The organism is Verrucomicrobiia bacterium (assembly GCA_036405135.1).
Lineage (GTDB): Bacteria > Verrucomicrobiota > Verrucomicrobiia > Limisphaerales > JAEYXS01 > JAEYXS01.
Map to the genome: position 1 here is coordinate 1 of DASWYF010000034.1, position 56,669 is coordinate 56,669.

Genomic DNA, 56,669 nt, shown 5'->3' on the forward strand with positions numbered 1-56,669 from the left:
AACAAGCCTTGCGCAGTGCCGAAGCCAGAACTTGGGAGGCGCTCTTGGCGGCCATCGCCGCCGCCTTGGCCTCAGTCACCCCACAAGACGCCGCTTCCTGGTTCGCACATTGCGGCTACAACTTTATTTAAAACGCTCTAACCTTCCAGTTTTGAGGCACTGACGCGACCTCGTATTCATGCTTTGGCTGACCGAGGAACACTTCCGTCTGCTTTTCGCTCCAGCCGGGTGTGACGGCATTGAAATCTGCGTAGTTGTTGCTTACGAGATTTTGCGCGGGTTTCCAACGGGACAGGAGGCCGATGAGGCAAAGCACGGCCAACAAAGCGAGAATGGACAACAAGGCGTCACCGCGTTGACGATAGGCGGAGCGAATGGAGTGCGAGCTGTTCATCTGGGCTATAGAGTGGAGGTTAACACCATTTCCTCGAATTTGTTAAGTTTAAATACAGAGGGCAAACTTGCGAGTTGAGGCGGCTTGACGGCAACGGCTTCTGCCCGCACTTTCCTTGAACTTGGCTGACCGTGATGTGTTGTCCCGTGCGGTGGCCGATCCGATTGGCGCCGTTGCTGCAACTCCCGCCGCGCAGACCCTGCGTGAGCGTGTGGAGTCGGGCGGCGCATTGTCGCTTGCTGGCGTGGCGGAGGCCGCGATGCCGTTTGTGGCGGCGATGATTCATCGGCTGTTTCCCACGCGGACGATGGTGGTGGTGACGGAATCGCTGAAGGTGCAGGAGCAGTTTCAGCAGGATTATGAGACGTGGAGTAAGGGGCGAGACGGAGGAGGGGCGAAGGGCGATACGGCGGGTAGAACATTATTTTATCCGGCTTGGGAGATTTTGCCGAATGAGGAGAAACTTCCGCATGCGGATGTGATCAGTGATCGGCTCGAAACCCTAGTGGCGTTGCGGCGGCATCGGGCGGGTGCAGAAGCGCCGGTGGTGATGACGAATATTTCGGCATTGTTGCAGAAGACTTTGGCGGCGACGCAACTGGAGCAGTGCACGCGGGCGTTCAAGCGCGGGGATTCGATCGATCCGATGGATTTGATCGAGTGGCTGGAGGATCAGGGTTACGAGCCGGAGGCGCAGGTGACGCAGCGCGGGGAGATCGCCTTGCGCGGGGGCATCGTGGATGTGTATCCGCTCACGAGTCCGTGGCCGGTGCGGTTGGAATTCTTCGGCAATGACCTGGAGTCGTTGCGTTACTTTGATCCGACCACGCAGATCTCGCGCGAGGAGATTCCGGAGATCGTGCTGCCGCCGGGTGGTGAGCTGGGCATCATGAAGCGCTTGGTGCGGGATGGTGCGAGGCCATCCGAGTGCATTGCGACGTTCTTTGATCAGTTGCCAGCGGATACCATTGTGTTGCTGGCGAATCTGACGGAGTTGCAACAGCACGGTGAGAGTTATGTTAAGGAGTTGGGCGCGGATAATCCGTTCTTCCTGAACATGGCCGAGTGGGAAACTCGTTTGCAACGAGGGGCCAAGAGTGTGGTGTGTTTTGGTGAGGAACTGCCGTTGTCGTTTAGTGGGGAGGCGGCGCGCGTTACTTTGGAGTTGGAGAGCTTGGAGACGTATCGGTCGCTGGGTGATCGTCCGCCGGAGGCTCAGGTGGCGGAGGCGCAGCGGCGGGAGTTTTTCCAACAATTGCATCGCTGGCAGCGGCAGGATTACTCGATGCATGTGGTGTGCAATAACGACGGGGAGAGCCAGCGGTTTAAGGAGATTTGGGCGGAGTATGGGTTGGGTGAGTTGAAGGGCGTGACGATTGATCTCGGGGCGTTGTCGCGCGGATTCCTGAGTGATGAGGCGAAGCTGGCGGTGGTGACGGATGCGGAGATCTTCGGGCGCTACAAGGTGCAGCGGCCGCGTCGCATGAAGACGCAGCACGCGAAGGTGGCGCGCTCGGCGATGGAGATCAATTTCACGGAGCTGGAGTTTGGCGATTACGTGGTGCATCTGCAGCATGGCATCGGCAAGTATCTGGGGCTGCAAGTGCTGCCCATCAGTGGCGGGCGCAAGCGTCCGCGTGAGGAGCAGACGCCAGAGGTGATGCAGGAGTGCCTGGTGATCGAGTATGCCGCGAGCACGACGGATCAAGCACCGCCGAAGCTTTACGTACCGGTGACGGAGGCGCATCTGGTGGGCAAGTACGTGGGTGCGGGCAAGGCGCGTCCGCAACTTAACACGCTCGGAGGAAATCGTTGGGCGAAGGCGAAGGAGCAGGCGCAGCGGGCAGTGCGAGATCTGGCGGGTGAACTGCTCACCATTCAAGCAGCGCGGGCTTCGCAGCCGGGTTATGCCTTCGGGCCGGATACGCCGTGGCAACGGGAGTTCGAGGGCTCGTTCTTGTATGAAGAAACCATTGATCAGGTGAAGGCCATCGATGCGGCGAAGAAGGATATGGAGGTGGCGAAGCCGATGGACCGCTTGATCTGCGGTGACGTGGGTTTCGGCAAGACGGAGGTGGCGATCCGCGCGGCGTTCAAGGCGGTGATGGGTGGCAAGCAGGTGGCGATCATGGTGCCGACGACGGTGCTCGCGCAGCAGCATTATCGCACGTTCCGTGAGCGCATGGCGGATTATCCGGTGAAGGTGGAATTGCTCTCACGCTTCCGCACGAAGAAGGAGCAGGCGAAGGTGATTGAAGACCTGGCGACGGGCGCGGTGGATATCGTGGTGGGGACGCATCGGGTGGTGCAGAGCGATATCGTTTTCAAAGACCTTGGTCTGGTGGTGGTGGATGAGGAGCAACGTTTCGGCGTGATGCATAAGGAGAAGTTCAAGCTCATGCGCAAGCTGGTGGATGTGCTGACGCTGAGTGCGACACCGATTCCGCGCACGCTGCATCTCGCGCTTACGGGTGCGCGGGACATGAGCACCATCGAGACGCCGCCGCATGATCGTTTGCCGGTGGAGACGGTGGTAACGCAGTATGATGAGCGGATGATCCGTGATGCGATCTTGCGCGAGATGCAGCGGGATGGGCAGGTGTTCTTCCTGCATAATCGCGTGAGCACGATCGACATGATGGCGACGAAGCTCCGCACGCTGGTGCCGGATGCACGCATCGTGGTGGGGCATGGGCAGATGGATGCGGATGATCTGGAAGAGGTGATGACGGCGTTCGTGAATGGGGAGGCCGATGTGCTGCTCTCCACGACGATCATCGAGAGCGGCCTCGATATCCCGAATGCGAACACCATCATCATTGATCGCGCGGATCGGTTTGGGTTGAGCGAGCTGTATCAATTGCGGGGTCGCGTGGGGCGTTACAAGCATCAGGCGTATGCGTACCTGATGATCCCGCGGCATGCGTCGTTGCTGAGTGATGCGCGGAAACGGATGAGCGCGATCAAGCAGTATTCGAAGCTGGGCAGCGGATTTAAGATCGCGATGCGGGATTTGGAGATCCGTGGTGCGGGCAATCTCTTGGGTGCACAGCAGAGCGGGCATATCACGGCGGTGGGGTTTGAGCTTTATTGCCAGTTGCTGAAGCAAAGTGTTTCCGCGCTGAAGGGCGAGAAGGTGAAGCCGCGCGTGGAGGTGCCGGTGCGTTTGGATTTTCTGGATACGAATCCGAAGGCGGAGGCGGTGGTGAGCGGTGAGGATGATGAGGCGCTGGAGGAAGAAAGTGAGAAACTTCCGAAGGGGAGGGTGGTGGAGATTGTGCGACCGGGGTTGACGCAGGCGTGTATTCCGTTGAGTTACATCCCGGAATCGCAGCAGCGGGTGGATATGTATCGAAAGATCGCGCAGGTGACGGAGTATGCGGAGCTGGAGGCGGTGCGGAAGGAGTTGCGGGATCGCTTCGGGAAACTGCCGGAGGCGATGGATCTGTTGCTGCGCGTCTCCGAACTAAAGGTGATGGCGGTGGAGCGGAAGATATCATCCATCGAGGCGAAGGAAGGCAAGCTGATGATCACGCGGAACAATGATTTCATCATGCTAGGCGGGAAGTTTCCGAGGCTGACGAAGAAGGCGGCGCTGGCGAAGGTGAATGAGATTAAGAAGCTATTGCTGGCGATTTAGGGAATGACTAATGACGAAATCCGAATGACCTGGGAAGCAGGGCAGGGGGAGAGATGAGGGGTTGGAATCATGTAACGTGAGGGGAAAACCTCTTCCTGTCGGCAGCATTGGGTTTGATTTTGGCTGGCATGGGGTTTTCGAGGATGACGATAAGGACGAGAATGAGGGAAAATCGGTGGAATTGCGGCTTGAATGGGGCGGGATTTGGTTTTAGCTCAGTTCGTCCACATAATTTATCATGAAGAAGACTATTGTTTATCGCGGGACGGCTGGCGCGTTGCTGGGGTTAAGCCTGGTTTTGCTGGCGGGTTGTGGCGAGGCGGCTAAGAAGCCGGAGTCGGCCAACGGTGCGTCGAAGGCGGAGCCCAATCCCTCGGACATGTCGTGGACGAACGGGATGGTATGGATACCGGCGGGCACTTTTTCAATGGGTTCGGAGAATGGGCAATCTGATGAGAAGCCCGTACGCCAGATCACGGTTGACGGTTTTTGGATGGACAAGACTGAGGTCACGAACGAGGAATATGAAAAATTCGTGAAAGCGACGGGGTATGTGACGATTGCCGAGCGAAAACCTGATCCTAAAGACTTTCCCGGAGCCGATCCGGCGATGCTGGTAGCTGGTTCGATAGTGTTTCGTCCGCCAGAGGGGGATGTGCCGTTGGACAATTATTACGTCTGGTGGACCTATATTCCCGGAGCAAATTGGAAGCACCCAGAAGGACCCAGCTCAAATCTGCAAGGGCGTGAGAAGCACCCGGTGGTGCATGTGTGCTATGAAGATGCACTCGCTTATTGCAAGTGGGCGAGAAAACGTCTTCCGACGGAGGCAGAATGGGAGTATGCTGCCCGCGGTGGCTTGGATCAGAAAAAATATGCTTGGGGTGACGAGCAGACGCCGGCGGGCAAGTGGGTGGCGAATATCTGGCAGGGGAAGTTTCCCGCTGTGAACTCCATGGACGACGGATTCCGCACGACTTCACCTGTGGGCACGTTTCCGCCGAATGGCTATGGGCTCGTAGATATGGCGGGCAATGTGTGGGAGTGGTGCGCGGATTGGTATGGCGCAGACGCCTACGCCAAGATGCCGGAGAAGAACCCTCATGGTGTCAGCCAAGAACAAAGTTTTGACCAAAATGAACCGGGTGTGGCGAAACGGGTGCAACGCGGAGGTTCTTACCTTTGTGCGGACACTTATTGCACGGGCTATCGTCCTAGCGCACGTATGAAGAACACGCCGGATAGCGCGACGTCTCATTCGGGATTCAGGTGTGCGAGAACGAAGTAAGGTTACTAAATTGGAGGATTTGCAGCAGCCGACTGTTGCGGCACGCTCTCACCCATAGTCAGAGTTTGCGCGGGAGCATCTTGGCTGGTCACGGTTACGTTAACATGCGTGCCGCCGACTTTTTCCAAACGTGAAGCGATGGTCTTATGAGCGATTTCAGGGCGATTGCAATCGCGGCTGAGGTGGCCGAGGTAAAGTTGTTTCAGATCTGCGTGGACGATTTGTTCGAGAACATCCGCCGCGGCGTCATTGGAGAGATGGCCGTGGCGGCTGAGGATGCGCTGCTTCAGGCTCCATGGACGACGCGTGTCTTCCTGTAGCAGACGTAAATCATGGTTGGCTTCCAGCACGACGATGTTCGCGCGACGGATGCGTTCCACGACGAGCTTCGTCGCATGGCCGAGGTCAGTCAGGAAGCCGATGGAGCCGACAGCGGTGTTCAGCACAAAGCCGACCGGGTCCTGGGCATCGTGTGGGACGGAAAAAGTGTCGATGCCTACCTCACCAATCTCAAAGGAAGAGCCGGTGATGAACATGCGGCAATCGAATTTGGTTTCGAGCTGGCGCTCGATGGCTTCCCGGGTATCGCGATTGCAATAGATGGGGATGTTCAGTTTGGCGGCGATGGTGGTCAGGCCTTGGATGTGGTCGTGATGCTCGTGGGTGATGAGAATGCCCGTCAGACCTTCAGGAGCGCGACCAAGGGTGGCGAGGCGTTGGCGGATCTGACGTCCGCTGAAGCCGGCATCGATAAGCAGGCGCGTTTCACCCGCTTCCAAGTAAGCACAATTGCCACTGGAACCACTGCCTAAAATGGTGAACTGGACCGGCACAAGCGCAACGTATCAGTGAACACGCGGGGGACAATGGATTTTTAGGGGGTAAACCTGAGAAATTGGAGGCTAACACCTGATTGACAGGGGGATGAAAAGTTATTCACAGGTGGCACAGTTCTTGAAAAAGCACGGGGCGTGCCATTTCAGCCTTGAGGATTTGGATTTCGAGTTTAGAGTCTAGCCGATGTCGCAAGGGATGCATCTATCGCAGCGGATGGCACTGTCACAGGTGCTGGCACCGCAGTTGCAGCAATCGTTGGCGCTTTTGCAAGCGCCTACGCTGGAGTTGCGGGCTTTGGTCGAGCAAGAGCTTGAGCAAAACCCCATGCTGGAAGAAGTTGCGGAGATGGACACGGATGCGAAGGAAAGTCGACTGCGTGAAGAGGATGGAACAGTCGCCTCAGCCGATCCTTGCGAGCCTCCGGAGGATACAAAGGTCGATCCCACAAGGGAAGGGGATGGCCCTGATCCGGCAGATACTTTCCGGGAAGAGTTCGAGAAACTGGTGCAACAAGACCAGGAATGGCGCGATCATTATTCCCAGACAAACAGTCCCAATCGCCACTCGGCCGAGGATGAGGAGAAGCGTGAGTTTTTGCTAAACTCCATCGTGGCGAACACCTCGCTGCAGGAGCATTTGATGGATCAGCTCCGCATGTCGGAGTGCTCGAAAGATTTGCGGCCGATCGCTGAGTTGGTCATTGGTAACATCGATGACCGTGGTTATTTGCCGGAACGGAAGGATGATCCTCGACGCTTTGAGGACGGGCGGAAGTATGATGCGCTGGATGACTTGGCATTTTCTACGGGTATTCCGCGGGCAAAAATCGAGCAGGCGTTTAAGCTGATTCAATCTTTTGATCCCGCTGGTGTGGGTGCACGCGATTTGCGTGAGTGTCTGATGTTGCAACTGGAGCGGGATCACCGGCAGAACTCGGACGAATACGAGATCATCAAAGATTACATGGAAGCGCTGAGCAAACGGCGCATTCCGGAGATCGCCCGCGGGCTGGGCATCTCGAATGAAGAAGCGCAGGATGCGGTGAACAACATCGCCCTGCTGGAGCCGAATCCGGGCCGTTCCTTCCAGACAGACAATCATCAATACATCGTGCCTGAAGTGTTCGTGCAGGCGGTGGGGGATGAATACGTCGTCAGCACAAACAATGATCAAGTGCCGCACTTGCGCATCAGCAATGCGTATAAAGATTTGATGGCGCAACCGGAGAGCGGAGCGGAAGTGCGCGAATATATCCGCGAGAAGATCCGGGCGGGCAAATTCCTCATCAAGAGTTTGCATCAACGGCAGCAGACAATTCTGAACATCGCGAACGAGATCGTGAAACGGCAACGGGAGTTTTTAGACAAGGGTATCGCCTTCTTGAAACCGATGACGATGGTGCAGGTGGCGGAAGCCGTGGGTGTCCATGAAACGACGGTGAGCCGGGCGGTGTCTGGCAAATATATCGAGACGCCGCAAGGGGTGTTCGAGATGAAGTATTTCTTCACGTCCGGCATCATGACGGCCGATGGCGTGGGCATGTCGAACACGAGCGTGAAGGACATGATCGCGGATATGGTGAAGGATGAGCCGGGCAATGCGCCTTACTCGGACGACCAGATCGTGAAGATGTTGAAGGAAAAGAATGTGGTCATCGCCCGACGGACGGTGGCGAAGTATCGGGCGGAGCTGAATATTTTGCCGTCGAATCTGCGGCGGAAGTATTGAGGGGTGGTTTAGCCACGGATTTACACAGATGGAACACAGAGCGGGCAGATTTTGGCTTCATTTTCCCTTTGAAAAGGTAGGGGGTTCACGTCAGTATCCGCGCTCCTGATATTGGTGGATTTCACCGTATATCGGTTTTGGCATAGACATGAAACGTACGCATCATTGCAATGAGCTCCGGGCGGAACACGCCGGACGGGAAGTGATTTTGGCGGGTTGGGTCCATTCCCGCCGCGATCTGGGCGGTGTCCTTTTCATCGATCTGCGCGACCGTGAGGGCCGCACGCAGACGGTGCTGGACCCTTCCGATTTGCCGAAGGACGTTTTCGAGAACGCGACGAAGCTGCACAGCGAATCGGTCATCGAAATCAAGGGCAAGGTGCGGGTGCGTCCGGCGAATACTGAGAATTCCAAGATCGCGACGGGTGCGGTGGAAGTGCTCGTGAAGGAACTCACGGTGCTGAACTATGCGGAAGTGCTGCCGTTCCCGGTGGACGACCCGGAAGTGGCGAGCAAGGTGAACGAGGAATTGCGCCTGAAGTATCGCTATCTGGACCTGCGTCGCCCGGAGATGACGCGCAATCTGCGTCTGCGCTCCAAGGTGGCCATCGCCACGCGCAGCTACATGGATGGAGAAGGCTTCTTGGAAGTGGAGACGCCTACGATGTTCAAGTCCACGCCGGAAGGTGCGCGGGAGTTTCTCGTGCCGAACCGCCGGGACCCGGGCACGTTCTACGCGCTGCCGCAATCGCCGCAGCAGTTCAAACAGATTCTCATGGTGAGCGGCGTGGAGCGCTATTTCCAGCTCGCGCGTTGCTATCGCGATGAGGACTTGCGCGCTGATCGCCAGCCGGAGTTCACGCAGGTGGATATCGAGATGAGCTTCATTGATCGCGAGGACATCTACTCGCTCATCGAAGGCTTGCTCAAAAAGGTCTGGAAGACGGCGCTGAACATGGACATCCCGACGCCGTTCAAGCGCATCAGCTTTGACGAGGCGTTGAACCGCTACGGCATCGACAAGCCGGACACGCGTTTTGGCATGGAACTGGTGGACATGTCGGAAGATTTCAAAGCGAGCACGTTCAAGGTGTTCAGCGGCGCGATCGCCAGTGGCGGCGTGGTGAAAGCCATCAACGCCAAGGGCCTCGCCTGCGCGACGCAGGGGCAGATCGAGACGATGACTGATTACGCCAAGAGCTTTGGTGCGAAGGGTCTCGCCTTCATCAAGGTGGAGAATGGCGAATGGAAATCGCCCATCGTGAAGTTCTTCAGCGAAGCGGAGAAGACCGCACTGAAGACGAAGCTGGCGATCGAAGAGGGCGACCTCATTCTGTTCGCGGCCGATCAATGGCTGAACGCGTGCGAAATCCTAGGAAAGATCCGCCTCTACTGCGCAGAAGTGCTGAAGGGGCAGGGCAAGCTGACAATCGACCCGATGCAGTTCAATTTCCTGTGGGTCATCGAGTTCCCCTTGCTCACGTTCGACAAGGAATTCAACCGCTGGTACTCCAGCCATCACCCGTTCACGGCGCCGGTGGCCGAGGACATTCCGTTGCTCAAGCAGGACCCGAAGAAGGTTCGCGGTCAGCATTATGACATCGTGGTGAACGGTGTGGAGCTCGGTGGCGGTTCTATCCGTATCCATCAGCCGGACGTGCAGAAGACGATCTTTGAAGAGATCCTGCAAATCCCGCCGGATGAAACGCAATTGCGCTTCGGTTACATGCTGGAGGCCTTCAAGTATGGCGCACCGCCGCACGGTGGTATCGCGCTGGGCTTCGATCGCCTCATCGCGATCCTCTGCGGCACCACGAGCATCCGCGACGTGATCGCGTTCCCGAAGACCGCCAAAGGCGTGTGCATGATGACGGATTCGCCGTCCCATGTGAGCGCACGGCAGTTGAAGGAACTTCACCTTGAGGTGAAGGCGGCGGTGAAGAAGGAAGCGTAAGCTTCATTTCAAAAAACAGGCCGGACGAATCACTTCGTCCGGCCTGTTTTGTTATCTTACCTTTGCTGCTTCCTCACCAAGCCTTCCAGCACCGGCTGGAAGCGTTCTGGCTTCATGCTATACGCGGCGCGACCTTTGCTGAGGCTGCGGATGGCGTTCGCGTAGCCGAACAGTTCCGCCAGCGGCACTTCCGCTTGCACGAGGGCATTGCTGCCCAGCGCTTCCACAGCGAGGACTTGGCCGCGACGACGGGTGAGGTCGCCGAGAATATCGCCCTGATGCTCGGTGGGCACGTTGACTTCCACGTGCATGACCGGCTCCAGCAATACTGGTCCCGCTTCACGCAACGCCGTGCGCAAGGCATCGGAGGCGGCGAGCTGGAACGCCAGATCGTTGGAGTCTTTCGCATGGAAATCGCCATCCAATATGGCGACCTGCACATCTACCAACGGATGACCGAGCACGCCCGCTTTCGCGGCTTCTACGATGCCTTTCTTCACCGCGCCATGATATTGCACGGGGATGCTACCGCCCGTGATTCGGTTCTCAATGGTTAGGCCGGAGCCCGCCACTGCCGGCGTCACGGACAGGATGACGCGCGCGAACATGCCGACACCGCCATTCTGTTTCTTCAACAGATGATCAGCTTCAGCCGCTCGCGTGATCGTCTCACGATGCGCGATTTCGGGCGCGCCTGCGATGGTCGCCACTTGATGCTCATCCGCCAGCCGTGTGCGCGTGATGTCCAGGTGCAGTTCACCCATGCCGGAGAGCAGGCACTGGCCCGTTTCTGGATGCGTGCTGACACGGAGCGTTGGGTCTTCCTCGCTTAAACGGGCGAGGGCAGCGCCCAGCTTCTCACGGTCCGCACTGGTGCACGGCTCGATGGCTACGGTCACGACGGGTTCCGGGAACACAGGTGGCTCCAGCAACACCGTTTGCGCTGGCGCACACAACGTATCGCCCGTGGTGAATCCACGCAGGCCGATGACGCCGCAGATATCGCCCGCATGTGCTTCCGCGAGTTCAATACGTCGATCTGCAAAGATGCGCACGAGCCTTCCTACACGCTCGGTTTTGCCCGTGCGCGAGTTCAGCACTGTATCGCCTTTACGCAACGTGCCTGCATAGAGCCGCAGCCAGACGATACGTCCGGCTTGCGGATCACTCACCAGCTTGAACGCGAGTGCGGAGACCAGTGCGTCGTCATCTGTGGTCAGACGGATCGCTTCACCGGTGTCAGCCACATTAGCTTCCACGGGCGGCAAATCCGCCGGACTGGGCAGATAATCGACGATGGCATCCAGCAACGGTTGCACGCCCACATACTTGTAGGCACTGCCGCCGATCACCGGCACGAGCCGGTTCGCGATGGTCGCACGGCGGAGGGCGCGTTTCAGCACTTCCGCAGTCACGGGCCGGTTATCCAGCCAGAGCGCGGCCACTTCATCGTCCACTTCCGCGACCCGCTCGATGAGTTCTGAGCGGGCACGATCCACCAGCGCCTCCGCATCAGGAGGAACGTTCTCAACGCTAAAGCCGCCCAAGGCTCCGTCTCCGAAGACGAAAGCTTTGCGATTCACGATATCCAACTGACCACGCAAGGCATCCTCCGCGCCCAAGGGGATGAGCACGGGCACTGCGTTTGCGCCAAGCTTATGGCGGATATCTGCCACTGCCTTGGCGAAGTTCGCACCGGTGCGATCCATCTTGTTCACGAACACGATGCGCGGGACGCGATAACGATCCGCCTGTCGCCAGACGGTCTCGGATTGCGGCTGCACACCATCCACGCCGCTGAACACGGCGATCATGCCGTCCAGTACGCGAAGCGACCGTTCCACCTCGGCGGTGAAATCCACGTGGCCGGGTGTATCGATCACATTCAGGCGATGCGGTTCATTGGCGAACAGCTTGAACACATCATCGGCACGTGTCTGCGTCCACGTGCTCGATACGGCGGCCGCGAAGATGGTGATACCTTTCGATTGCTCAATCGGATTCGAGTCTGTGGTCGTGTTCCCCGTATGGACATCGCCCGCACGATGGATCGCGCCGGTGTAGAGCAAGATGCGCTCAGTGAGCGTGGTCTTGCCGGCGTCGATATGCGCGGCGATGCCGAGATTACGAGTGCGCGTGAGCGGATACTCGCGACCGGTTTCGCGGGTGTTGGTGACAAGGGTGCTATTTTTCGTGGTGTTCATAGGTTTGCTCCTGTGTTTCTTTAGCCCTGAAAACAAAAAGCCCCGACGAATGGCGTCGGGGCTTCAATCAGGGATAAAAGCTAGGTGAGGAGACGGTTCGTATTACTGGATCAAGACAAAGACAATCCTAGCCCTGACTGAAGCCGGGCATTCTGAATTGTTTTGATGATACGAGCCATCATTATGAATGACCTATAAGGGGTAGAGGCGGGTTTGTCAAATCGGAGGGAGAACCGCGGGATACGCTGAAGACACGGCCCCAACTGAGTGGGGAGACTGGACAGGCGGTGGCGCCTGTCCCACTGCAAGCTATTAGCGCAGGGGGCGGATGTAGATGTTGGCGAATTCCAAGGGTTGGCCTGCGTTGGCCAGACCTACTTCGGCGCTGCGTTTGGTGGCGACGGTAGTTTTGCCGATGAATTGGCCGTTCAGGTAAACGGAAAATCTTTCGAAGTCGCGGACCAAGCGTACGCGATTCCATGCTTTTGGTTTGAGCTTATCTAGGCCGATGCTCATGGGGGCTTCGCTATCGCCGAAGCTGACGATGGTTTGATCATCCAAGGTAAGTCCACCGATGGTGCCGCTAGTCGGTAATTTCGCAGGGGTTTTAAAATCTACGGACAGCTCGAAGTCGCGATAGGATTTCGTGGTGGAGAGAGACGCTTTCTTCTGCTCATCAGGGATCAAGAACAGTTGCCAATCATTAGATTGCCACTCGGCGAGGTTAGAGGATTTCCAGCCGCGAAGATCTACACCGTTGTAGAGAGCGGTCCAGTCGGTTTCTTCAGGAGCGCTTTGTTCCGGCGTGGCACCGGTGGAGGGTAGTTCTTGGATACGGATATTGCGAAAGTCCACGCGGGAGCCTTCGGATTCGAGACCGATGTAGCCTTTGCGCCAGTTGCAATTGCTGCCGCCGGAGACTTCCTTGCCGTTCACACTGAGACGGATGACGCCGTTCGTGGCGACGATACGATATTTGTTCCATTCAGGCGAGGGATTCGACCGTTGCTCAGAAGGAAAGCTGCGCATGCCGCGATGCTTCCCAAAAGGTTCCATGGTGGAGCCGTGGATCGGGAAGACATCGCCGTGAGTGGTGTAGTTCTCGGTGTTGCCGTAGCCGTGATCGAGGACTTGGACTTCGACGGCTCGGAGGAAAGGAACGCCGGGTGCGCTGATGGGCGAGGACCAGATGAAGATGCCCGCATTACCGCCGGACTTCAGGTGACGCCATTCGAGTTCGAGGATGAAGTTCTCATACTGCCGCTCGGTGCGTAGTGCGCCGATGGGATTACCCGTGCAATGAATCAGGCCATTGGTGACAGACCATGTCTCCGGTGCGCAGTTCACATTCACCCAGCCATCGAGGTTTCTGCCGTTGAACAAGGGCAGAAAGCCGCGTGAGTCCGGCTTGGGCGGGTTGGAGAAAAACGAGGACGCATGACTGTCGAGGTTCAGGCCCGACAACCATATAGCGAGCAGGACCGCCTGGCAGGTTTTGATGAACATGGGGTTAAAATGGAAATTTTAGACGGTGACTACAAGCGAAGTTTTAATGGGAAGCGGCAAGAATAGGAGGATTGCTAGATGGTTTTTTGCAGATTCGGAGTGTTGCCAAGGCAGAAGATTGCTAAGGTTTTCGGGAAATGGACCCGGTGACACATACAGTTTTGGGAGCAAGCTTTGGTTATGCGCTATTCCAACAACGATTGGGGAAGCGCGCTGCTGTGGTTGGGGCATTGGCCGGGGCGACGCCGGATATTGATGTGCTCATCAAGAGTGCGACGGATCCATTGCTGGCGGTGGAGTTGCACCGGCATTTCACGCATGCGTTGCCGTTTGCGCCGATCGGGGCCTTGATCGTGGCTTCATTGTGGTTTTTGCGACCTGCGCAGAGGCAAGATTGGAAGCCGCTTTGGCTTTGTGCGCTGGTGGCGTATGTGAGCCATTGCTTGCTGGATGCGGCGACAAGTTATGGGACATTGTTACTGTGGCCGTTCACACGGCAGCGGTATGGGTGGGATTGGATCTCGATCATTGATCTGCTGTTCACTGTGCCGTTGCTGGTATTGCTGATCATCGGGGTGGTGAGGCAGAAGGCGAGGTTTGTGCAGACGGGTTTGGTTTGGGGGGCGGCGTATATGTTGCTGGGAGTTTGGCAGCATCAGAAAGCTTTGGATGCACAGGCGCAACTGGCTCTGCAACGCGGGCATGGGATGGAGAAACGGGAGGCGATGCCGACGATGGCAAACAACACGGTGTGGCGTTCGTTGTATCTGGCGAAGGGACAACTTTATAGTGATCGTATCCGGGTGGGATGGTTTTCCGGGGCGACGGTGAAGGAGGGGACACATCTGCCGTTGGTAACGGTGAAGGAGTTGACGGAAGCAGAATCGACGCGGGATGGGAAGGCAAAGGCGTTTGAACGATTCACCTGGTTCTCTGAGGGATGGGTGGCGAGGTCGCCGGTGGATGCGACGGTGTTAGGGGATATGCGATATTCGCTGAGCACGGAGGCGTTTGACCCGATCTGGGGGATTCAATATACGGCGGCGGATGAGGCAATCGCGGTTAAGTGGGTGAACCGGTCGCGGGATCGGAAGATTGATCGGCAGAAGTTTTGGGCGGAGATTGCGGGGAAGGCGGAGGGGTATGAAAAGATTTCGGAACGGGGGAAATAGAGAAGGTGGGGAAACATCGAAAGAAGGGGAGGTTAGAGCCTCCTTACGTCGGCTGCTACGTTATAGGCTGATAGGAGGTTGGGCAGGCGGCGCCTTTCCCACTACGAGCGGTTACATGGGTGCATCTCAGTCTTGCATCTGAGGGCAAGGACCGTTTGAATCTGCGGCTTAACTTTGGAATCACTGCCGACGAAGCATCATGGCACCGAAAAAGAACGCTGAAGAAGGACAACCGGAATTGCCGATTGACGGAAAGGCCGCTGAGGCGGCGAAGTCGAATGGCGCAGCCGTTAATGGCAACAGCAATGGGGAGACGCATGTACAGGCTGAACAGGTCGAGGTGCCGGTGCATAAGCCGTTTGTGCCGTCGAACAAGGAGCTGGCGATCCACAAGCGCGTGGACCAAGGCTTCTTGGATTATGCCTCATACGTTATCCGGGATCGAGCGATTCCCAACTTGGCGGATGGTTTGAAGCCGGTGCAGCGCCGCATCATGTGGGCGTTGTATGAGAAGGATACGGGCAAATTCATCAAGGTGGCGAACATCGTGGGTCACGCGATGCAGTATCATCCGCATGGTGATGCATCCATCAGTGATGCAATCGTGGTGCTGGCGAACAAGCGCTATTTGATCGAAGGGCAGGGGAATTACGGCAACATCTACACAGGCGATGTGGCGGCGGCTTCGCGTTATATCGAGTGTCGTCTGACGGATCTCGCCAAGAACGAGATCTTCAACAATGACCTGACGGAGTTTGTGCCGAGCTATGATGGCACGAACAAGGAGCCGGTGACGTTGCCTTGCCGGTTGCCGTTGTTGCTGATGCTGGGCACGGAAGGTATCGCGGTCGGCCTGTCTTCCCGTATTCTGCCGCATAACTTCATCGAGTTGCTGAAGGCGCAGATCTGCATTTTAAAGGGTGAATCATTCAAATGCTTGCCGGATTTCCAGACGGGCGGTTTGATGGATGCGCGCGAGTATGCGGACGGCAAGGGCAGTATCAAGGTGCGCGCGAAGATCAAGGAGAAGGACGAGTCCACGGTGGTGATCAAAGAGATCGCACCGACCACGACGACGGAGTCCCTGATGGCGTCCATCGAGGACGCGGTTAAGAAGGGCAAGCTGAAGGTCAAGAGCGTGAACGATTTCACGTCTGAGGACGTAGAGATCGAGATCAAAGCGCCGCCGGGTGTGAGTGCAGAGAAGCTGATCGATGCGCTGTACGCCTTCACGCAGTGTGAGGTGTCCATTAGCAGCCGCATCATCGTCATCAAGAACAACCGCCCCGTGGAACTCACGGTCACGGAGGTCTTGAAGGAGAACACGGCGCAGCTCATGGAGCTCTACAAGCGCGAGCTAGAGCTGAAAGAGCGCAATCTCCAAGAGGACATGCATTTCCGCACATTGGAGCGCATCTTCATCGAGGAACGCATCTACAAGAAAATCGAGCAGTGCAAGACGAACGAAGCGGTCATAGCGGCAGTGTATGAGGGCTTCAAACCGTTCACCAAGGAATTGGTGCGTGAGATCCGCAATGAAGACGTCGAGCGCTTGCTGCAAGTGCGCATCCGCCGCATCTCGCTCTTCGACATCAACAAGCATCGCGAAGAGATCGAGAAGGTCAAAGCGGAGTTGAAGGATATCCAGAAGCATCTCAAGAACCTTACGAAGTATGTTATCGGACGCATTGAAGCGTTGATCGAGAAATATGGACCGATCTACCCACGCCTGACGAAATCCAGTCGCTACGACGAGGTGGAAGCGAAGGATGTGGCGTTCAAGGCGTTCAAGGTTTCCTACGATCGCGAGTCAGGTTACGTGGGCTACAAAGTCTCGGGCGATGAGTTCAAGACCGAGTGCACGAAGTTCGACAAGCTGTTGCTGGTCTTCAAGGATGGACATTACAAAGTCGTGGAGCTGCAGGAAAAATTATTCGTGGGACCGGATGTGACGTATTGCGCAATACCAGATCGCGACAAGGTATTCACGCTGGTGTATACGAATCGCGAGGCGACATACATCAAGCGCTTCACATTCGGCGGCATCATCATGAACCGCGACTACTCGTGCATCCCGGAGAAGTCTAAGATCCTGTTCTTCACAGAGGGCACGCCAGCGCAGATGTTCATCCGTTACAAGCCCGCGCCGCATCAGAAGGTGAACCAGCAGACGTGCAATCCTAACGAAGTGGAAGTGAAGGGTGTAAAGACGTTGGGCCGTCAGATGACGATCAAGGACATCGCAGCCATCAACAGCAAGCCGCCGCGGAATTGGGAAGAAGGCGAGACAACGACAGTTCTGAAGTTTTTATAAGCGAAAACATTGAAACTCCATCAGCCAAAACTGATGGAGTTTTATTTTCCAGATGCTGACTTCAAAAATCCTTTCCCGAAATTGATACTGGGCACTTCCACATAACGATAAAACAGATTCGCCAGTAAAACCACGGCAGGCCACAATAACAAGCAGGCGGCAAAAGTGACTAGCGGATGAACTGCGACACCGGTGATATAACGGGCTTTCAGCCACGGAATCATCATCAAAAATGGCTGATGCAGCAGATATATGCTGTAACTCCACAAGCCGGCCTGGCGCAGATGTACGACGGCAAAACTGGAAGAAATCGGCAGCTTGATGGAACCGCTCAAAAGGCGACTAAAGATGACAAACGTCGTTAATGCTGCGAAAAGGAAGGTTAAAGGCTCCAAAGGCTTCACTTGATAGCTGACGATCATCAAAATAAGCCAAGGCCAAAGGGGCAGCTTAGCGAGCGAGGGTTCTTGACGATTTATATAGGCATCGGCAAGCCATGCCCCCAAAGTCCAACTAAACCAATAGGCCAGCGGCATGTCAGTGAACCAACGAGGCAGGGGTTGTGACCAGGTTTGAGTGATCCCGGTGATTACGCGTATGGAGCCTTCTATCAAAGCAAGCAGGCATAGCGCTCGTGTCCACCCCAAGCGTTTTATCAATACCAACAGCACAGGATACAGCAAGTAGAGCTGGACCTCGACGGCAATGCTCCAGAACGAAGGATTGATTGCATAGAAATCTGTTTCGAAGAAATTCTGCAGTGAGAGCACATGCACAAAAAAATCCAACCAACCGGTGCCGGAATAGGAGATGCGCGAAACAGGCAGGACAAAAGCAAAGAAAAGCAAAGCCATCAAATAGGGGGGATAGATGCGCCAGAAGCGACGGATGAAAAACGGCTTAAAACCGTCTGCATGATTCTTTTGAAAACTCAGATGGATGCAAAAACCGCTGATGACGAAGAAAAGCGCCACAGCCATTTTCCCATAAGTAAATGGAAGTAAAAACAACAGAGTGTCAGAGTATCTGTAATCACGAATGATTCCATCCCAAGGCAAGTTGTCACCGAACGATGAATTCAGGCAGTGAAAAAGAAAGACGGCGAAAACGGCAACACCACGGAAGATGTCGAGAAAATCAATATGGTCTGGCGATGATTTCACAGTGCGGCGACATCGTAAACAGTGCCACCAATAGCAAACTTGGCCAAACCATAGAAATAGGTGCTGATAAAGCAAGCAAGGACAAGCCCCCCACTCACCCGGATTTATTTCACAGAGCCGGATCAGCTCAAAAATCACCAAATCGGATTAGGCCGGTAGAGTGGCGCTCCCCAAGGGGTTTCTTTAGCCTTTTCCAATCCGGGGTCTGAGGGAGGTTGGGTGGCGGCAAGATAATCGAGAATCTGATTGCGGATGGATGGCGCGATCGGCCACATGCCGTTTTGCTTCTGCATCTTCGTGATCGTTTGATCCCAGCGTTCACGGGGCAGATGGGTTGCAGCGATGACGGCGGTGGAATGGCACGGCATGCAGTTGGCAAGAATCAATTCACGTCCTTTGCCGGGTTTCAACTGTTCGATCGCACTGATGTTGGATGGAGAAAGCGGTGGTGCATCAGCGGCGTGAAGGCAGCCATAAGCCAATACGGCTAGCGCCAGGAATGATTTGAGCGCATGTCTCATACGGCTTTGATGGCGATGCGGTGCATGGCGTTATTCGCGTAGCCTTCCGGGTTCCAACCCGGCACAAGCATCGGTTGCATCTTGCCAATGTGATCGGTGGCGCGAGCCCATAATTCATAGTAGCCCTTTTTCGGCAACTTGACTTCGGCGGTCCATCGTTGCCAGGCGAATTTGTTGCGAGGCTTTTTGATCTCGCACTTGATCCAGGTGGCACCGAAATCATAGCTGACGTGCATGGCGGTGACGTCGCCGGAGCCGCTCCATGCGTGACCACGCAATGCGAGCGGCTTGTTCACTTGGGTTTCCATGCCAGAGGCGACATTTGTGATGAGTGATTTCACGGGCAATTCCTCGAGAATCGCCATGTCTTGCGGTGGCACTTCAGTGCCGGGGGCGACGGGATATTTTGGCATGCGGTAGGACATGCCGGTCATCTTCTCGCCATCGTGTTCACGGTCACGCACCCAGATGCGCTTGAGCCATTTGCCTGATGTCGAGGCAGGCCAACCAGGGCACATGAGACGTAGCGGCCAGCCGTGTAAGGCGGGCAGGGGTTCGCCATTCATATTCCAGACGAGCATGGTGTTTTCATCCAGCGCCTTGACGATAGGCACACCGCGAGAGATCGCATTCTTGTTCGGCAAGCGGCTGAGGTGCGGGTCTTCGCCATAGTAACCGATGTAAACGGCGGAGGATTTCAAACCTGCATCTTTGAGAACATCCTTCAGCAATACGCCAGTATATTCAGAACATCCGACGCCCCCGAGAGTCCATTGATTGCCGCTTGTAGGCGGATTGAATCCAGCACGACCATTGCCAGCGCATTCGAGGACAAGTGCGCGGGTGTAATTTTTGTAGTTCTTTTTGAGCTGATCGAGTGTGAGTTGGAGAGGCTTGTTCACTTCGCCATCGATGGTGAGATTCCAGCCCGTGAGGTCTTTTTTCTCAGCGCGTTCGGGAACATGGCCGTTGTTGCGAATGAAATGGTGTTCGATAGGCGTGATATCAGCATCAAGCAGAGTAGGGGGTGTCTCGGCGTTCAGGGGGCGATCACCGAGGATGCGTAAGCCGCGTTTACCAGGTATTTCTGTGATGGGAGTTGCGGTAGCTTGTTGGGCCAAGGCCTCCGGAATCAGGCCGGAGGCGAGTTTATCAGCAAACGGAATCGGCGCGCCCAAAGCGGCAGCCAAGGCGGCCAGACCGCCAGTTTTCAGGAAATGCCGCCGGTTCAAATCGGCGCTTATGGATGGCCCGGCGGTTTCTTCAAATGAGTCGCGAAACGTTTGTTGCATGATGGTCTGTATGCCTGGCGCGGTAGCACCTCAGCGATAAAGGTATAGGTAAAGACTACATCCAGAATTTTTCTATTCAACCGAGATGTGCTTACTTAGACTACCGGCCTATTTTTGAGCGGGAATTATGAGCGAAGCAAATGCAGTTGGAACTCCTGAGAACAACGAGCCAGTGCGTCCGTCGGATTTCATCCGGGACATCGTGGCGGCTGATTTGGCGTCCGGGAAGCACCAGCAAAGCATCACTCGTTTCCCGCCTGAGCCGAACGGTTACCTGCACATCGGACATGCGAAATCCATTTGTCTGAATTTCGGCATAGCGCATGAGTTTGGCGGTATCTGCAATCTGCGCATGGATGATACGAACCCGACCAAGGAAGAGGTCGAGTATGTGGAATCTATCATCGCTGATGTGAAATGGCTGATTGGTGGCTGGGCGGATGGTCAATTCGGTTTGAAGCCAAAAGGCAAGACGCCAGATACCACGACGGTAAATGGCAAATCGGATTTCCATCTGCCGGCTGTGGTCGGCAAGCCTGAGGAAGCGGGCAAATTACTGGAGCCTTTTTACGCATCAGATTACTTCGATCAGATCTACGAGTATGCGGTGCAATTGATCAAAAAGGGCAGGGCGTATGTGTGCGATCTGACTCCTAAAGAAACGGACGAGTATCGTGGAGCGCCGGATAAGCCGGGCAAGGATAGTCCGTATCGCAATCGCAGTATCCAGGAGAATCTCGATCTCTTCACGCGGATGAAGAATGGCGAGTTTCCTGATGCCACCCGGACCTTGCGTGCGAAGATCGATATGGCATCGCCGAACGTGTGGTTGCGCGATCCATTGATCTATCGCATCCGGCACGCAGCGCATCATCATACCGGTGATAAATGGTGCATCTATCCGCTGTATGATTTTGCACATTGCTTGAGCGATTACATCGAAGGCGTGACGCACTCGATCTGCACATTGGAATTCGAGGTTCATCGTCCGCTTTACGATTGGATTCTTTCGAGCCTGGAATTGCCACGTCCATTGCCGCACCAGTTCGAATTCGCGAAACTCATTCCGAGCTACATGATCGTTTCCAAGCGGAAACTCATCCAGCTCGTGAATGAGAAAATCGTCACGGGTTGGAGCGATCCGCGGATGCCGACAATCTCCGGTTTGCGACGTCGCGGAATTCCAGCAAGCGCCATCCGGCAGTTTGCTTACAACATCGGCGTGACGAAGTATCGCAGCGTGACGGACATCGCGGTGTTCGAGCATGCGATCCGTGATGACTTGAACAAGCGTTCGTGGCGACGGCTGGGCGTGTTGCGACCGATCAAGGTCGTGCTGACGAATATCGGTGAAAATGAAGTCATCGAGTTCGATGCGACAAACAATGCCGAAGATCCGAATGCCGGCACGCGCAAGATCAAGTTCACGCGTGAGGTGTTCATCGATCAGGAGGACTTCATGGAAGTTCCACCACCCAAGTATTTCCGTCTGAAGCCCGGTGGCGAGGTGCGGCTAAAATACGCGTGCATCATCAAGTGTGACGAGGTCATCAAGGATGCCGCGGGAAATGTCACCGAGCTGCGTTGCACGGCAGATCTGGAAACCCGGTCTGGCGGCTCCAATGCAGCCAAGAAGGTCAAAGGTACGATCCATTGGGTCAGCGCCAACAACGCCGTGGATGCCGAGGTGCGTCTGTATGAGCGGTTGTTCACGGAGGCTGAGCCGGAAAAGGACGGCCGGGATTTCAAGACGGTCCTGAACCCGAACTCGCTGGAAGTCGTGAGCGCCAAGCTGGAAGCATCGCTGGCAGACGCCAAGGCGGAGAGCCGGTATCAGTTCGAACGAGTCGGCTACTTTGCTTTGGATAACGACAGTCAGCCGGGCAAGTTGGTATTCAATCGAATCATCACGCTTAAGGATGCTTGGGCCAAGGAAGCCAAGAAGGCTTAAGGAAAGCCTTAACCACCACAGCTGGAACCCCATGAATCAGACGGGGAGGCTTAGTCGTTTTCGCCTATAGCTTTATTAAACATAACAAACAGGCTGCTTTTCGTTAAAATAGGTAGGATTCAAGTCGGGCCGAGAAATGGGCCTGATGTCAGTTGCCGCTGAAACGACCCCTCAAAAAAAACTACGTGGACCGAAAAAGCGTCGGTTCATGTCGTTTGTAGTGCCTGCGAAAGGGGAGCAGGCAGAAAAAACCGTCCGTCTGACTGTCAGCTCTTCCTGCTTGACTTTCAGGGAGCATTATTCGCGCAAGCCTCTCAAATTGTCGCTCGTTGCTGCATGGCAGCACGCGGACAACATGGCTAACGCGCCGCTCTTCACTGCGCCTGAATCTCCAACGTTGTTCACGAAAGCTGGAGGTGCATCGTGAATATCCCGCTTCCTCCTCCCGGCATGGTGATTCTGAATTTCAACGGCAGCTTCGCCGATGTGCGAGCGGCCATTGATCTGTCAGGACTCAAATTTTACGAACCCGCTGGCGTAATGGAAGGCTCCGTAAACCATGCGCTTGTCTCCGCTAATATCCAGCGCGTTGAATGTGTCCAGAGTCAACTTCATGTGCTCGTCACTGCTGCGGGTTCGCGCTTCCTGAAAGAAACGATCAACGGCAAGCAGGCCGTCCGTGGCGAACTGGTATTCATGGGCATAGACGCCCAAAAGAAAGAAAAACTGGCGTCCAAGCTCTGTGACGTTTGTGTTTTTCTCGATAAATCCAGCCTTCCGCAAAACGGGAGTAAGGTCGCGGTAGATGGCTTCAATATCAGTGAAGTGACTCATGGCGGGGACACTATCAACGCGGGCTCTGTCGTCAATGGAGGTGCATCGTGATCGCTGTTGATGACATTGGAAGGGCGCAAGATGATGAGCTTGTTGTAGAGGTTCAAAATCTGGCGGACATGCTGGCTCGTATTGCTGCGCGTGGTGAGTCTGTTAAGGCTATTGCGTGGAAGCTGGCTCTAGTGGCCGCTGAGATTGAAAGGAGGGCTCTATGACCTATCGCATGCAAATGCGGATGTGGGCATTGATGTGGCGCGGGACGCGTCGCACCTCGCCGCATGAGGCTTCGGTGTATCTCATGGAAGCCATCACGTTCCGAAACATCGACAGGAACTTCGTGGGAACGGGGGTGCTGTCGTGAACGTTCTATCACTCGTCGTTCTCTACGTGGCCGTCACTTCGGCCATTTCATCTCTCGCTGTGCTTGCAATCTTCCGCTGTGCGGTATCGAAAATGCACACGTGGGAGGATCTGCGGGGCGTCGCTTACATCATCGCCTTCATGTCGCCGCTCTACGGCTGGTTCCTGTGGGCCGTGCTGCTCTTTGTGGCGGCTTTGGGCTTCCATGACGTGTGGAGGCGGCGGAAAGCGGAGGCGGCTCGTTTCGTCCCTGAGCAAGACTGTTGGCAGGACATATCAACGGCTCCGGTTTCCCGCATTATTTTGGTGCAAGACGCTGGGTGGGATGTCTGGGTGGTCTATCAAACTGCTCCCGGAATATGGATGGTTTGCCGTCCTGACGCGGTGAACTACGCGGCTCGCCCTGGAGATGTTGCGGACTTCAAACTCTGGTGCCCGATGCCGAGGCTTCGCTCGATATGAATAACGAGAGCGAATTAATTGCGGCCATCATCGGCGGTGCGGTTTACCTCGCCGTCGTGGTGGTCGCAATTACGTGGGACGAAAGGGGGCGGCGGAAATGAAAGCCCTTGGCCGCAATGCTCAATTCCGCATGCTCGCGTGGTTCTATAACCACCCTGAGCAGATTTTCCGCCCGCCTTACTTTGGGGCGATTGCTGAAAAGAAAATCGGCATCACTGACCCTCGCGCCGTCTGGCTCATGGATGTGCTTTGGCTTTTTTCAAAGCAGCTCCATTTGCTGCCTGAAATCGCGGTTCGTAACGGACATGGGGATTGGATTGAAGGCTTCCTCGCGCACGCCCGTATGCCCGATTACCCGCAACCCCCTCAAATCTGATGGAATACGAAATCCATCCTAAACCCGGCTCCCCCGATCAACTTCCCACGTGGATGATGAACGCGAGGAGTTGGGTCAATTTGCGGCCTACGTTTGACGAGATGGTGGCGGAGGCTGCTTCGGAGCTGAATCACTGCATCACGCTTTATCCGCTGCTGGTGAGGCAGGGGGAGATGACGGAGCAGCAGTCGCAGCACAAGCTCGCGTGCAAAGCCGCTACGCTCGAATACCTCCGCACGTTGGCTGAATTAAATGCGCCGGATTATGCCGAGGTGAAGGCGTATCGAATTAATCGCGCTCGCAAACGCCCGCAGGGCTGGTGCGGGCATGGGCTCAAAAAGGCGGAGTGCCCGGAGTGTTCAAAGGTGGTGGAACCATGACAAAAGAACTGCCGCTAAAGCGTGCGAATAAATCGGAACCATTCTTCCGCATGGAGCTGGTTCCGGCTGCTAAAAAAGCCATCTGGCGGGCGAACACGGGGCACAAGATTCGGGATGATGATTTAATTGATACGCAGGCGGCGCGTGAGAAATTGAAGCGGCAGACAGAAACTATCGTGGACCGGCTGGCGATGGTCTGGCACGAAACCAAGGGGCGATGGGGCGCGAAATTGCGGATTCACAGTGATCTAACAATGGTCTGCTCAGTGGAGAATGTTTCCCGGCCTCTGCCGGGTTTCGCGCATCAGGTATTTTTGCCCATCATGGCCCATGACTCACGGGCCGCATTAATTAAAGAGTTCCAGCTTTGGATGGAACGGCACCAATATACGCGCTACTACGTCGTAACAACGGGCGAGCGGTGCGGCATCGGTGAATTAAAAGACCGCTTCCAGTGGTTGCATGAGCAGATTTCCGAATTCCGTCGCTGGCTGCGGACGATGCCGGAATATCACGGTATCGAAGTCGTTTTGCGCTGTGATGAGTTCACTATCCGGCGCGAAAGCAACGGCATCTTGAGCTTCCATCCGCACACGAACCTTGCAATTCACTTCCCCCGATTAATCGGCGGGCGCAATCTGGACAAGGAAGAGCGGAGCGCGGCCTTCCTGCAATTCAAGGCCCGCGTGGATGCGTTCTTTGGCACGCACGTCAAGGACAACGGATTAATTCGGAACCAGCGCGAATTAATCAAATACATCTGCAAATACGAAAAGGACGCGTCTGGCGATGGCACCATAGGGCTTTTGGACGTTACACCCTATGAACTGGCGGAAATCTACTCCGTGCGCCGTGGGCTCAAGCCTGTGCAAACGCTAGGTGATTTCAAAAAGTTCCGTGGTGGGCTTCGCCGGGACCGCAAAAAGGTCGTCTCCAAGTGGTTTGAAAAACTTGGGCAATTCAAACTCACGACATACGACCAAGGCCCGGTGAAGAAAAAGGAAGTCGTTGAGGATCTGTTGCCGAACCGGCGCGAGATAGCTCATAAAAACCAACTGGTGGCGATTACAGACCCTTCGCCGTGGCATGATGTGGTGGCACGGCCTGCGGTCATCATCCGCAATTTTGACGGGAATTACCAAGGATTGCGCGACTCTCTGAAATTAGGCGTTTTACGCGACTTTGTAAAAACGATTTGCGAACAACGCGCAATTTCGCGTGCGACTAAGGACGGCTCTTCGGCTTCGTCATATTGGGTCCACACTTTCACGGAAACTCCGGAAGGTTTTTTTGACCCAGACCCATCCGGTTGTGCATGGGATGACATGCCACCACCAGAAATGGTGGAAGAGTGGGCAGATAACCACCTGATGAACGGAAAAATATGAGCGAACTGTTAAAACCCGACTGGGATTCGTGGAAGATTCATACCCGCAAAGAGCGGAAGGAAGTCATCTGCGAAGCATTGAAGCTTTTGGGCAACAATCCGAATAACTGGATTAATAGCCTGATTAATCGTGCTGCGCCTGCGCTGTGCCGTGCTGCGGACCGGCGTAAGGCAGAATTACGCAAGCTTGTCAATAGGGGCAAAACGAACCGAAAGACAGGCGCGAAAAAATAGTTCACGGTGGCGAGCATGACGGATGGAACTGAACAGGCGGGCGCGAAGCCCAAGAGTGTAGAGGCGGCGGAACGGGGCAAGGCTCCCGCGAAGCAAGCGGCCAAGAAAGCCGCTGGCAAGCCCGCTAAAACGCAGACAACGGCACCGGCTGCGGTGTCACCAGCCAAGGCAACGAATGAACCAGCCAAGGAAGGTTTTTTTGCCCGGTTTACGAAAAGCTTGGCTGAGGAGTGGGGCCTTTGATCTATGGACGGCTCTGAACTTGAAATTCCGCCTGTGGTGGATGCTTCACCGGGGCAACCTGCGGAACCGGGTGCTGTCGAATCTGGTGGCAGTCGTGCCGGACGGAAAAGCCGGGAAGAGGAAGTCGCTGCATGGCTCAAAGCAAACGGCCTTGAAACAGTTCCCGCAGGTGGCGACGGGCCTGCGGGAGATGAAGTGGCGGATGGTGGCGACTTTGATGAGGCTGGCACTCGGATGGGGCTTGAAATGGTGGTGGACTCGGTTGACTCATGCGCGGTCGCTTACGTTGGCAGCAAGGCGGAACGCATCACGGGAAACGCCGAAGCCGGGGCCAAGTTCGGGCAACAAGTAGCGGTGAAGGAAAAGACACGCAACGTGATCGTGAACAGCGGTGTGGAGCTGTGCCGTAAGCATCAGGTGAACATCGGGCCGGAATGTCCGTTGATCGCGGGCGTGACACAGTGGGCCTATCAGGTGCGGACGGCGATTAAAGAGCTGGATGCCATCGCCCGGTGGCAGGAAGAGCAACGGGCGAAAAAGGCGCAATGAATTAATGCCTGTGCGTGTCGAATTAATAGGGAGCGGCAACTCCACGGGGCAAGGTCTAGTGACACGCACGGGCAGGATATGAGAGTAAAGCCTGAAAGCCTTGGAAGGCGAGTAAGGCGAACTGCGGGCGAGTGTAAAGGTTGCACGGTTGGCTCATAACCAACAAGACACGGTTCAATTCCGTGGCCCGCTACCAATCTTAAGTGGTGAACGGTTCTCCCGAATGGGGCTGCATTAATCAAACAGCAGGCACACGAACCAAGTAACCACCATTTTCTTATGTATAAATCCCGAAAGACAGCACGGCGGCAGTCCTTTGAATACTGGTGCTTCATCAGTGGCCGTTGGTGTCAGTGGGATTGGTTCAAATTCCGCATGCCGATATGAACGACGACGAATGGAAGCTGACTGGGATTCTTGTCGCCATGTGCGCTTTGTGTGTGGCTGTGGGTTACTACTACGGCGCGAAGGATTCAAAACGCGAACTGCTCAATCCTGAGAAAGTTTCCTGCTGTTGTGCAATACGACCATGACCCATTCCGTGTTTTGATCGTGGGCCAGTCTGGTTCCGGCAAAACAACCTTCGCCATCAACATGCTGCACGGCCTCAAGGCGTCGTGCATCTTCATTCCTGATACAGAGACGGAATTTCAGCACAAGCTGCGTAAGCCTGCTGGCCGGACGGCGGCGGAATTAATCGCTTTAATCAAAACGGGCTGGTGTCTTTTTGACCATAGCCAGATGTTTCCCGGTGAACCGCGTAAAGGGGTTGCGTGGTTCTCAAAATTCGCGTTCTACGCTTCGCACAAGATTCCCGGCCGCAAAGTCTATTTCAATGATGAGCTGCAAAAGGACGCGGGGCATGGCGAGCTTGGGGAGGGGTTCAAGCTAATTCTTGATACGGGCCGTCGCTACGGTTTGGACTTTGGTGGCATCTCTCAAGCTCCCAACCGGATTAATATGGTCGTGCGGGATCAATTAACTGAGGTGGTGGCGTTCAAGACCGTGGGCAAGCGTGCGCTGGAGTATCTGGAGGAAATGGACATGCCTTCCGATGACATAAAACGTCTCCCCCGAGGAAGCTACATTGCCCGCAATCTTTTGACCTCTGGCGAGTCCCGTGGCCGCGTATTCTGACCGCCCCATTTTGCCCCAAACGTTCCTATTCTGCCCCTAAAGACAATTCTGCGCGGATGCCGCATGAGTGGTGGCGTGAAAGGTAACGACTAACAAACGACTGGCGGCAAATATGATGGGCATCCTGAAAAGTAAGGCACTGTGGTTGACGATTGGCGGAACGCTTCTGACGCTCTTCCTCCTCAACCGGGCTCCGGCGAAAGTCCGGAATTTCATCAACAATACGGCACCTGCTGCCTAAGCGGGAGAGAGGGGGAATTAATGAGTCTTTTTCGTCCGATTAAAGAAACTCTCCTGCCGACAGCACAAAACAACGTGCTGGGCGGCTCCTGCGAGTTTGAGCTGACACGTGAGTATCCGATTGACCAGATGTATTTGGTCGTCAACGTCACCTGCTCTGGCGCGGCGGCAACGCCCTCGGCTGATGGTCTGTTTGGGTTGGTGAAGAAAATCCAGCTCACGGGGCAGGACAACGGCGTGAACCGCATGATTGTGGACGCGTCCGGGGCCACGCTGGTGGAACTGGGGTATCACACGAACGATGGCCGTTTGGACCGTAACACGCGTGGCCGTATCAACTCGGCTTCGGTGGCGGCAACGTCCTACGAGTTGATTGTTCCCATCAACTGCTGCCATCCGCAGTTCCCTGATCCGGTGGGCTCCATGCTGCTGCTGCCGGTGGACCGTTACAGCTCCAATCCCAAGCTCTCCATCACGTGGGGTGCGCAAGCGGATGTGGACGTGAATGGTGCGCCGACGTTCGCCATCTCAGCACTCACTGCGCGTCTGCGCGTCGTGCGCCGAATCGTGGACCGCCTCAACTGGCCAATCCTCAACTGGGAAATTTTCGAGCAGACGGTCAACGACGCGACAGGCGGCGGCGACAATCTGATGACGGACATTCCGTTGGGCGGCAACTATACCGGCATCCTCATGCGCTGCCAGACCTCCACGTCTGCGCGTGGCGACTACAGCGCGGGCGATTGGGATGTGCGGCTCAATACGCAAGTGCTAGACAAGTTCACGCTGCTGGACAAGCAACGCGAGAACGATTACAGCGCGGAAATCGGCACGGGCACGACGGACAGCATGAACGGAAGTTACTATCTGGACTTCGTGAATGACCGCCTCGGCGGCACGAACGATACCCGGAGCTGCTTTGGTTCGCTGCTGAATGCGAACTTCCTCGTCAACAGCGGTCTGGCCCTGCGCATCCGGCGCAACGTCAACGCGGCTGCGGGTCGCAAGACTACGTTCGCGTTCCATCGTATCCACGGCATTTTGGACGCTTTGAAATACAAGTAAGCGGCGACGGTGGTGGCAAAACTGGGGCCGCTGGTTCGTGATTAACCAGCGGCCTCTTTTCTACTTATGGAAGCGAATGATTTTTTCGGGAAGCTCTTCGAGAAGGGCTTGGGCGTCGGGGAGATGATGCTGGAGCGCGAGCTGTTTGGTGAACCTGCCAACGAGCGGGAAATGTTGGAAGAGCGCGAGCGGTGGAACCGAATCAACGGCTCTGGTTCCGTCAATTACGAGGCGTCACGCAATGCGCCTGCCGGGTGGTTTGAGACGTGGTTCGGCATCTCGAATGACGGGCGCAACGCGGCGTCGGTGGCGAATCCGAACCGGGGAATGTTCATGCTGGTGGGCGTCATTCTCTTCGTGGTTCTGCTGTTTGTTTTCTTCCGTAAGCGTGCGTAATGGCGGTGGAGATTCCAGAACGGGTGGCGGAGGAAATCGGGTGGCGTAACAGGCCCTTTGCGCGAGTAGAGGGCCTGTATCTCCCGCAGACCTCGTTGAACATCGCTCCGCAAGGGCAGGGTGGGGGCGGTCTGCCGGTCTGGGTGGTCGTGGTGGCGGTTGTGTTCCTTGTTTACTACTTCAAGCGATGAATGCGCGGGATCAATATATGACGGTGGGGCAACCGGTGCCCGTCCGTCCTGATGGTGACACGAAGGTTGCTCAGAACCAGCCGGGGGCGCGTCTGCGTAACGTTTCCCGCACGGGCGGGCCGGTGAAGGTGCTTTTGCCTGCGGGCGATACCAAGCTTGCGCTAGGTGATAATCCGCAACGGCGTCGGGCCATCTTCTGGAATAGCACACCTGGCATTGTCTATCTCGCGTTTGGGAGCCGTGCCACGACGACGGAATACAGCGTCGAAGTGGCGAGCGGGCAGGGCTACGAATTTTACTGCGATGATTTCAGCGGTGAAGTTTATGCGGTGGCCGTGAGTTCGGGGACGTTGCGCGTTACGGAATTCGTCTGATATGCCCTTCATCGGAAATACTGGCGGCGGGGGTAGTGGATTGGACCTAGTGAAGCGTTACGTGCTGTTCGCGGTGGCGGCGGGCACGCCGTCAATCGTGAAGGCTTCCGGGGTGAACAGCATCACGGACCACGGGGCGGGGGACTACACGATTAACTTTGATGCGGTGACTGATGCCAACTATGGCGTGGTGATGAATGGCCGGGCTTTGGCTGGCGCGATGAATGCCGGTTGGGTTGGGATGGAAAATCACGACTTCATCACGCGCACTACGACGGCGGTGCGGATCTATACGCTCGCTAGCAATGTCATCACGCCGACAGATTGGCCGTTGGGGTCAGTCGCCATTATCAATACATGAAGCGCATAGTTTACACTGATGAGCGAGGGGCTTTGTGCATCGTCATTCCGGCTGATGTGCCGCGAGTTGGTGAGACTGAGGCGGCGTGGCTTGGCCGTCATAAGTCGGTGGTGCCTGACGGCCTGAGCTGGTTCGTGGTGGACGAAAAAGATTTTCCGCCGACACGCGAGCTGCGGAACGCGTGGAAGCTGACGGCGATGGACAAGGTTGTTGTGGACCTTGCACGGGCAAAAGTGGTGGTGGCGGAACGGCTGACGGAAAAGGGCAAGTCGTTGCCGGTGGAAAAACAGGCGGCGATTACTGCGGCAAAAAACGTGGCGGAATTGTTGTTGGTGAAATGATTGAAGCTCCTCCAGTTCGGTTGGTGAGCATGTCGGATTTTTCCGGCGACAGGCAGGCGCGTTTTGAGCTGTTCGTGGCGGGCGGTGCTACGCCTCCGCCTATCGTGTTTGATTTCAGTGTGCCGGTGGACATGTATCGGCGTTACGTCTGGCTGGCTGCGGGCGTGTCCAAGCCTTACGGTGGCGGTTTGGTGAGCTGCCGGGGCGTCCTGCGGTTCATGCTGAATAACCGGGATATGTTGGTGCTGCCGTTTGAAGTCACGCTTGGCGGTGTCGGTGGCAACCGGACGGCGATTTCCTACGGTGATCCTGATTACCCGGTAGCGGGGCCGCAACCTTACATCAAACTGACGAATACCACGTCGAACAATTATCTCTACGTGCCGTGTTATCAGTTCAATGTGAAGTGCCAGCGCATTCGCATGGATATTGACCAAGGGAACTACGTGAACAGCGGGCAAAGCATCTTCCTTGGGGCGCAAGTGGTGAGCCAGTACGAAAGCATCTAGTTATGGCAGAATTTGGCGGATTTTTTTCAACGGATAGCGAGTCCACACAGTATTCGTCTCAAACGACGAACACGACGACGAACAACATTGCGGATAGCTACAATACGAACATCACCGAAACTCACCAGATTGAGAACGCGGGAAACACGGTGGTGTCGTTGGGAGGGTCTGGTGGTGGCGGTGCGCTGGATTTGGGCAACCTCACGGCATCGTTGAACGGCGACCCGGAGGCGATAAAGAAGATGGCCATTCAGGGCGTGATTGCGGTGATTCTAATTTTTGCGCTCTTGTGGGCGTTCAAGCGGAAAGGCTGAAAGATGATTCCTTTGATGGGAGCGATGGGCGGCGGCGGAACTTCGTTGCAAGGCGGACAGGCGAAGTCCGGCAATGAGAACGAGCAGACGACGAAGCAAGAAATTGCTGGCCGTATGGAGTCTGGCGCGGGCAACCGTGGGCCGGTCATCACGATTGGTGATGGCAACAAAGTGGATGCGTCGTCCAGCAATATTCCTGTGCTGGTGGGTGCGCTGGCAATCGGTGGCGTGGTGATCTTCTTCTTGCTGCGTAAATTATGAGCGAAACGACTGGTGCAATCGGTTCGGTGCTGCTGCCTACGGGCCGCGTGATTCCGTTGGATGCTGTCTCCTTCGATTCGGAGACGCACCGTTTTTGGTATGGCGTCGCGGAAGTGACTGATTTCCTCACGCGTGCGCAAAAGCAGGTTTTTCCCGGCTTCAACGTCCTCCAAGAGAATGACCGCTTGGCAGACCAAAAGCGCATTGATGCGGGCTTGCCGCCTGTGGTGGTGGGCTCTACTTCCGTTACGGAAATGTTCGTCAAGGGCGTGACTGATGACGTGGCGGGCGCGGCGACTGCGGCGCGAAATTTCGTCACGGGTGAAGATGACCCGGAAAGCATGAGTTCACTTAAAAAGTGGAGCATCGCGGCGGCGTTCCTTCTCGGCCTGTTCCTTGTGGTGCAACTGGTGAAATCGTTAAAAGCATGATTCTGGCTGACATAGTTTTGCCTGCTGAGGTGGTGGGCATATTGGCAACGGGCGTGGCCGCGTGGGCGGTTTACGTCACCAAACAAATCATCTCGATACGCATGGAGCTGCATGCGTTGAAACTGACCCTGACGCCGAAACAGCAAGCGGCGGCAAATGTTGTTCCGTTCCCGACTGTATGAAGAAGATTCTCTCGCTCGTATTGGTGGCCTTCGTGGCCGTGATGGTGTCCGGTTGTGCTGGTGGTCTGCCGTGGAAGCCGATGGCTTACACGACGAATTCCGTGCCGCAAGTTGTGATGGTGCCGGGATCAACGAACGTCGTGGACGTGCCTGAGCTGGTGGACGCGGCTGGCAATGTCACGCGAGCTGCGGGGCGTGTCGAAGTGGTTTCGCCGGCGAAGCTCGTAACCAACTGGGTGGAGCAAGTGACGGTGGACGTAAACCCGGTTTGGGATAAGGGCATTGCTGGTGCGCGTTCGCTCAATACGAAGCTGAATCCCACGCCTACGGCTCCGTTTGTGGAATGGGGGCTGGCGGCGTTGTCGGCGGGCCTCGGCTGGTGGGCGCGAGTGGCCACTAAGCGTGCGAATGGAAACCGGGACATGTTGAACACGGTGATTGCGGGCGTGGAAGAGGCGAACAATCCGCAGGTGAAAGAAGCCATCGCGACCATCTCCCGGCTGCGGAAGAATCGGGCTGCGCTGCAAACTGTGGTGGAAGAGCAAACGGCATGAAAAATTTAATCATCATCGGTCTGGCCATCGCGGCCTATCTCCTTTGGAAACGCACCGGGCGCGAACCGGGGCAGACTACGCCCGCGTATCGGGCAAAGAGTGACGTGAACGTTGATACGGGCCTTGTGGTGCCTCCCGTGGCCACTGGGGACCGTTTACCGGGATCTGTGGCGTTCGGCCTGTCGCCGGAACAAATGCCGCGTATCAACGATATGGACTTTGCGCGGGGCTGTTGGGACTCCTACGGGCTGATTAACCAGCCGATGGCGGTGAATCCGAACCTGAACTGATACCATGAAAAATGCACTGATTACTTTGGGCCTCGCCGTGGTGGGTTTCTTGGCACTTAAGAAATTCCTCGCGAACAAGGATAATGCGGACCCGGTGAAATCGAACCAGTTGCTCTACCGGGATTTGTCCGTGTTGGGCATGACGGCAAGCAACGTGGCGCGGGCCAATGACGTGCCGCTCGCACAACGCGGCGCGGGCGAGTGGGAAGGTGTGAATCCTGAATCGTGGTGGCCGACGTTCGCGGACAAGCCGCGTAAGGGCGCGGTGTTCCTGCCGAAAGGTCCGGGGGATTATCCGTATGACCAAATTCTCCCGGCTGTGCCGGTGGACCGGCTGAGTGATTACGGCATCACGGCATGAGCGGGGGCGCGAACAAAGGGCAGGGCAGGGGGCTAACTGGTTGGGTTGGTCCCCTGCTCATCTTGGGGTTTATCACCGGTTTTTGGCTTTTTGCGCTTGACCGGTTTTTCTGGCAAGGGCTTGCCGTCGGCTCCGTCGAAGTGGTGTTTTTTGTAGCTGCCTTGGGCCTCTATGCCCTTGGGCATTGTCTCAGGTGGTGTCCAATCCCATTTCTTCCGCTCGCCTATGATGTGAAGTCGTTGTTCCTCTTCGGCTGTGGGCACAACCGGGATGTATTTCCCGTCCTTGGTGCGTCGGACCCGCAAAAGCTGCTCTATGGTCACGCCAAGCGTCTCGGCAAGGGCGGGGATGATGTCCCTGCCTCCAAGGTTGCCTTTGCGTTCCCAAATTGAAAAAGCGGATGTTGAAATCTCTTCACCGAGGCGCGCTGATAGTTTTGCCTGCGCTTCTTCCTGCGACAGTCCGGCCTGTTTACGTAAATAATGGAGCCATGCGCCGAGGGGGTCTCGGCGCGGGTTTTTCGGTCTGCGACCCATCTTAAAAGAATAGTGGTATAAGCCGCCCATATATTCACTATTGTGACTAATGCCACAAAAGTGTTGCAACAATTTTGTGGCTTTAGTAGAAATTCTGGCGTGCAAAACGAAAGCAGCCAAAACAACAAAACTGGTCCGATTTGAGTCATTTTTAGCCTATTTGCAAATTAAATATAACAAACATTGTGCGAAATATTTAGCTGCGTGGCTTAGCATATGGATTTCACGTAAATGCTTGGTTTACTTGGTCTTCCAGCCGAACCGGCTGGTTAATGGCCAATAGACGAAATATGAGCGGCCGATGACGTTTTCTTGTGGTAAATCGCCCCAGTCTCGGGAATCCAGACTGTTCAGCGTGTTGTCACCCATGGCCATGTAATGTTTTGGGCGGATGGGAAATGTGACGGTTTCGTCCTGAAATATCGAAGCCAACGAGCGCGGGTATCCTTGCGGGGTCGGATACTTCTTGGCGGTCACGTAGTTCACGTGGCCTTGATATTGGTTGTTATCCAGTTCGACCTTGTAAGGGCTGAAACTGTAGACGTTCTCAAATCCCCGGTCTGAGGCGGTCAACTGCCTGCCGTCTACGACCAGATGCTGGTTCGCTCCGATTTGAATCTTTTCATTGGGCATCCCCGTCAGTCTCTTGATGTAAAACAGATCCTGCTGGAGGCCTTGGATGCCTTTGGTGGCGAACACGAAGATGTCGCCGCGTTGCGGTCGGCAGAAATTATAGGTCAGGCGGTCCACGAAAAGATGGTCGCCGCTTTTGATTTTAGCCAAAGCAATCGTGTCGCCTTTCTTATACTGGCGTCCGAATTCGAAGCGCAAACGGTTCGGAAGATCATCTGGAGGCATGAAAAAGGTCGCTGAACCCAAGCCATACTCCAAGCGTTTAACGAGCGGGAAAATCTTTTTCAGCGAGACATCACCGGTGAAGGCTCCGTCCACCTCAGCCTTGATCTCATAATAACTGGCCCCTTCAAAAACCTTTTCCTTCCAGCGCTGGAAAAAGCCGGGAACGACAGGGTTTGGATTCTCCGCAGTGACCAAGTTCTCGTGTGTGATGCCATACAAGGTCGGCTGCATGGAGCCGGTAGGAATCTTGAACGGCTGCAGGACGAATGTCCGGATGGCCACGGCTACGGCGATGGCGACGAGGAAGACCTCGACGTTTTCGCGCATGGAAGCGTCTGAATACGGCTTGAGGTTGCTATTGGCCACATCCTCGAGATCCTTCATTTTTTGAAGGAGCACTTCGGAGCTGGCGGCGGAATCCACCGCCAACTTCAACTCTGAATTGGCTTTCGTGATGTTGCCGATGGCCTCGGAAGAGAGCAGGTCGCACTGAGCCCGCAAGAGTTTGCGGACATGCTTGTGCATGTCCACAGCGTGGCGGACCGTTTTGGAAGTGAACCAGCGTAGCAGCAACATTCCCCTGCCCTTTTCTCTTTAAGACTTGAGCACTTCGATGAACGCCTCTTGCGGGATGTTCACGTTGCCGATGGACTTCATGCGCTTCTTACCTTCCTTCTGCTTCTCGAGCAGCTTGCGCTTACGGCTGATATCACCGCCGTAGCACTTCGCGGTCACGTCTTTGCGGAAGGCGCTGATGGCTTCGGAGGCAACGATCTTGCCGCCGATGGCCGCCTGAATCTTGATCTGGAACTGCTGGCGCGGGATGACTTCCTTCAATTTCTCCGCCAATGTGCGACCACGCCCTTCGGCTTTGGAACGATGCACGATGCATGAGAACGCATCCATTGGCTCGCTGTTCACGAGCATGTCCAGCTTCACCATGTCGCTCTCCATGTATTCATCCGGCTCGTAATCCATGGAGCCGAAACCGCGGGTGATGCTCTTGATGCGGTCGTGGAAGTCGATGAGGATCTCGTTCAACGGGATGAGGCTGGTCATCATCACGCGCTTGGAATCCAACGTTTCCGTGTGATCCACACCGCCGCGTTTTTCAGAGATGAGCGCCATCATGTCACCGATGTTTTCGTTCGGGCAGATGACGAACGCTTTCACCATCGGTTCTTCGATCTTCGCGATGTAGGTCACGTCCGGCATGAAGGATGGATTGTCGACTTCCTTCATCGTGCCGTCGGTCATGTAAACTTTGTAAACCACGCTGGGATACGTAGCGATGATGTCCATGTCGTATTCACGACGCAGACGTTCCTGCACGATTTCCAAATGGAGCAAGCCGAGGAAGCCGCAACGGAAACCGAAGCCGAGAGCCACAGAGGTTTCGGTGGCATACACGAACGCGGAGTCGTTCAGTTTCAATTTTGCCATCGAAGTTTTCAGCGCTTCGTAATCCGCCGTATTGATCGGATAGATGCCGCTGAACACCATCGGATGAATCTCTTTGAAACCGGGCAGTTCACCGGATGGATTGCGGGCGTCCGTGATGGTATCGCCCATCTTCACATCAGCCGCGCTCTTGATATTCGCGGTCATGTAACCGGTTTCGCCAGCTTCCAATTTCTCGCGGATGTAAGGCTTCGGATTGAAGCTGCCGACTTCCTTCACTTCGAAGTTTTGGCCGGAGTGCAGGAGCTTCACCATCATGCCGGGCTTCAACTCACCATTGAAGACGCGCACATGAGTCACAACGCCTTTGTAGGTATCGTAGTACGAATCGAACGCGAGCGCTTGCAGGCTTTTCTCGCCAGTCGGTTTCGGTGGCGGAACGCGTTCAACGATCGCTTCCAAAATATCGATGATACCGATGCCTTGCTTGGCACTGCATGGGATGGCCCATTCACTCGGCACGGCAAGCACGTCTTCCAACTGCTGCAATGCTTGTGGCACGTTCGCATGGCCGAGGTCGATCTTGTTGATGACGGGAATGATCGTGAGATTCTGTTTCGCAGCGAGGTGGTAATTGGCCACCGTCTGCGCTTCGACGCCTTGGGCGGCATCGATCACGAGCAAGGCACCTTCACACGCGCTCAAGCTGCGGGAGACTTCATAGGCGAAATCAACATGGCCTGGAGTGTCGATGAGGTTGAGCTCATACGTCTCACCATTCTTGGCCTTGTAAAGCATCGTGACCGGATGCGCCTTGATGGTGATACCGCGTTCCTTTTCCAAATCCATCGCGTCGAGCATCTGGTCCGACATGTCGCGTGTGGCGACGGTGCCAGTGCTATGCAGCAAGCGGTCCGACAAGGTAGTCTTGCCGTGGTCGATGTGAGCAATGATGCTAAAATTACGTATGTGCGCTGAATCCATGCTGTTACAACTATGCTTCGACAGTTCAAACGGCGAAGGGCAATATAGCATTCTCCGCCTGTAAAAGACAGTCGCGAGAAGATACTAGCAGGGAACGGCTTGGGAAGGGAAAACTTTTGCCTAGAGTTTCAAGTTTATGCCTGTTTCACGTACGCTTATGTTCACATCTGAGATGCAGGTCATTGTCCGGGGCTGGCTGGCGAGGAGGCTGTTTTAGTAGCGTTGGTGGGACGGCTGAGCCAGGACTCCAAAAATTGCTGGACATCGTCGTGCTTGCTCATGCGAAAAGGAGGCCGTACGCGGCGGACCAAGTCTATAGGGGTGGCTCCGCTTGAAGTTCTAAGGCTAAAATCAGCCCCCGATTTATCAAGTGCTTCCAAGGTTTCCTTGTGGCCGTTTTGGGCGGCGAAGTGGCCCGGGGTGAATTTGTCCTTATTGAGCGAATTGACGTCGAGCTTCAATTCAAGGAGTTGTCTTACAATATCCGGGCTGCCACCGCCTGCAGCGAGATGAAGGTAGTTGTTTCCGAAATTATCCACAAACTTGTAGTCCGCCCCGGCTTTTATCAATGCTGCCATCGCCTCGGCGCTCGAACCCATGATGCTCATATGTAACGGACGACGACGGAAAGCATCATGGGCATCATACTCGCCTTTGTGATCGAGCAGCAGCCGGACGATTTCGTCGTGCCGACGTTGAGCCGCCAGATGAATCGGTGTGACGCCCTGGCTGTCCCGGCCATTGACCTCCGCCCCAGCAGCCACCAGTGCCTTGGCGATCGCGAGATTGCCATTGATCATAGTCCGATGCAGCGGAGTCTGTCCGAACTTGTTACGGGCGTTTACATCAGCGCCCTTGGAGATCAAAAAAAAGACGACATTGGTGGCCCCTCTCAAAGCGGCAAGATGCAGCGGCTTGTTCAGTTGAGAATCCTTGTCCTTTATAAGCTTCGGATCCGCTTCCATCAGCTTGATGGCGTCATCAACGCGATCTTCGGCGATGGCGAGGTGGACTTCACTGGCGGACACCTGAACCCCAGAAGCAGCGAGCGCAAAAGCAACTAAAACTGCCCGAAAGCTGCCTTGCGCGATGGCGTTATAGGGCTTCATGGGTATGACTGAAACGGTACGCAAGGATGAGTGCAAGGGCAATCCTTGAATTGAACGGAATATCCCCTTTTGACAAGTGCGCGAGCAGAACTAGACTGCAATACCGGCAAACGCTTTCGAAACACGGGTAAACCGTTGACGGGCATTATGTGTCTGGTAGCGTTCGCGCACTCCCTGCGGCAATGTCGTCGTAGGTCTAGAAAGAATAAATGAAACACGTTACTGCGGCGATCCTCGCCGTCTCCCTCGCCGCCGCGGCGGTCAATGCAGCGGACCCTACCCTAAAAGACACTAAGGACAAGCTGGGCTACGGCATCGGTTTGGACATGGGCAAGACATTCAAGAAGCAAGGTCTCGAGGTCAACCCGGATGCTTTGATGAAGGGATTCAAGGACGGGCTTTCCGGAGCTGCACCCAAGATTTCCGAGGAAGAACTGAAAGCGGTGTTCATGCAAGTGCAGCAGGAGATGGCCAAGAAGCAGCAAGAAGAGGCGACGAAGGCATCAGCCAAGAACCAAACAGAAGGAAAGGCATTTCTGGAAGCAAACAAGAAGAAACCGGGCGTGGTGACGACTGGCAGCGGCCTCCAATACAAGGTGATCACAGCGGGTACCGGACCGAAGCCCAAGGCTGATAGTCTGGTGAAGACGCACTACAAGGGCACGTTGATTGACGGCACGGAATTCGACAGCTCCTATAAGCGCAATGAACCGGCAGAATTTGAAGTCGGCCAGGTGATCAAAGGCTGGACGGAAGCTTTGCAACTCATGCCGGTGGGCTCCAAGTGGCAACTCGTGATCCCTTCGGAACTCGCTTATGGCGAGCGTGGCGCAGGCGGCACAATCCCGCCGAATGCAACATTGGTCTTCGAAGTGGAACTCCTCTCCATCTCAAAGTAAGAGCAGCAGGATTTGTTCAATGACCGGCAGAATCACTCTGCCGGTCTTTTTCTTTTACCTTGCTCCTCGGCGATGGAATCAAGCGCTCACACACGATCGCGACTTTGTTCGCAATCCAGATTAAGGCTTGTTCGGGTGGCTGGCTCAGGTTGTAGTGGTCTGTGATGCTTAAGGCACGAGAAACCAGCGATAATCCCCTGCCCGTCCATTCGCATGAAGGCAAAGTTAGTCTTCAGCACAATCGCAGAAATTTTCTGCGCGCATTGATCTTTGGCGGATTCACAGTCGCAACCACTATTCCATTTTCGGCCGGGGCGAAAACAACCAAAAAACAACCGGTTTACCTCTACACGAAGAATGTCCGATCTGCCACCTCTGCCCTCAATATCTCATCCACCCGCTGGCGCTGGATCGTGGTTCATCATAGCGCAATCAAATACGGAAATGCGACCATCTACGACAGGGCCCATCGCGAACGCGGAATGGAAAACGGCCTCGCGTACCACTTCGTCATCGGCAATGGTGTGGATTCCGGCGATGGCGAGATCGAGATCGGGCCACGCTGGAGAAAACAACTGAACGGCGGCCATGTGCATCGCGAGGATATGAACGCGGTAGGCATCGGCATCTGCATGGTGGGAAACTTCGAAGCAACCAAGCCTACCACAAAGCAAGTCGCCGCGCTGAGTGAGTTGATCAACTACCTGAAAGGCGCAACCTGGGGCAGAAAGCTGAAATTCACCATCCACAAGGAAGTGGAGCCCGGAAGAACGGTTTGCCCGGGGAAGAATTTCCCGCTGGTAAAGATGCAGATGATGTATGGGAAGAACAAGGTGCCCAAGATAGCCTAGAGCCTGTCCTGAGCCATTCTGGAGCAAAGCACCAGAAACAGGTGATGGATAGCAGGCAATGTAAAGCGCCGGGAGGTTTGCGTCCCTCTCACGAACCAAATCTCATCAGCCATTTTATCCTCTGGTGTCTTTTATTTGAGTCAACGCGTGCTTTTCCCCTTTCCAACTTTGAACTTGGCCCCTCCGCCCCTTTCCCCTACTTTCCGCCCACCATGATCTGTGGCCTGACCACGACAACGACGATTTAGGCGTTTGGGACATCCCGAACGCCAACGCCTCAACCTGCCCGGTTCGAGGCGTTTTTATTTGGAGAATCGAAGTTAAACCACAGATAAACACAGATGGACATAGATGGACATAGATAGAAATCCTGACGGACGTCCAGAACCGCTCTACAAAGCGGAAACGCACGCCATTATCGGATTCTCCTTTGCCATCTTGAACGAGATCGGTCATGGCCTGAACGAGAAGCTGTATGAGAACGCCCTGACCGTGGAATTCCGCTTGAACAACATTCCCTACGATCAGCAGCGCAATTTCAAGGTAACCTACAAGAATCACGAAATCGGCAAATTCATCCCCGACCTGATCGCCTATGATAAAATCATCGTGGACACCAAAGTCATCGACCGCATTACCGACCATGAGCGCGGCCAGATGCTCAACTACCTGCGCATAACCAAACTCCGCGTCGGCCTCCTCCTAAATTTCAAGCACGCCCGCCTCGAATACGAACGACTACAGCTTTGAGGCTCACGGACCGGAAAATTATCTGTGTCCATCTGTGTCCATCTGTGGTTAAAAATCCCCCAGACTTTATGCAAGACGAACGTAAGACTCTCGACGAACGCAACAAGATGTCCGATCTGGAGCGCCTCCGGCACTCCTGCGCCCATGTGCTCGCCACCGCCATCCTGCGCCTCTGGCCGGATGCCCAGTTCGCCTACGGCCCGCCCGTCGAGAACGGCTTCTACTACGATGTCCTCCTCACCCACCGCATCACGCCGGAAGACTTTCCGGCCATCGAAGCGGAGATGAAAAAGGAGACGAAGGCGAACAACGTCTTCCAGAAGATCGTCGTCACCCGCGAGCAAGCCATCAAGGATGCCCAGAGCGGCCGCCTTGGTGCGCTCACCGAACGTGGCACCGTCAGCACCTTCAAGCTGGACCTGCTAAACAGCATCCCGGAAGGCGAAGCGATCTCCTATTACCAGAACGGCGACTTCATCGACCTCTGCGCCGGGCCGCACGTCATGCGCACGGGCAACATCGGCGCGTTCAAGCTCACGAACGTGGCCAGCGCCTACTACAAGGGCGATGAGAAGAACCCGCAGCTCCAGCGCATCTACGGCACCGCCTTCAAGAACAAGACGGAGATGGAAGCCTACTTCAACATGATTGAAGAGGCCAAGAAGCGCGACCATCGGAAGATCGGCCAGGAAATGGGCCTCTTCTCCATGGACCCGGACTTCACCGGCCCCGGCCTGCCCCTCTGGCTGCCCAAAGGCACCGCCATCGTGGAAGAACTGGAAAAGCTCGCGAAAGAAACCGAATTCGCCGCCGGCTACGTGCGCGTAAAAACGCCGCATCTGGCCCGCGAGAAGATGTACAAGACGTCCGGCCATTTGCCATATTATGCGGAGAGCATGTTTCCGCCGATGGTGATGGATGAGTTTTCCTCGAAGCGTAGAGAACTCGAGGCCAAAAAGAATGAAGCTGGTAAAGCTGTCTATGGTTGGGCTGGAAGCCAGATAACTGACGCAATGGCCAAGGAGGGAGAACCTAATGCGTTGATGGACCAGATTATTGCGGAACATCAGCACATGAACAAGCTGCCAGATAATGTTTCATCTTCATTAAACGATTTGCGTTCCTCCAATCGTGCATTGCGTGAGCTTCCTTTAGCTGAGACTTACTACCTCAAAGCGATGAACTGCCCGCATCACCATCGCGTGTTTGCGGCAGAACCCAAGAGCTATCGCGATCTCCCCCTGCGCCTCGCGGAATACGGCACCTGCTATCGCTTCGAGCAGTCCGGTGAATTGTTCGGCCTCATGCGCGTTCGTTCCATGAACATGAACGATGCGCACATCTATTGCACCGAGGAACAGTTCGCCGACGAGTTCCGGGCGGTGAATGACATGTATCTGAAATACTTCAAGATCTTCGGTCTGGAGAAATATCAGATGCGTTTCAGCACGCACGATCCCAAACGCCTCGGCGAGAAGTTCGTCAACGAACCCGAGCTGTGGAAGAAGACGGAAGACATGGTGCGCAAGGTGCTTATCGAGTCCGGCATCAACTTCGTGGAAGTGGCGAATGAAGCCGCCTTCTACGGCCCGAAGATCGACGTGCAAGTCTGGAGCGCCATCGGCCGCGAATTCACTATCGCCACGAACCAGGTGGATTTCGCCGTGCCCGCCAAGTTCGGCCTCACTTACAAAGACCGCGACAACACGAACAAGACCCCGCTGTGCATCCATCGCGCCCCGTTGGGCACGCATGAGCGTTTCATCGGCTTCCTCATCGAGCATTACGCCGGCAACTTCCCGCTCTGGCTCGCACCCGATCAAGTCCGCGTCATCACCATCGGTGATGACGACAAACTCGTCGGCCACGCCAAAGCCATCGTGAACGAACTCCGCGGCAAGATGGTCCGTGCCGAAGGCGATTACGGCGCCGAACCCATCAAGGCCAAGATCCAAAACGCCGAGCACGCCAAGGTCCACACCATGCTCGTCCTCGGCACCCGCGAACTGGAAAACGACAGCGTCGCCATCCGCCTCCACGGCAAAGGCAACGTCGGCACCAAGCCGACGAATGAGGCCATCGCGGATATCGTGGCCTCCATCACCGAGCGTCGCGCCAATCCGGTGCATACGGCTGCGCCTGCTCAGAAAGCTCAATAGTCGATTTATTTAACCAAAGGGCGTGAGTTGCCGAAAGACAACTCACGCCTTTTTTTACTCATAAACCGGCAGCAGATCCACCGCTTCCCGTATCCGGCGGATCTTCTCCACCGTGAGTTCGCACACTGCATCCAGTTGGATCAGGGATTTTTCCGGCGTTTCCACCAATCCTACGCACATGGTGACAAGCCAGTGATTCGCCAAGTATATCTTGGCTTCCTCTGGTTTCACTAGACTGAACAATCCGGCGTAGAACCACGGCTTCGGATCTTCCATCGGATCGCAGCGATGCACCATCAGATAGGCGTTTCGACAGGAGCGTGCCAGGCGCTCTGGGTCTTCCCTCTCCAGATGCTCCATATACGCCTGCGCATTCTTGCCCAGACCATGATGCACGATCCAGCGGCTGTTGCCCCGGCGCACCCACGCCACGTGATCTATCGGATTAAGCGTGTTCAACATGATCATCCTTTCGTGGTTGAGGAGTGTCTGGGCGCCATATTTGCGCTGTTTGTTGCCGTTTCACGCGGCATATCTTCAAGGACAGCATCCCTCCCGGCACCGGCCATCGGAATTCATCGCCTTCGCGATAACCCAGCATCGCCGTACCCAACGGGGCCAGCACTGAAACCAGACCGAGCGTGATGTCCGTCCGTTCGGGGAACACCAGCGTGTAAGTCATCAATTCCCCACTCTGGATATCCTCCAGTTCCACGGTGGAATCCATGGTTACAACATCTTCCGGCACCTCGTCATCGGGCACAATGCGTGCCCGTTCCAACTCAAGCTCCAGCCGATGCAAATTCTCAGCCGAGACTCCATTTCTTCCCTGTTTGCGGGCTTGGATCAGCAGCTTCAGCCGCCGTGCATCCCGCTCCGATACGATCAATTTCATGACACAATTTTTCCATAAAGAGATTGGGCACAGACCAGAGACAACCGGTCTATGCGAATATAGATAAGATAACCGTTGAAGAAGGGAGCTGAGAAAGGCTGCTAGAAGCCGGCCCTGTCAGCTCCCGCAAGCGCGGAAGGCCGAAAGGCGGTGCAATGAGACGCCACAATACACGCTGCCCGGATTAGTTCCGGTAGCTGGCAAGAAGACTTGCAGTGGCAATAAATTCATCACGCGCATAATTTACTACACCGTGAAGAATTAGCAACCGATAGAAGTGAAAAATCTTACTGAGCCGATGATTTTTTATAAATCGTCCGCAACCACTCGCCACGCGTCATCTTGCCGTCCGCTTTGATCGCATCCACTTTGATCCCCAAGCCCGTCGCCAGCTTCATCCAACGCGCAGCGAGTTCTGGATCGAGAACTTTATCCAGTCCCACCTCGTGGCCCGGATAATTCTCGTGATATTGGCTGATGATCTTCTTACCGCGCGCACCCGGTTTGTCTGGCATCGGCGCGAGTCCATGCAGCCCACCCGCTGTGCCCCACCATTGCACCATGGCGAAATCAGGATGTACCGGCGGCACATCAGTGGTGTAGATGGTGCCGGAACCGACTTCATGCAGACGCTTTTGCAGTTTCGGCACATTCACGCTCCGCACGTCGGTCTTTGCTCTCACGGCTTGTGCCGCTGCATGTCCCGATGCCTGGCCAAGCGAAGTCCAGATAGGTTCCAAACGCAGCGCACAAAAACCGACATGCGAAGAACTCACCGCCCCCGGCACCAGCAGGTTCTTCACATCCTTCGGCAATAGAACGCCATACGGGATCTGATAAGGCGGCGTGGCCTGATAGAACTCGCCCGTGTGCTTGCCGCCAAAGTGCGAGCCTTCATGCAAGGTGCCGTGGCAGTTGTGCGTGTATTCACCCAATGCGATGGCATTTGTATGCAGGATGCCGCGTGCATCACCGGGCGCATGCTGCGTGTCGTTCTGCGTATAGACATGCACCCCGATCATACGGCGCGCCTCACGCACGTAAATTTGTCCCGGAATGTTGTCCGTCTCCACAAATTCATCTTTGCACAAACCCCAAGTCAACGCTTCCTCGCGTAGATGCTTGGGCACCGCCGGGTCATTCTGGAAAAAATACAGCAGCCCCAAATTCCACAGCAGATGATACTCGTAGATCCCCTGACGCACCTTGGCATCGCCTTCCGGCCAGCCAAGCTGGTCGCCCGGTAATGACAGGCGCACCAATCCACGTGACTGATCATTGATGTCGTGCTTGCCATTCGGCAGCGGAGGGATGTGCGCTTTGTAGATGTTCGCTTCGTTATACCCGAAGATCTTTTTCAGCTTGCCGTTAGCGAACAACTCCAACACACCCGCGAACTGCTCACGCTTGTATCCCTTTGGCATCTTGGGCAGCACCCGGTTCGTCGGATTCTGCGTCATGCAAAAGCGGAAATTGTAGCCCTGCAATTGTCCATCGCTCTTTTCTGGAGCCAATGTTTCACGATAAACATCTTTGCCTTCCCGTCCGACATGATAGTTCACCTTCGCTGCAGCCATGAGATCACCCTCATAGGAGGCATCGATGAACACCTTGGCTTTGCATTCGTGCCGCTTGCCTTGAGCATCGGTGAAAGTGGTTGTTTCGATACTGCGTCCTTCACCCGGTTTATCCATTTCCACTGAAGCAAGCACCCACGATTTCTTCACCTTGATGCGAGGCTGCTCATTGATCATCTGCTCAAGGATCATCAGGTTCACCTTCGGTTCGCCGTGCGCCCCGCGAAACGAATCCTTCACCTGCTGCGAATTCTCGCCATAAGTCTGGCGGTAATACGCTTCGACGCGTTTGCAGAAATCGAGATAGGTGCCCGTGATGCCCTCAAGCACATGAAAATCCGTATGGGACAACCCATGTGTCAGCAACCCACCGATGCGGGGTGTCGGTTCTATCAGTAGAACATTCTCACCATCCTTCGCCGCACCGATTGCAGCCGCTATGCCTGCGGGTGTGCTTCCATACACCAAGATCGGAACATTCTCCGCTGCTTGGGCAGACAAGGTCAGTGCCAGAAACAATCCAAGGAGGAAACGCATGACTTAATTAAAGGTATATCCGGAGCCGAGGCAATGCTCACCTGAAGGGAATTCTTATTCGCCTTCAGTCTTGGCATGAGTGCGAACTTTCAAACCGCCTACCACCAGTTTGCGCCGCTCTTCCTTCGGCGGTTCATCTGTAGCTGGCGCATCTGAAGATTCCGCCTTGCCCTCCTGTTCTGGCCGGTAGAATTTGGCCAGTTCCGTTTCAATGCCTAAATCCTCCGTGTAGTGCAACAAGGTCACTTGTTTGCATAGGCCATTGTAACTGGCAAAAAGGGATGATGCCGGACCATCCATATGCAATACCCCGTCCGCTTGAGTCTGGCGTGCCTTGCGAATACGGTCGCCATCAGCCGGATGCGTATCAAAGAATCCGGTTTTGCCCAGTCCCACACGGTCTTCTATATCGATTTTTTTCTGCAATGGCACCAAGGCATCTGTATTCGTGAAATACTCCATGAAGTTCTCGGGCAAGCGGCGGTCATTGTTCCAGGGGACGCGCATGGCCTTGTAAGCAAGCTCCAGCGAATTGCCCATCGTATGCAGACGTTTGGTTGTGCTTTCAACTGTCTCGCTACCGACAAGCTGGATCGCATAACTATCTGCGTCGTATTCCATCTGCCGGAGCATGAAGCAGCCGATCGCATGACCGATCCACAGGAGAATTTTCAAAATCAGCCGGGAAAACCAGACGGCCAGACGGCCAAGGTTGACAATGATGCTGACTCGAAAATCCTCAGTCCGGCCCCACTCTTCCAAGGTCATATCCCATTCATCGCGCTCGTATGCGATGCGGGCAAACCACGCGTTGATGCTGCGAATGACATAGGTCAAACGCATGCCGAAGCCTTGGGTGAAATGACCAAATTCGTGCGCCAACACACCCGCTAGCTGTTTGGCGCTTAAACCTGCCACCAATGGCATGCCAATGGTCAGCACCAGATCTGAACTGAAAAAACTCTGCATGCCGCGCCGGAAACTGGCGGATGCATTCAACTGGCAATCCACATCGACCCGGCTTGGTTTTGGTGCACCTACTATGATGCAGACTTTTTCGATCAGTTCATACAAGGCCGGTGCTGCATCTTTGCTCAAGCCGAGCGGGTGCGGTGGTGGAGCGCGTCGAGCCAGCAGGGGCTTGATCATGAACAGCACCACCACAATCCCACTGAACAAGGGCGTCAGATAGATCGCCAGCTTGAGAAGCATCGCCCGCCCGCCACCTCCTCCTTCAAATATGAAATTACCTTTCGTCGCCCAGAGATAAACTCCCCACCCGGCCGCGCCGATTAGGGCAAAATAGATTATCGGCAGGATGACCATGGTGACCAACACGACGATCATGCCGAGCTTATACAAGAACCCCACAGGAGACGGTGTTATGGATCCTGTGAATGTGGCGTTGAGATTACTTTCTGGCTCTTCTTCAAAAATATGTGGTGTTTCTGGAACTTCAGAAGGTGGCGTATCTGGCATGAATAGAGTGGTACGATTGGCACAAGTCGGGCAATCGATCTCCAATCCCGCAGATTCCAGTGGAAACGCAAGATTGGTCCCACAAGCCACACACGAACACTTAGCTAGTGATTCTCCTCCCATATTCAGTGATGTATGGCGAAATCTTGGAGTTCCCAACCGGGACATCAATCAAAAAAGCAGTGCCAAAAATGCCTAGTTGAAGTGACAGGTGCATTTATCGCAGACATAGTTCACCCATGCTTTTCGATTTTGAAGGAGCCCATAAAGAACGCGCCTACGCTATTCTGGCCAGCCTCATCACCCCGAGGCCGATCGCTTTGGTCACCACTTTGAGTCCTGATGGCAAAGTAAATGCCGCCCCGTTCAGCTTCTTCAATATCCTAGGTGATGAACCGCCCATCGTAGCCTTCGCCCCGGCCGACCGCGATGACGGCACTCCCAAGGACACCGCCCGCAACATCCGGGCGACGCATGAGTTCGTCGTGAACTTGGTGGATGAACCGATCGCTGAAGCCATGAACAAATGCGCTACCGCCCTGGCCTACGGTGAGAATGAACTGACGTTGGCCAGACTGACCGCTGCTCCTTCCCTCACCGTAAAACCGCCACGCATCGCGGAATCCCCCGCCAGCTTTGAATGCACGGAATGGGGAACGTTACACATCGGCAATAACCGCATCGTCATCGGCGAGATCAAACGTGCTCACGTGCGGGACACCTTGGTGGATGCCACCAGACTGCGGATCAAGAGTGAGGAACTGCACATCATCGGGCGCATGGCCTCCCCGCATTGGTATTGCCGGACTAGGGATCGCTTCGAGATGCAGCACCCTTAAAAAAACTATGCCAGCAACTCCTTGATCACTGTGCCTTCGCTCAAAGCGATGGGCCGCCCGATGGGTGTCACAATCTCCTTCTCGTGGTTGATGCCCAGCGCATGCAGGATGGTGGCGTGAATATCTTCCACCAGCACCGGGTTCTGCGGCTCTTTTTTCTCGCCCTTGGGATCGGTCGCTCCCACCACGCGTCCGCTCTGAATGCCGCCACCCGCCATCGCCACTGTAAAGCCATGCGGCCAGTGATCGCGGCCTTCGAGCGGGTTCAGCTTGGGCGTACGACCGAATTCGCCGCCCCATAGCACGATGGTGCGGTCCAGCAGGTCGCGGCGTTTCAGATCCGTCATCAGCGCAGCCAATGCCGGGTCAAGTATATTTACCAGTTTGCCCTGAGATTCATGATTGTTCGTGTGGGTGTCCCAGCCGTTCAAAGTCACTTCCACACAGCGCACACCCCGCTCCACCAAGCGCACCGCTGCAAGACAGCCGCGACCAAACGCCGTGTCGCCATAAGCCATTCGTTCGGCCACGGGTACTTGCGAGACATCAAACGCCTTCACCTGGTCCGAGGTCATCATGTTCGCCGCCTTGTGCATCGTTTGTTGATGCAATGTCTTGGTGGCGTCAAAATCGGGCTGTCGGCCTTGGCTAAAGGCGCGCTCAACCACATCGAGATTCTTCATCCGCACCGCCTGGCGCTTCGCATCAACCTTGGCTTTCAAATCGGGAAGAGAATTGGCGGGGTCGTTCGTCTTGAATGCATCATACGCCGCGCCAAAATGCCCGCCTCTCGCTGGCCATTGCCCGGGCAAAATGGAGATGTGTGTGGGGATCTCGATCTTTTGATCCGGCATTTCGTGCGCGATGATCGCACCAATAGCCGGATGCAAGATCGTCGGGTTCGGACGATAACCCGTCTTCATGTTATAGGTGGCCCGCTCATGATCGCCCTCTTTGCTCACCACCGAACGCACCAAGGCCATATCCGACAAAATCCCCGCCGTCTGCTCCAGACCAGCCGCCACCTGCACATCCTTCAACGAAGTCTTGATGGCCCGCGTGCCATAGGCGATGGTCGAGCCTGGATGCGGGTCGAATGTCTCCAACTGGCTGGGAGCGCCCTGCATCCACAGCACGATGACGGACTGCGCCCGCGTCTCACTTTTCTTCTCTGCATCCAATGCGAGTATCTGCCCCAGCGGTGTAAGCCAAGTGAGTCCAGCCAGGCCTGCCGCCTTCAACAAGGTCCGGCGGGAAAAGTGATCCATCGTTCCACAACCCGGATTCATCTCTGGTGAAATCATATCGTCACGCTTCTCAATGGTTCCAGGAAAATTCGGTGGCATTCAGTAAGGACCAATACAGGTCTTCCATGACCCTGAACCGGGCTTTTCCCTTGATGCCTTTCAACAGTTCCACGAAGTGATCCTGCTCGGCGGCGGTAGGCCGTCGCGTCAAAGCGCAGAGGTAGGCCGTCTCCACGGCTGAAGCATCATCAGGCGCGAGTGAGGCGATACGTGTCGAAGCGTTCATCACGATGTTCTCATCAGAGCGTTCATCCACCAGCTTGCCATTCATCATCAATAACCTTTGAGGAATCGTGCCGCTGCGCTGGTTGAACTCATCCTCACCGATGTCACCATAACGCTTCACGAAATCACCTTGCTGGAAGAAGCGTGTCAACTGCCACAAGATGTGTGCTTCCGCATCGATCGTTCGCAAGGATGATGCCTGAATGATACCACCCGCAACCTGTTCAGGACGCAGACGGGTGATGGGGAATGAAGCATAGAGTTTCTCCTGCGCATCCGTCACATGGTGCTCGCTATCGCGCGTGGTACTGTCCAAATGGAACACCCGCGACGCGGCTATCAGGCGGATGAGCCTTTGCAGATCGTAATGATTTACCACCAGATCTCGGGCAAGGATTTCCATGCCCGGGGGATACGTTCCTTCCAGAGGAATATCATCAATCGGCTCCACGAGCGGGCGATTAAACATCAGCGCCCAGATGCGGTTCACCGTGGTACGGGCGAATGCCATGTTCTCCGGATGCGTCACCCACTTGGCCAAACGCTCTCGCAAGGCACCTTCTTGCGGCAGCAATTCCTCTTTGAATGGAACCCTTGGAGAAACCACCTGATCGTCCATTTTACCGTGATAACGAAATTCGTATTTCTTCTTCTTGCTATCCCTGACACCCGTCATGGACATCTCAGCTGGCGCGAAGAAGGCCGCAAGTTCATGGAAGTGTTTCTGCTCCCACGAGCCTCCCATGAAATCATTGTGGCATTGCACGCAATCCAATCGGACACCAAGGAAAGCTCGCGAGACTCGACCGGCCAGTTTGATTTCATCAGGTCCACGCTTCTTGTTGTTTTGATCAACAGTGACGGTAATGAAATTCACTTCTGGTTGGGTTGTCCAAATACCGTTGGCGTTGATGAGTTCACGGGTGATTTCATCGTAAGGCCGGTTCTTTTGGATCTCCGTGCTGAGCCAGTCCACCATGCGGTGGCGGCGATAGATCAGGAACGGACCGTTCTCAACGCCTACATAAACCCGGGCGAAGCGCTCGGCCAGATAATCGCTGTAGCGGCGGTCTTCAAGCAGGCGGGCCAGCCACCATTGCAAGGCCAGTTCGGCGGGCTGCTGTTCCAGCGCGCGTATTTCCTCCAAGGAAGGCAATGTCCCGGTCAAGCCAAGCGAGAGACGTCGCGCCAAAGTCAGGATGGGGGCTGCTGGTGCCGGCTTCACACTGGCCGCCTGCCATTCTTTCTCAAAAGCAGCATCCACTCGTGCGACCACATCTGCAAATGCGGCATCCGGTTGTGTTTTGCTTTGGAAGTTTTTGGGCGCAGGAGGGGGTTTGTTTCGCCAGAGAGGCAACAAGACACTCCCGGCGAGCACCAGACAAATCACTGCAAATACCGCTGTGCGCCATTTACCAGATCGGTTTGGCGACGACGAAATCTCTGGGTTGGCATCGTTCATCGGATGCGACTTGTGCTTAAATATTCCAGCACTATTCACCTCTAGACAGGTTCTGACAACAGAACTTTTCCCCCGCGCAAGGGATCGGCTGAAAAGGCTTGGCCTTACGCTAGATGACGTTGCTTCAGCCTTTCGGTTACAATGGAGCTCCTTTTTTGGCGACATTTCTCCCGCTGAGGGATATAGGAGTGAATAAGCCGTAACCGGCTGCTTTCCCAGACGTCATACACCTTGAACTGGTTGATGAACGAAACGCTAGAATTGCCTGCACAACAATCGGCTCCGTCGCCTCAGGGGTCGGAAGTCCCGGTGGCGATTACGTCTGCGAGCTTCGGCAAGCGTATCCGGAATTTTGCAGGTCGTGTGGTGCGTTGGATCAGTTCAACTATTGAATGGATATTTGGGGCCATCACACTCATCGCCACCATCGCGGTTTTCTCGGTTATCCCTTTCCTGAATTTTCTCACGTTAGGCTATTTCCTTGAGGTAAGCGGCCGGGTAGCACGCACCAAGCGGCTTCGTGACGGTTTCATTGGTGTTCGCAAAGCTGCTGTCTTTGGCCGGATCGTGTTCGGTTCCTGGCTGATGTTTTGGCCGGTGCGCTTCGTCTCCGGCATGTGGCAGGATGCGGAGCTCATCGCCAGCGGCAGCAAAACCGCGATCGGCTGGCGGGTGGCTTTATTTATCGTGATGATCCTCACTGTCGTGCATGTCCTTTGGGCGTGCCTGCGTGGCGGCAAGTTGCGCCACTTTTTCTGGCCCGCTCCCTGCCGCTTCTACAAATGGCTCAGGCAAGACGGCAAGTTTGATGGTGTTCAAACCAGAGTGATGGATTATCTGGCCGGTCTTCGGTTGGGTTATTATTTCAAGCTTGGCGGTTTAGGCTTTTTAGGCGGTCTGATCTGGCTGTTCATCCCGGTGAGCATTTTGGTTTTTGCCAGCAAGCTGCCAGAAGGCGTGGCGTTCTTGGTCAGCGTGTTTGGTGGAGGACTGCTTTTGATTGTGGCAGCTTACTTGCCGTTCGTGCAGGCATACTACGCCATGGAGAACCGTTTCGCGGCAATGTTTGAACTAAAACGTGTTCGCCATTTGTTCCGTCATGCCCCTGTCGCCTTCTGGACGGCACTCTTCATCACGGTGCTCTTCTCGATACCGCTGTACCTTTTGAAGATTGAATTTCCACCCAAGGAAATCGCCTGGTTGCCCAGTCTCCTCTTCGTGGTGTTCATATTCCCCGCCCGTCTGTTGACGGGGTGGGCGCTTGGACGAGCGCTGAAACGAGAACAACCACGCCATTTCTTTTTCCGTTGGGTTGCCAGGTTGGGTGCGTTACCAGTCGCATTCTTCTACGTATTCGCCGTTTATCTGACGCAATACCTTTCATGGAACGGCGTGCTGAGTTTGTTTGAACAACACGCCTTCCTCGTGCCTGCGCCGATGTTGAGCCTGTAATCCGTCTCACGGCTTCAACACGATTTTGCCACCCAGCGCCCCGGACTTTTGCAGGGTGCTCTCCTCTTGCAAACGATGCGCTTCCGCCGCTTGAGATAACGGCAGCACACGATCAATGCGGGATCTCAATTTACCTTCGAGCAGCCAGCGATTGATATCCACCGAGCAATGCTGCTGCTCCGCCGGTGTCGCATTGAACATGGCAAAACCGAACAACGAACAACCCTTTACATAGAACGGGCCAACGGGGAACGGCGGACGCGCTTCCCTGCCCGCCATGAGAATCATACGTCCACGCGCTGTGAGCGTGCTGACTGCCAGATCAAAATCCGGCTCGCGCAGAGTTTCCCACCAGACATTCACGCCCGATGGCGCAAGTTTCTTCAACTCCTCATCCAGTTTCTGCGTGCGATAAGCGATGACGTGGTCTGCTCCCAGTTCTTTGGCCAGTTTAACTTTGTCCTCGCTACCGGCTGTGGTGATGACCCGCGCGCCCGCTGCCTTGGCCATCTGCACAACCATGGAGCCGACACCACCTGTGCCACCTCGCACGAAAATCGTTTCACCAGTTTGCAGCTTCGCATCACGGAACAGACCCAGATGAGCCGTAATACCGACCAGTGCGACCGCCGCTGCGCACTCATCTTTAACACCGGATGGAATCGGATAGAGCCATTGCTCTTCCACCACAATCTGTTCGGCGAAAGTACCCTGACGTCCCAACAATCCCTGATTCGTTCCCCATACACGATCGCCTACCTTGAGCGTCTTCACATCGGGACCGACCGCTTCCACCATGCCTGCGACATCGCAGCCGATGATGAATGGCTTGGGCAGAGCCATCGCAATCATGCCCGCGCGAATATAGGTATCGATGGGATTGACGGAAACTGCTCCGACCTTGACGCGAACTTGTGTGCCAGTCGGCTGCGGCACCGGCAATTCGCCGTAAATGATTTTATCCGTCGGTCCGGTTTCGTTGATGAAGGCTGCTTTCATGAAAATTTAGTGTGCTCAAGCTAGCGTGCAGACTGCGGCATCGCAAGCGACAGGAATAATTGTCACCTTGAAAAGCTCTGCTACGTTGGCGGCAGTGAAAAGGGTCATCCATTGGTTCCGCCGGGATTTGCGCGTGAGCGATAACACTGCCTTGAGCGAAGCTGCTCGTCAGGCGGAAATTATCATCCCTGTTTTCATCCTGGAGGATGCGTTCAAAACTGGTCCCGATGTGGGTGCAGCCCGTGCCGCTTTCCTGCTGCATTCGGTGGATTCACTGCGTAAGAACTTGGAGCATCTCGGTTACCCGCTGATCATCCGCTGCGGCAAATCCATTGAACTAATTCCACTACTGGCGAAGGAATTGAAAGCGGAAGCTGTCTTCTGCAATGCACGCTATGAACCTTATGCTGATGCGAGGGATGAGAAAATCGCGACCGCTTTGAGCAAAGTGAATATTCCTTTTCGGATATTCAAAGACGCTGTGGTTTGGGAGCGGAAGGAGATCCTGACCAAGACCGGCAACCCTTATACTGTCTTCACGCCTTATTCCAAAGCCTGGAAGGCTTTTCCGGTCCCTGCTCCCCGTCCAAAATTAAAAGCCTCCACTCAGAAATTTCCTGACATCAAGAGCGATCGCTTGCCTTTGGACCCGAATGAGTTCGGTTTCCCGCTCTCGCAGACAATCGGTGCAGCTGGCGAACGTGCGGCATTGGAGCGATTGAAGCATTTCCTGCAACACAGCGTTCATCGTTACGCGGAGCAAAGAAATTATCCGGCGGTGGACGGCACATCTCAGCTTTCTCCGCACTTGCGTTGCGGCACGATCGGCATTCGCACCATATTGGCCGAATTAGCCAAACGCAAAACAAGTGCCACAGCGGATGAAGCAAAAAATTGCGATGTATTCCTCAGCGAATTGATCTGGAGGGAATTCTACACACAAATTCTCGCCAATTTTCCTCATGTAAGCAAAGGCGCCTTTCGCCCGGAATATGACAATCTGAAATGGAGCGATAACAAAAGCCACTTCAAGGCTTGGTGCGATGGCATGACAGGTTTCCCCATTGTAGACGCCGCCATGCGCTGCCTGAATACCACCGGGAACATGCACAATCGCCTGCGCATGATCGTGGCGATGTTTCTGACAAAAGATCTGATGATTAACTGGCAGCGCGGTGAACGCTACTTCATGCAACAGCTGGTCGATGGCGACAAAGCGGCGAACAATGGCGGCTGGCAATGGAGCGCAGGGACAGGCACCGATGCGGCTCCTTACTTCCGCATCTTCAATCCAGTGTCCCAAGGAGAAAAATTCGATCCGAATGGCGATTTTGTCCGCCAATGGATACCGGAACTGAAAACACTTCCCAGTGCGGTGATCCACCAACCCTGGGAATATCCCCTCTTTGCCAAAACTGGATACGTGAAACGCATCATCGACCACTCTGAACAACGCGAGAAGTGCCTCGCGATGTTCAAAGCGGTGAAAAAGTGAGCTTACAGCTCGAAGTCAAACGCCAGCACAGAATCCACGTTGGCTTGCAGGAGTTGCTTGATCTTCTCGTGTTCCGCGTGCGTGAGATAGCCATCGCGCGAAGCGGCATCCACAAAAGTCATCACAAAACCATGGGTGTAACCCTGGTTCAAACCCTCGGGGCTGTTATTCGGACCCGAAACGTAATCTTCAATGCCCGGGATCTCTTCCGTGGCGTTAAGAACCTGATCAAAGATGTCCGTGATCTGGTCGTCCGTCACTTCCGGCTTAAACTTAAACAAAGCGATGTGCTTAACCTTTGACATATATCTGCTGATTGCTGTCCGTATTGTGCTTCGGAAATGGCCTCACGTAAAGCCCTCACCTTAAAAAAGTTTTGCGCGAACGATTATTTCGCAGCCAATGCCGCCTCTACCGCTTTGCTCATCTCCTCGGTGTCCGGCTCCACATCCGGATCAAATCGTTTCAATATCTTGCCGTCCTTGCCCACCAGGAATTTCGCGAAGTTCCATGTGACATCTCCCGGAAATGGTGAACTCTTTCCCGTCAGTTGCTCATACAATGGATGCTTCCCCTGTCCTGTGATCTTCACTTTGGCGAACATCGGGAACGTCACCTGATAGCGGGTCTGGCAAAAAAGTTTGATCTCTTTTTCCGCCCCCGGCTCTTGCTCGCCGAAGTCATTGCAGGGGAAACCCAACACCACGAATCCTTTGTCCTTATACTTTTTGTATAACTCCTCCAGCCCGGCATATTGTCCGGTCAACCCGCACTCGGACGCCACATTCACCACCAGCCACACCTTGCCTTTATACTCGCCCAAGGATTGCTCCTTGCCGTCGATGCTCTTCACCTTGATGCCCTGGAACCCAGTCTCTGCGCTCCGGACATTGCCAGTCACCAGCATAATCAGCAATATGGCTGCCAGTCTTCTCACTTCTCTTCGTCCAGAAAATACTCGAGCTTCGCTTCGTCCTTCACCTTTTTGTAATAAGCAGGCAGTTGTTTCTGCACCTCTTGGGCCTGCAAGCTATCCTTGATTCGCGATGACACTTCTGT

At 55.2% G+C, this 56,669-nt stretch carries 60 protein-coding genes (1 of these 60 running past the window's edge); 39 read left to right on the top strand and 21 right to left on the bottom strand.

The window, feature by feature from the left end; genetic code table 11:
* Positions 1-127: 127 nt before the first annotated feature.
* A complete protein-coding gene (locus VGH19_15960) occupies positions 128-394 on the bottom strand; it encodes a hypothetical protein (GenBank protein ID HEY1172863.1) in 267 nt (88 codons plus the stop codon).
* A gap of 115 nt (positions 395-509) precedes the next feature.
* Here VGH19_15960 and mfd point away from each other — a divergent pair, with 115 nt between their 5' ends.
* Both mfd and VGH19_15970 read left to right on the top strand, forming a co-directional pair.
* Positions 510-4,034: a transcription-repair coupling factor gene (gene mfd, locus VGH19_15965; GenBank protein HEY1172864.1), complete on the top strand. Its 3,525-nt coding sequence runs from the start codon at positions 510-512 to the stop codon at positions 4,032-4,034.
* Between the two features lie 238 nt (positions 4,035-4,272).
* On the top strand, positions 4,273-5,322 hold the full coding sequence (locus VGH19_15970) for a formylglycine-generating enzyme family protein (protein ID HEY1172865.1): 1,050 nt from the start codon (positions 4,273-4,275) through the stop codon (positions 5,320-5,322).
* Between the two features lie 5 nt (positions 5,323-5,327).
* Here VGH19_15970 and VGH19_15975 read toward each other — a convergent pair whose 3' ends face one another.
* Complete coding sequence (locus VGH19_15975) at positions 5,328-6,155, bottom strand: MBL fold metallo-hydrolase (GenBank protein HEY1172866.1); 828 nt, start codon at positions 6,153-6,155, stop codon at positions 5,328-5,330.
* Positions 6,156-6,372: 217 nt separating this feature from the next.
* On the opposite strand from VGH19_15975, the gene rpoN reads away from it, so the two are divergent.
* Both rpoN and aspS read left to right on the top strand, forming a co-directional pair.
* Complete coding sequence (gene rpoN, locus VGH19_15980; GenBank protein HEY1172867.1) at positions 6,373-7,887, top strand: RNA polymerase factor sigma-54; 1,515 nt, start codon at positions 6,373-6,375, stop codon at positions 7,885-7,887.
* Between the two features lie 148 nt (positions 7,888-8,035).
* Positions 8,036-9,841: an aspartate--tRNA ligase gene (gene aspS / locus VGH19_15985; protein ID HEY1172868.1), complete on the top strand. Its 1,806-nt coding sequence runs from the start codon at positions 8,036-8,038 to the stop codon at positions 9,839-9,841.
* Between the two features lie 56 nt (positions 9,842-9,897).
* Here aspS and fusA read toward each other — a convergent pair whose 3' ends face one another.
* Both fusA and VGH19_15995 read right to left on the bottom strand, forming a co-directional pair.
* The gene (gene fusA, locus VGH19_15990; GenBank protein ID HEY1172869.1) at positions 9,898-12,045 is read right to left on the bottom strand and encodes an elongation factor G; all 2,148 of its coding nucleotides are present in this window, start codon (positions 12,043-12,045) and stop codon (positions 9,898-9,900) included.
* Positions 12,046-12,357: 312 nt separating this feature from the next.
* The gene (locus tag VGH19_15995; GenBank protein HEY1172870.1) at positions 12,358-13,551 is read right to left on the bottom strand and encodes a family 16 glycoside hydrolase; all 1,194 of its coding nucleotides are present in this window, start codon (positions 13,549-13,551) and stop codon (positions 12,358-12,360) included.
* A 137-nt stretch (positions 13,552-13,688) separates the two neighbouring features.
* Between VGH19_15995 and VGH19_16000 the strand changes: the two genes are divergently transcribed.
* Both VGH19_16000 and VGH19_16005 read left to right on the top strand, forming a co-directional pair.
* Positions 13,689-14,723 (top strand): metal-dependent hydrolase, encoded by a 1,035-nt coding sequence (locus VGH19_16000; GenBank protein HEY1172871.1) that lies wholly within the window; start codon positions 13,689-13,691, stop codon positions 14,721-14,723.
* A 199-nt stretch (positions 14,724-14,922) separates the two neighbouring features.
* On the top strand, positions 14,923-17,037 hold the full coding sequence (locus tag VGH19_16005; GenBank protein ID HEY1172872.1) for a DNA topoisomerase IV subunit A: 2,115 nt from the start codon (positions 14,923-14,925) through the stop codon (positions 17,035-17,037).
* Between the two features lie 41 nt (positions 17,038-17,078).
* Here VGH19_16005 and VGH19_16010 read toward each other — a convergent pair whose 3' ends face one another.
* The 3 genes from VGH19_16010 to VGH19_16020 all read right to left on the bottom strand — a co-directional run bounded on the left by VGH19_16010 (position 17,079) and on the right by VGH19_16020 (position 20,013).
* Positions 17,079-18,200: an acyltransferase gene (locus VGH19_16010; GenBank protein ID HEY1172873.1), complete on the bottom strand. Its 1,122-nt coding sequence runs from the start codon at positions 18,198-18,200 to the stop codon at positions 17,079-17,081.
* A gap of 134 nt (positions 18,201-18,334) precedes the next feature.
* Positions 18,335-18,721: a hypothetical protein gene (locus tag VGH19_16015; GenBank protein HEY1172874.1), complete on the bottom strand. Its 387-nt coding sequence runs from the start codon at positions 18,719-18,721 to the stop codon at positions 18,335-18,337.
* Entirely contained in the window at positions 18,718-20,013 is a 1,296-nt protein-coding gene (locus VGH19_16020; GenBank protein HEY1172875.1) for a sulfite oxidase, read from the bottom strand. The genes VGH19_16015 and VGH19_16020 overlap by 4 nt, the downstream gene beginning before the upstream one ends.
* A gap of 127 nt (positions 20,014-20,140) precedes the next feature.
* Between VGH19_16020 and glnS the strand changes: the two genes are divergently transcribed.
* The 26 genes from glnS (at position 20,141) to VGH19_16150 (ending at position 33,796) form a co-directional block, all read left to right on the top strand.
* Positions 20,141-21,964 carry a glutamine--tRNA ligase gene (glnS, locus tag VGH19_16025; protein HEY1172876.1) on the top strand — a complete coding sequence of 608 codons (1,824 nt, stop codon included), beginning with the start codon at positions 20,141-20,143 and terminating at the stop codon, positions 21,962-21,964.
* A gap of 423 nt (positions 21,965-22,387) precedes the next feature.
* On the top strand, positions 22,388-22,849 hold the full coding sequence (locus tag VGH19_16030) for a hypothetical protein (protein ID HEY1172877.1): 462 nt from the start codon (positions 22,388-22,390) through the stop codon (positions 22,847-22,849).
* Positions 22,850-23,009: 160 nt separating this feature from the next.
* Positions 23,010-23,159 carry a hypothetical protein gene (locus tag VGH19_16035; GenBank protein HEY1172878.1) on the top strand — a complete coding sequence of 50 codons (150 nt, stop codon included), beginning with the start codon at positions 23,010-23,012 and terminating at the stop codon, positions 23,157-23,159.
* Entirely contained in the window at positions 23,156-23,620 is a 465-nt protein-coding gene (locus VGH19_16040; protein HEY1172879.1) for a hypothetical protein, read from the top strand. Before VGH19_16035 ends, VGH19_16040 begins: the two co-directional genes overlap by 4 nt.
* 97 nt (positions 23,621-23,717) lie before the next feature.
* On the top strand, positions 23,718-23,996 hold the full coding sequence (locus VGH19_16045; protein ID HEY1172880.1) for a hypothetical protein: 279 nt from the start codon (positions 23,718-23,720) through the stop codon (positions 23,994-23,996).
* Positions 23,996-24,376 (top strand): hypothetical protein, encoded by a 381-nt coding sequence (locus VGH19_16050; GenBank protein HEY1172881.1) that lies wholly within the window; start codon positions 23,996-23,998, stop codon positions 24,374-24,376. The genes VGH19_16045 and VGH19_16050 overlap by 1 nt, the downstream gene beginning before the upstream one ends.
* Positions 24,373-25,764, top strand: coding sequence for a hypothetical protein (locus VGH19_16055; GenBank protein HEY1172882.1), 1,392 nt, complete (start codon positions 24,373-24,375; stop codon positions 25,762-25,764). The genes VGH19_16050 and VGH19_16055 overlap by 4 nt, the downstream gene beginning before the upstream one ends.
* Positions 25,761-25,997 carry a hypothetical protein gene (locus tag VGH19_16060; protein HEY1172883.1) on the top strand — a complete coding sequence of 79 codons (237 nt, stop codon included), beginning with the start codon at positions 25,761-25,763 and terminating at the stop codon, positions 25,995-25,997. The genes VGH19_16055 and VGH19_16060 overlap by 4 nt, the downstream gene beginning before the upstream one ends.
* Before the next feature lie 15 nt (positions 25,998-26,012).
* Positions 26,013-26,240 (top strand): hypothetical protein, encoded by a 228-nt coding sequence (locus VGH19_16065; protein HEY1172884.1) that lies wholly within the window; start codon positions 26,013-26,015, stop codon positions 26,238-26,240.
* Between the two features lie 3 nt (positions 26,241-26,243).
* Positions 26,244-26,789 carry a hypothetical protein gene (locus VGH19_16070; GenBank protein HEY1172885.1) on the top strand — a complete coding sequence of 182 codons (546 nt, stop codon included), beginning with the start codon at positions 26,244-26,246 and terminating at the stop codon, positions 26,787-26,789.
* 383 nt (positions 26,790-27,172) lie between these two features.
* Entirely contained in the window at positions 27,173-27,322 is a 150-nt protein-coding gene (locus VGH19_16075) for a hypothetical protein (GenBank protein HEY1172886.1), read from the top strand.
* A complete protein-coding gene (locus VGH19_16080; GenBank protein ID HEY1172887.1) occupies positions 27,306-27,926 on the top strand; it encodes a hypothetical protein in 621 nt (206 codons plus the stop codon). Before VGH19_16075 ends, VGH19_16080 begins: the two co-directional genes overlap by 17 nt.
* Positions 27,927-28,187: 261 nt before the next feature.
* Positions 28,188-29,231 (top strand): hypothetical protein, encoded by a 1,044-nt coding sequence (locus VGH19_16085; GenBank protein ID HEY1172888.1) that lies wholly within the window; start codon positions 28,188-28,190, stop codon positions 29,229-29,231.
* A 66-nt stretch (positions 29,232-29,297) separates the two neighbouring features.
* Positions 29,298-29,627 (top strand): hypothetical protein, encoded by a 330-nt coding sequence (locus VGH19_16090; GenBank protein ID HEY1172889.1) that lies wholly within the window; start codon positions 29,298-29,300, stop codon positions 29,625-29,627.
* Positions 29,627-29,818: a hypothetical protein gene (locus VGH19_16095; protein ID HEY1172890.1), complete on the top strand. Its 192-nt coding sequence runs from the start codon at positions 29,627-29,629 to the stop codon at positions 29,816-29,818. Before VGH19_16090 ends, VGH19_16095 begins: the two co-directional genes overlap by 1 nt.
* Positions 29,815-30,192: a hypothetical protein gene (locus VGH19_16100; protein HEY1172891.1), complete on the top strand. Its 378-nt coding sequence runs from the start codon at positions 29,815-29,817 to the stop codon at positions 30,190-30,192. The genes VGH19_16095 and VGH19_16100 overlap by 4 nt, the downstream gene beginning before the upstream one ends.
* A 1-nt stretch (position 30,193) precedes the next feature.
* Positions 30,194-30,553 (top strand): hypothetical protein, encoded by a 360-nt coding sequence (locus VGH19_16105; GenBank protein HEY1172892.1) that lies wholly within the window; start codon positions 30,194-30,196, stop codon positions 30,551-30,553.
* On the top strand, positions 30,550-30,894 hold the full coding sequence (locus VGH19_16110) for a hypothetical protein (protein HEY1172893.1): 345 nt from the start codon (positions 30,550-30,552) through the stop codon (positions 30,892-30,894). Before VGH19_16105 ends, VGH19_16110 begins: the two co-directional genes overlap by 4 nt.
* A gap of 29 nt (positions 30,895-30,923) precedes the next feature.
* Positions 30,924-31,403, top strand: coding sequence for a hypothetical protein (locus VGH19_16115; GenBank protein ID HEY1172894.1), 480 nt, complete (start codon positions 30,924-30,926; stop codon positions 31,401-31,403).
* Between the two features lie 2 nt (positions 31,404-31,405).
* Positions 31,406-31,717 (top strand): hypothetical protein, encoded by a 312-nt coding sequence (locus VGH19_16120; protein HEY1172895.1) that lies wholly within the window; start codon positions 31,406-31,408, stop codon positions 31,715-31,717.
* Between the two features lie 3 nt (positions 31,718-31,720).
* A complete protein-coding gene (locus VGH19_16125; GenBank protein ID HEY1172896.1) occupies positions 31,721-31,978 on the top strand; it encodes a hypothetical protein in 258 nt (85 codons plus the stop codon).
* Entirely contained in the window at positions 31,975-32,409 is a 435-nt protein-coding gene (locus VGH19_16130; protein ID HEY1172897.1) for a hypothetical protein, read from the top strand. The genes VGH19_16125 and VGH19_16130 overlap by 4 nt, the downstream gene beginning before the upstream one ends.
* Complete coding sequence (locus VGH19_16135; GenBank protein ID HEY1172898.1) at positions 32,406-32,591, top strand: hypothetical protein; 186 nt, start codon at positions 32,406-32,408, stop codon at positions 32,589-32,591. The genes VGH19_16130 and VGH19_16135 overlap by 4 nt, the downstream gene beginning before the upstream one ends.
* A complete protein-coding gene (locus VGH19_16140) occupies positions 32,588-33,145 on the top strand; it encodes a hypothetical protein (GenBank protein ID HEY1172899.1) in 558 nt (185 codons plus the stop codon). The genes VGH19_16135 and VGH19_16140 overlap by 4 nt, the downstream gene beginning before the upstream one ends.
* Positions 33,142-33,435: a hypothetical protein gene (locus tag VGH19_16145; protein ID HEY1172900.1), complete on the top strand. Its 294-nt coding sequence runs from the start codon at positions 33,142-33,144 to the stop codon at positions 33,433-33,435. Before VGH19_16140 ends, VGH19_16145 begins: the two co-directional genes overlap by 4 nt.
* 4 nt (positions 33,436-33,439) lie before the next feature.
* The gene (locus tag VGH19_16150; GenBank protein ID HEY1172901.1) at positions 33,440-33,796 is read left to right on the top strand and encodes a hypothetical protein; all 357 of its coding nucleotides are present in this window, start codon (positions 33,440-33,442) and stop codon (positions 33,794-33,796) included.
* 32 nt (positions 33,797-33,828) lie between these two features.
* On the opposite strand, the gene VGH19_16155 is transcribed toward VGH19_16150, so the two are convergent.
* The 4 genes from VGH19_16155 to VGH19_16170 form a co-directional block, all read right to left on the bottom strand.
* A complete protein-coding gene (locus VGH19_16155; protein ID HEY1172902.1) occupies positions 33,829-34,452 on the bottom strand; it encodes a helix-turn-helix transcriptional regulator in 624 nt (207 codons plus the stop codon).
* 120 nt (positions 34,453-34,572) lie between these two features.
* Positions 34,573-35,766, bottom strand: a complete 1,194-nt coding sequence (gene lepB / locus VGH19_16160; GenBank protein HEY1172903.1) for a signal peptidase I — start codon at positions 35,764-35,766, stop codon at positions 34,573-34,575.
* Between the two features lie 18 nt (positions 35,767-35,784).
* Positions 35,785-37,575 carry a translation elongation factor 4 gene (lepA, locus tag VGH19_16165; GenBank protein ID HEY1172904.1) on the bottom strand — a complete coding sequence of 597 codons (1,791 nt, stop codon included), beginning with the start codon at positions 37,573-37,575 and terminating at the stop codon, positions 35,785-35,787.
* Between the two features lie 179 nt (positions 37,576-37,754).
* Positions 37,755-38,684 (bottom strand): ankyrin repeat domain-containing protein, encoded by a 930-nt coding sequence (locus tag VGH19_16170; protein ID HEY1172905.1) that lies wholly within the window; start codon positions 38,682-38,684, stop codon positions 37,755-37,757.
* 209 nt (positions 38,685-38,893) lie between these two features.
* Between VGH19_16170 and VGH19_16175 the strand changes: the two genes are divergently transcribed.
* The 4 genes from VGH19_16175 (at position 38,894) to VGH19_16190 (ending at position 43,343) form a co-directional block, all read left to right on the top strand.
* Complete coding sequence (locus tag VGH19_16175) at positions 38,894-39,583, top strand: FKBP-type peptidyl-prolyl cis-trans isomerase (protein HEY1172906.1); 690 nt, start codon at positions 38,894-38,896, stop codon at positions 39,581-39,583.
* 164 nt (positions 39,584-39,747) lie between these two features.
* Positions 39,748-40,434 carry a peptidoglycan recognition family protein gene (locus VGH19_16180; GenBank protein HEY1172907.1) on the top strand — a complete coding sequence of 229 codons (687 nt, stop codon included), beginning with the start codon at positions 39,748-39,750 and terminating at the stop codon, positions 40,432-40,434.
* 351 nt (positions 40,435-40,785) lie between these two features.
* Positions 40,786-41,184 carry a GxxExxY protein gene (locus tag VGH19_16185; protein HEY1172908.1) on the top strand — a complete coding sequence of 133 codons (399 nt, stop codon included), beginning with the start codon at positions 40,786-40,788 and terminating at the stop codon, positions 41,182-41,184.
* Positions 41,185-41,252: 68 nt separating this feature from the next.
* Positions 41,253-43,343, top strand: coding sequence for a threonine--tRNA ligase (locus tag VGH19_16190; protein ID HEY1172909.1), 2,091 nt, complete (start codon positions 41,253-41,255; stop codon positions 43,341-43,343).
* 54 nt (positions 43,344-43,397) lie between these two features.
* Here VGH19_16190 and VGH19_16195 read toward each other — a convergent pair whose 3' ends face one another.
* The 4 genes from VGH19_16195 to VGH19_16210 form a co-directional block, all read right to left on the bottom strand.
* Complete coding sequence (locus VGH19_16195; GenBank protein HEY1172910.1) at positions 43,398-43,805, bottom strand: hypothetical protein; 408 nt, start codon at positions 43,803-43,805, stop codon at positions 43,398-43,400.
* On the bottom strand, positions 43,789-44,238 hold the full coding sequence (rnk, locus tag VGH19_16200) for a nucleoside diphosphate kinase regulator (GenBank protein ID HEY1172911.1): 450 nt from the start codon (positions 44,236-44,238) through the stop codon (positions 43,789-43,791). Before rnk ends, VGH19_16195 begins: the two co-directional genes overlap by 17 nt.
* A 287-nt stretch (positions 44,239-44,525) precedes the next feature.
* Positions 44,526-46,352: an FAD-dependent oxidoreductase gene (locus VGH19_16205; protein ID HEY1172912.1), complete on the bottom strand. Its 1,827-nt coding sequence runs from the start codon at positions 46,350-46,352 to the stop codon at positions 44,526-44,528.
* Between the two features lie 54 nt (positions 46,353-46,406).
* Entirely contained in the window at positions 46,407-47,954 is a 1,548-nt protein-coding gene (locus VGH19_16210) for a M48 family metalloprotease (protein ID HEY1172913.1), read from the bottom strand.
* Positions 47,955-48,070: 116 nt separating this feature from the next.
* Here VGH19_16210 and VGH19_16215 point away from each other — a divergent pair, with 116 nt between their 5' ends.
* Positions 48,071-48,670, top strand: a complete 600-nt coding sequence (locus tag VGH19_16215; protein HEY1172914.1) for a flavin reductase family protein — start codon at positions 48,071-48,073, stop codon at positions 48,668-48,670.
* A gap of 5 nt (positions 48,671-48,675) precedes the next feature.
* On the opposite strand, the gene VGH19_16220 is transcribed toward VGH19_16215, so the two are convergent.
* Complete coding sequence (locus VGH19_16220; protein HEY1172915.1) at positions 48,676-49,974, bottom strand: DUF1501 domain-containing protein; 1,299 nt, start codon at positions 49,972-49,974, stop codon at positions 48,676-48,678.
* 13 nt (positions 49,975-49,987) lie between these two features.
* On the bottom strand, positions 49,988-51,664 hold the full coding sequence (locus tag VGH19_16225; protein HEY1172916.1) for a DUF1553 domain-containing protein: 1,677 nt from the start codon (positions 51,662-51,664) through the stop codon (positions 49,988-49,990).
* A 231-nt stretch (positions 51,665-51,895) separates the two neighbouring features.
* Here VGH19_16225 and VGH19_16230 point away from each other — a divergent pair, with 231 nt between their 5' ends.
* Positions 51,896-53,116, top strand: a complete 1,221-nt coding sequence (locus VGH19_16230) for a hypothetical protein (GenBank protein HEY1172917.1) — start codon at positions 51,896-51,898, stop codon at positions 53,114-53,116.
* A gap of 6 nt (positions 53,117-53,122) precedes the next feature.
* On the opposite strand, the gene VGH19_16235 is transcribed toward VGH19_16230, so the two are convergent.
* A complete protein-coding gene (locus VGH19_16235; GenBank protein ID HEY1172918.1) occupies positions 53,123-54,115 on the bottom strand; it encodes an NADPH:quinone reductase in 993 nt (330 codons plus the stop codon).
* Positions 54,116-54,182: 67 nt separating this feature from the next.
* On the opposite strand from VGH19_16235, the gene VGH19_16240 reads away from it, so the two are divergent.
* Positions 54,183-55,610, top strand: coding sequence for a deoxyribodipyrimidine photo-lyase (locus VGH19_16240; protein ID HEY1172919.1), 1,428 nt, complete (start codon positions 54,183-54,185; stop codon positions 55,608-55,610).
* 2 nt (positions 55,611-55,612) lie between these two features.
* Here the strand turns inward: VGH19_16240 and VGH19_16245 are convergent, their stop codons facing one another.
* The 3 genes from VGH19_16245 to VGH19_16255 all read right to left on the bottom strand — a co-directional run.
* Positions 55,613-55,915 (bottom strand): Dabb family protein, encoded by a 303-nt coding sequence (locus VGH19_16245; GenBank protein ID HEY1172920.1) that lies wholly within the window; start codon positions 55,913-55,915, stop codon positions 55,613-55,615.
* An 83-nt stretch (positions 55,916-55,998) separates the two neighbouring features.
* Entirely contained in the window at positions 55,999-56,517 is a 519-nt protein-coding gene (locus VGH19_16250; GenBank protein HEY1172921.1) for a glutathione peroxidase, read from the bottom strand.
* A gap of 26 nt (positions 56,518-56,543) precedes the next feature.
* Positions 56,544-56,669, bottom strand: the final stretch of a protein-coding gene (locus VGH19_16255; GenBank protein HEY1172922.1) for a peptidylprolyl isomerase. 873 nt of this gene lie beyond the right edge of the window; the window shows 126 of its 999 coding nt (coding positions 874-999); the start codon falls outside the window, past its right edge; the stop codon is at positions 56,544-56,546.

Excerpts from the sequence above, each read along its gene's own strand:
- VGH19_15960 (HEY1172863.1), bottom strand. The coding sequence starts at position 394 with ATGAACAGCTCGCACTCCATTCGCTCCGCCTATCGTCAACGCGGTGAC.
- VGH19_15970 (HEY1172865.1), top strand. The coding sequence starts at position 4,273 with ATGAAGAAGACTATTGTTTATCGCGGGACGGCTGGCGCGTTGCTGGGG.
- rpoN (HEY1172867.1), top strand. The coding sequence starts at position 6,373 with ATGGCACTGTCACAGGTGCTGGCACCGCAGTTGCAGCAATCGTTGGCG.
- aspS (HEY1172868.1), top strand. The coding sequence starts at position 8,036 with ATGAAACGTACGCATCATTGCAATGAGCTCCGGGCGGAACACGCCGGA.
- fusA (HEY1172869.1), bottom strand. The coding sequence starts at position 12,045 with ATGAACACCACGAAAAATAGCACCCTTGTCACCAACACCCGCGAAACC.
- VGH19_15995 (HEY1172870.1), bottom strand. The coding sequence starts at position 13,551 with ATGTTCATCAAAACCTGCCAGGCGGTCCTGCTCGCTATATGGTTGTCG.
- VGH19_16000 (HEY1172871.1), top strand. The coding sequence starts at position 13,689 with ATGGACCCGGTGACACATACAGTTTTGGGAGCAAGCTTTGGTTATGCG.
- VGH19_16005 (HEY1172872.1), top strand. The coding sequence starts at position 14,923 with ATGGCACCGAAAAAGAACGCTGAAGAAGGACAACCGGAATTGCCGATT.
- VGH19_16015 (HEY1172874.1), bottom strand. The coding sequence starts at position 18,721 with ATGAGACATGCGCTCAAATCATTCCTGGCGCTAGCCGTATTGGCTTAT.
- VGH19_16020 (HEY1172875.1), bottom strand. The coding sequence starts at position 20,013 with ATGCAACAAACGTTTCGCGACTCATTTGAAGAAACCGCCGGGCCATCC.
- glnS (HEY1172876.1), top strand. The coding sequence starts at position 20,141 with ATGAGCGAAGCAAATGCAGTTGGAACTCCTGAGAACAACGAGCCAGTG.
- VGH19_16035 (HEY1172878.1), top strand. The coding sequence starts at position 23,010 with ATGACCTATCGCATGCAAATGCGGATGTGGGCATTGATGTGGCGCGGG.
- VGH19_16045 (HEY1172880.1), top strand. The coding sequence starts at position 23,718 with ATGAAAGCCCTTGGCCGCAATGCTCAATTCCGCATGCTCGCGTGGTTC.
- VGH19_16050 (HEY1172881.1), top strand. The coding sequence starts at position 23,996 with ATGGAATACGAAATCCATCCTAAACCCGGCTCCCCCGATCAACTTCCC.
- VGH19_16055 (HEY1172882.1), top strand. The coding sequence starts at position 24,373 with ATGACAAAAGAACTGCCGCTAAAGCGTGCGAATAAATCGGAACCATTC.
- VGH19_16060 (HEY1172883.1), top strand. The coding sequence starts at position 25,761 with ATGAGCGAACTGTTAAAACCCGACTGGGATTCGTGGAAGATTCATACC.
- VGH19_16065 (HEY1172884.1), top strand. The coding sequence starts at position 26,013 with ATGACGGATGGAACTGAACAGGCGGGCGCGAAGCCCAAGAGTGTAGAG.
- VGH19_16070 (HEY1172885.1), top strand. The coding sequence starts at position 26,244 with ATGGACGGCTCTGAACTTGAAATTCCGCCTGTGGTGGATGCTTCACCG.
- VGH19_16075 (HEY1172886.1), top strand. The coding sequence starts at position 27,173 with ATGAACGACGACGAATGGAAGCTGACTGGGATTCTTGTCGCCATGTGC.
- VGH19_16085 (HEY1172888.1), top strand. The coding sequence starts at position 28,188 with ATGAGTCTTTTTCGTCCGATTAAAGAAACTCTCCTGCCGACAGCACAA.
- VGH19_16090 (HEY1172889.1), top strand. The coding sequence starts at position 29,298 with ATGGAAGCGAATGATTTTTTCGGGAAGCTCTTCGAGAAGGGCTTGGGC.
- VGH19_16095 (HEY1172890.1), top strand. The coding sequence starts at position 29,627 with ATGGCGGTGGAGATTCCAGAACGGGTGGCGGAGGAAATCGGGTGGCGT.
- VGH19_16100 (HEY1172891.1), top strand. The coding sequence starts at position 29,815 with ATGAATGCGCGGGATCAATATATGACGGTGGGGCAACCGGTGCCCGTC.
- VGH19_16105 (HEY1172892.1), top strand. The coding sequence starts at position 30,194 with ATGCCCTTCATCGGAAATACTGGCGGCGGGGGTAGTGGATTGGACCTA.
- VGH19_16110 (HEY1172893.1), top strand. The coding sequence starts at position 30,550 with ATGAAGCGCATAGTTTACACTGATGAGCGAGGGGCTTTGTGCATCGTC.
- VGH19_16115 (HEY1172894.1), top strand. The coding sequence starts at position 30,924 with ATGTCGGATTTTTCCGGCGACAGGCAGGCGCGTTTTGAGCTGTTCGTG.
- VGH19_16120 (HEY1172895.1), top strand. The coding sequence starts at position 31,406 with ATGGCAGAATTTGGCGGATTTTTTTCAACGGATAGCGAGTCCACACAG.
- VGH19_16125 (HEY1172896.1), top strand. The coding sequence starts at position 31,721 with ATGATTCCTTTGATGGGAGCGATGGGCGGCGGCGGAACTTCGTTGCAA.
- VGH19_16130 (HEY1172897.1), top strand. The coding sequence starts at position 31,975 with ATGAGCGAAACGACTGGTGCAATCGGTTCGGTGCTGCTGCCTACGGGC.
- VGH19_16135 (HEY1172898.1), top strand. The coding sequence starts at position 32,406 with ATGATTCTGGCTGACATAGTTTTGCCTGCTGAGGTGGTGGGCATATTG.
- VGH19_16140 (HEY1172899.1), top strand. The coding sequence starts at position 32,588 with ATGAAGAAGATTCTCTCGCTCGTATTGGTGGCCTTCGTGGCCGTGATG.
- VGH19_16145 (HEY1172900.1), top strand. The coding sequence starts at position 33,142 with ATGAAAAATTTAATCATCATCGGTCTGGCCATCGCGGCCTATCTCCTT.
- VGH19_16150 (HEY1172901.1), top strand. The coding sequence starts at position 33,440 with ATGAAAAATGCACTGATTACTTTGGGCCTCGCCGTGGTGGGTTTCTTG.
- lepB (HEY1172903.1), bottom strand. The coding sequence starts at position 35,766 with ATGTTGCTGCTACGCTGGTTCACTTCCAAAACGGTCCGCCACGCTGTG.
- lepA (HEY1172904.1), bottom strand. The coding sequence starts at position 37,575 with ATGGATTCAGCGCACATACGTAATTTTAGCATCATTGCTCACATCGAC.
- VGH19_16170 (HEY1172905.1), bottom strand. The coding sequence starts at position 38,684 with ATGAAGCCCTATAACGCCATCGCGCAAGGCAGCTTTCGGGCAGTTTTA.
- VGH19_16175 (HEY1172906.1), top strand. The coding sequence starts at position 38,894 with ATGAAACACGTTACTGCGGCGATCCTCGCCGTCTCCCTCGCCGCCGCG.
- VGH19_16180 (HEY1172907.1), top strand. The coding sequence starts at position 39,748 with ATGCTTAAGGCACGAGAAACCAGCGATAATCCCCTGCCCGTCCATTCG.
- VGH19_16185 (HEY1172908.1), top strand. The coding sequence starts at position 40,786 with ATGGACATAGATAGAAATCCTGACGGACGTCCAGAACCGCTCTACAAA.
- VGH19_16190 (HEY1172909.1), top strand. The coding sequence starts at position 41,253 with ATGCAAGACGAACGTAAGACTCTCGACGAACGCAACAAGATGTCCGAT.
- VGH19_16195 (HEY1172910.1), bottom strand. The coding sequence starts at position 43,805 with ATGTTGAACACGCTTAATCCGATAGATCACGTGGCGTGGGTGCGCCGG.
- rnk (HEY1172911.1), bottom strand. The coding sequence starts at position 44,238 with ATGAAATTGATCGTATCGGAGCGGGATGCACGGCGGCTGAAGCTGCTG.
- VGH19_16205 (HEY1172912.1), bottom strand. The coding sequence starts at position 46,352 with ATGCGTTTCCTCCTTGGATTGTTTCTGGCACTGACCTTGTCTGCCCAA.
- VGH19_16210 (HEY1172913.1), bottom strand. The coding sequence starts at position 47,954 with ATGGGAGGAGAATCACTAGCTAAGTGTTCGTGTGTGGCTTGTGGGACC.
- VGH19_16215 (HEY1172914.1), top strand. The coding sequence starts at position 48,071 with ATGCTTTTCGATTTTGAAGGAGCCCATAAAGAACGCGCCTACGCTATT.
- VGH19_16220 (HEY1172915.1), bottom strand. The coding sequence starts at position 49,974 with ATGATTTCACCAGAGATGAATCCGGGTTGTGGAACGATGGATCACTTT.
- VGH19_16225 (HEY1172916.1), bottom strand. The coding sequence starts at position 51,664 with ATGAACGATGCCAACCCAGAGATTTCGTCGTCGCCAAACCGATCTGGT.
- VGH19_16235 (HEY1172918.1), bottom strand. The coding sequence starts at position 54,115 with ATGAAAGCAGCCTTCATCAACGAAACCGGACCGACGGATAAAATCATT.
- VGH19_16245 (HEY1172920.1), bottom strand. The coding sequence starts at position 55,915 with ATGTCAAAGGTTAAGCACATCGCTTTGTTTAAGTTTAAGCCGGAAGTG.
- VGH19_16250 (HEY1172921.1), bottom strand. The coding sequence starts at position 56,517 with ATGCTGGTGACTGGCAATGTCCGGAGCGCAGAGACTGGGTTCCAGGGC.